The organism is Streptomyces griseus subsp. griseus (assembly GCF_003610995.1).
In the GTDB taxonomy this organism is placed as follows: Bacteria; Actinomycetota; Actinomycetes; order Streptomycetales; family Streptomycetaceae; genus Streptomyces.
The window spans coordinates 2,178,871-2,236,541 of record NZ_CP032543.1 but is presented as its reverse complement, the minus strand read 5'-3'; the positions used below and the strand labels follow the sequence as shown (position 1 = coordinate 2,236,541).

Annotated in this window: 41 protein-coding genes, 2 tRNA genes and 3 pseudogenes (1 of these 46 running past the window's edge); 36 read left to right on the top strand and 10 right to left on the bottom strand. The window is 69.2% G+C overall.

What is annotated here, in order from left to right:
• Positions 1 to 12: 12 nt before the first annotated feature.
• A complete protein-coding gene (locus tag D6270_RS10335) occupies positions 13 to 1,158 on the top strand; it encodes a PP2C family protein-serine/threonine phosphatase (RefSeq protein WP_109165686.1) in 1,146 nt (381 codons plus the stop codon).
• A gap of 124 nt (positions 1,159 to 1,282) precedes the next feature.
• Here D6270_RS10335 and D6270_RS10330 read toward each other — a convergent pair whose 3' ends face one another.
• On the bottom strand, positions 1,283 to 2,482 hold the full coding sequence (locus D6270_RS10330; RefSeq protein WP_109165687.1) for a cation:proton antiporter: 1,200 nt from the start codon (positions 2,480 to 2,482) through the stop codon (positions 1,283 to 1,285).
• A gap of 225 nt (positions 2,483 to 2,707) precedes the next feature.
• Between D6270_RS10330 and D6270_RS10325 the strand changes: the two genes are divergently transcribed.
• Positions 2,708 to 3,208, top strand: coding sequence for an HD domain-containing protein (locus D6270_RS10325; RefSeq protein WP_109165688.1), 501 nt, complete (start codon positions 2,708 to 2,710; stop codon positions 3,206 to 3,208).
• A 65-nt stretch (positions 3,209 to 3,273) separates the two neighbouring features.
• Here D6270_RS10325 and D6270_RS10320 read toward each other — a convergent pair whose 3' ends face one another.
• Positions 3,274 to 4,407, bottom strand: coding sequence for an acyltransferase family protein (locus tag D6270_RS10320; protein WP_109165689.1), 1,134 nt, complete (start codon positions 4,405 to 4,407; stop codon positions 3,274 to 3,276).
• A gap of 456 nt (positions 4,408 to 4,863) precedes the next feature.
• Here D6270_RS10320 and D6270_RS10315 point away from each other — a divergent pair, with 456 nt between their 5' ends.
• Entirely contained in the window at positions 4,864 to 5,058 is a 195-nt protein-coding gene (locus tag D6270_RS10315; RefSeq protein ID WP_109165690.1) for a hypothetical protein, read from the top strand.
• Between the two features lie 99 nt (positions 5,059 to 5,157).
• On the opposite strand, the gene D6270_RS10310 is transcribed toward D6270_RS10315, so the two are convergent.
• A tRNA-Gly gene (locus D6270_RS10310) sits at positions 5,158 to 5,231 on the bottom strand.
• A 166-nt stretch (positions 5,232 to 5,397) separates the two neighbouring features.
• Between D6270_RS10310 and D6270_RS10305 the strand changes: the two genes are divergently transcribed.
• The 5 genes from D6270_RS10305 to clpX all read left to right on the top strand — a co-directional run bounded on the left by D6270_RS10305 (position 5,398) and on the right by clpX (position 10,126).
• Positions 5,398 to 5,474, top strand: a tRNA-Pro gene (locus D6270_RS10305).
• A gap of 149 nt (positions 5,475 to 5,623) precedes the next feature.
• Complete coding sequence (gene tig, locus D6270_RS10300; protein ID WP_158650497.1) at positions 5,624 to 7,003, top strand: trigger factor; 1,380 nt, start codon at positions 5,624 to 5,626, stop codon at positions 7,001 to 7,003.
• A 298-nt stretch (positions 7,004 to 7,301) separates the two neighbouring features.
• Positions 7,302 to 7,907, top strand: a complete 606-nt coding sequence (locus D6270_RS10295; protein WP_018511477.1) for an ATP-dependent Clp protease proteolytic subunit — start codon at positions 7,302 to 7,304, stop codon at positions 7,905 to 7,907.
• A gap of 79 nt (positions 7,908 to 7,986) precedes the next feature.
• Positions 7,987 to 8,670: an ATP-dependent Clp protease proteolytic subunit gene (locus D6270_RS10290; protein WP_030563669.1), complete on the top strand. Its 684-nt coding sequence runs from the start codon at positions 7,987 to 7,989 to the stop codon at positions 8,668 to 8,670.
• 157 nt (positions 8,671 to 8,827) lie between these two features.
• Positions 8,828 to 10,126 carry an ATP-dependent Clp protease ATP-binding subunit ClpX gene (gene clpX / locus D6270_RS10285; RefSeq protein ID WP_109165692.1) on the top strand — a complete coding sequence of 433 codons (1,299 nt, stop codon included), beginning with the start codon at positions 8,828 to 8,830 and terminating at the stop codon, positions 10,124 to 10,126.
• Positions 10,127 to 10,211: 85 nt separating this feature from the next.
• Here the strand turns inward: clpX and D6270_RS10280 are convergent, their stop codons facing one another.
• Positions 10,212 to 11,264 (bottom strand): hypothetical protein, encoded by a 1,053-nt coding sequence (locus D6270_RS10280; RefSeq protein WP_109165693.1) that lies wholly within the window; start codon positions 11,262 to 11,264, stop codon positions 10,212 to 10,214.
• A 137-nt stretch (positions 11,265 to 11,401) separates the two neighbouring features.
• Between D6270_RS10280 and D6270_RS10275 the strand changes: the two genes are divergently transcribed.
• The 21 genes and pseudogenes from D6270_RS10275 (at position 11,402) to D6270_RS10175 (ending at position 42,736) form a co-directional block, all read left to right on the top strand.
• Complete coding sequence (locus tag D6270_RS10275) at positions 11,402 to 14,023, top strand: valine--tRNA ligase (RefSeq protein WP_109165694.1); 2,622 nt, start codon at positions 11,402 to 11,404, stop codon at positions 14,021 to 14,023.
• Between the two features lie 137 nt (positions 14,024 to 14,160).
• Positions 14,161 to 15,693, top strand: coding sequence for a bifunctional tetrahydrofolate synthase/dihydrofolate synthase (gene folC, locus D6270_RS10270; protein WP_109165695.1), 1,533 nt, complete (start codon positions 14,161 to 14,163; stop codon positions 15,691 to 15,693).
• Positions 15,694 to 15,700: 7 nt separating this feature from the next.
• On the top strand, positions 15,701 to 16,072 hold the full coding sequence (locus tag D6270_RS10265; protein WP_109165696.1) for a DUF4233 domain-containing protein: 372 nt from the start codon (positions 15,701 to 15,703) through the stop codon (positions 16,070 to 16,072).
• Between the two features lie 117 nt (positions 16,073 to 16,189).
• Positions 16,190 to 16,603: a nucleoside-diphosphate kinase gene (gene ndk / locus D6270_RS10260; RefSeq protein ID WP_109165697.1), complete on the top strand. Its 414-nt coding sequence runs from the start codon at positions 16,190 to 16,192 to the stop codon at positions 16,601 to 16,603.
• Positions 16,604 to 16,891: 288 nt separating this feature from the next.
• Positions 16,892 to 17,911 (top strand): rod shape-determining protein, encoded by a 1,020-nt coding sequence (locus tag D6270_RS10255; protein ID WP_109165698.1) that lies wholly within the window; start codon positions 16,892 to 16,894, stop codon positions 17,909 to 17,911.
• A 172-nt stretch (positions 17,912 to 18,083) separates the two neighbouring features.
• Positions 18,084 to 19,124: a rod shape-determining protein MreC gene (gene mreC / locus D6270_RS10250; protein ID WP_109165699.1), complete on the top strand. Its 1,041-nt coding sequence runs from the start codon at positions 18,084 to 18,086 to the stop codon at positions 19,122 to 19,124.
• Positions 19,125 to 19,135: 11 nt separating this feature from the next.
• The gene (gene mreD, locus D6270_RS10245) at positions 19,136 to 19,801 is read left to right on the top strand and encodes a rod shape-determining protein MreD (RefSeq protein ID WP_109165700.1); all 666 of its coding nucleotides are present in this window, start codon (positions 19,136 to 19,138) and stop codon (positions 19,799 to 19,801) included.
• 99 nt (positions 19,802 to 19,900) lie between these two features.
• On the top strand, positions 19,901 to 22,120 hold the full coding sequence (gene mrdA / locus D6270_RS10240; RefSeq protein WP_109165701.1) for a penicillin-binding protein 2: 2,220 nt from the start codon (positions 19,901 to 19,903) through the stop codon (positions 22,118 to 22,120).
• The gene (rodA, locus tag D6270_RS10235; RefSeq protein WP_109165702.1) at positions 22,120 to 23,313 is read left to right on the top strand and encodes a rod shape-determining protein RodA; all 1,194 of its coding nucleotides are present in this window, start codon (positions 22,120 to 22,122) and stop codon (positions 23,311 to 23,313) included. The genes mrdA and rodA overlap by 1 nt, the downstream gene beginning before the upstream one ends.
• 25 nt (positions 23,314 to 23,338) lie before the next feature.
• Positions 23,339 to 24,865 carry a CYTH and CHAD domain-containing protein gene (locus tag D6270_RS10230; protein ID WP_109165703.1) on the top strand — a complete coding sequence of 509 codons (1,527 nt, stop codon included), beginning with the start codon at positions 23,339 to 23,341 and terminating at the stop codon, positions 24,863 to 24,865.
• A 52-nt stretch (positions 24,866 to 24,917) separates the two neighbouring features.
• A complete protein-coding gene (locus D6270_RS10225) occupies positions 24,918 to 26,846 on the top strand; it encodes a TIGR03960 family B12-binding radical SAM protein (protein ID WP_109165704.1) in 1,929 nt (642 codons plus the stop codon).
• Positions 26,847 to 26,903: 57 nt separating this feature from the next.
• Positions 26,904 to 27,122, top strand: coding sequence for a hypothetical protein (locus D6270_RS32935; RefSeq protein WP_225976820.1), 219 nt, complete (start codon positions 26,904 to 26,906; stop codon positions 27,120 to 27,122).
• A 447-nt stretch (positions 27,123 to 27,569) separates the two neighbouring features.
• Positions 27,570 to 28,349 (top strand): TIGR03936 family radical SAM-associated protein, encoded by a 780-nt coding sequence (locus D6270_RS10215; RefSeq protein WP_109165705.1) that lies wholly within the window; start codon positions 27,570 to 27,572, stop codon positions 28,347 to 28,349.
• Positions 28,350 to 28,579: 230 nt separating this feature from the next.
• Positions 28,580 to 32,798, top strand: a pseudogene (locus tag D6270_RS10210) (Rne/Rng family ribonuclease).
• A gap of 344 nt (positions 32,799 to 33,142) precedes the next feature.
• Positions 33,143 to 34,261 carry a DegT/DnrJ/EryC1/StrS family aminotransferase gene (locus tag D6270_RS10205; RefSeq protein WP_109165707.1) on the top strand — a complete coding sequence of 373 codons (1,119 nt, stop codon included), beginning with the start codon at positions 33,143 to 33,145 and terminating at the stop codon, positions 34,259 to 34,261.
• Positions 34,258 to 35,283 carry a Gfo/Idh/MocA family protein gene (locus tag D6270_RS10200; protein ID WP_109165708.1) on the top strand — a complete coding sequence of 342 codons (1,026 nt, stop codon included), beginning with the start codon at positions 34,258 to 34,260 and terminating at the stop codon, positions 35,281 to 35,283. Before D6270_RS10205 ends, D6270_RS10200 begins: the two co-directional genes overlap by 4 nt.
• Positions 35,280 to 36,896, top strand: a complete 1,617-nt coding sequence (locus D6270_RS10195; protein WP_109165709.1) for a glycosyltransferase family 2 protein — start codon at positions 35,280 to 35,282, stop codon at positions 36,894 to 36,896. The genes D6270_RS10200 and D6270_RS10195 overlap by 4 nt, the downstream gene beginning before the upstream one ends.
• Positions 36,897 to 36,901: 5 nt before the next feature.
• The gene (locus D6270_RS10190; RefSeq protein ID WP_109165710.1) at positions 36,902 to 38,188 is read left to right on the top strand and encodes a nucleotide sugar dehydrogenase; all 1,287 of its coding nucleotides are present in this window, start codon (positions 36,902 to 36,904) and stop codon (positions 38,186 to 38,188) included.
• Positions 38,189 to 38,192: 4 nt separating this feature from the next.
• On the top strand, positions 38,193 to 39,173 hold the full coding sequence (galE, locus tag D6270_RS10185) for a UDP-glucose 4-epimerase GalE (protein WP_109165711.1): 981 nt from the start codon (positions 38,193 to 38,195) through the stop codon (positions 39,171 to 39,173).
• A 174-nt stretch (positions 39,174 to 39,347) separates the two neighbouring features.
• Positions 39,348 to 40,625 (top strand): glycosyltransferase, encoded by a 1,278-nt coding sequence (locus D6270_RS10180; RefSeq protein WP_239476887.1) that lies wholly within the window; start codon positions 39,348 to 39,350, stop codon positions 40,623 to 40,625.
• Entirely contained in the window at positions 40,622 to 42,736 is a 2,115-nt protein-coding gene (locus D6270_RS10175; protein ID WP_109165713.1) for a glycosyltransferase, read from the top strand. Before D6270_RS10180 ends, D6270_RS10175 begins: the two co-directional genes overlap by 4 nt.
• Positions 42,737 to 42,840: 104 nt before the next feature.
• Here D6270_RS10175 and D6270_RS10170 read toward each other — a convergent pair whose 3' ends face one another.
• The 3 genes from D6270_RS10170 to D6270_RS10160 form a co-directional block, all read right to left on the bottom strand.
• Positions 42,841 to 43,437 (bottom strand): acyltransferase, encoded by a 597-nt coding sequence (locus tag D6270_RS10170; protein ID WP_109165714.1) that lies wholly within the window; start codon positions 43,435 to 43,437, stop codon positions 42,841 to 42,843.
• 79 nt (positions 43,438 to 43,516) lie between these two features.
• Complete coding sequence (locus D6270_RS10165) at positions 43,517 to 45,367, bottom strand: FG-GAP-like repeat-containing protein (protein ID WP_109165715.1); 1,851 nt, start codon at positions 45,365 to 45,367, stop codon at positions 43,517 to 43,519.
• A gap of 211 nt (positions 45,368 to 45,578) precedes the next feature.
• Positions 45,579 to 46,097 carry a hypothetical protein gene (locus tag D6270_RS10160; protein WP_109165716.1) on the bottom strand — a complete coding sequence of 173 codons (519 nt, stop codon included), beginning with the start codon at positions 46,095 to 46,097 and terminating at the stop codon, positions 45,579 to 45,581.
• 411 nt (positions 46,098 to 46,508) lie between these two features.
• Between D6270_RS10160 and D6270_RS10155 the strand changes: the two genes are divergently transcribed.
• The gene (locus D6270_RS10155) at positions 46,509 to 49,898 is read left to right on the top strand and encodes a ribonuclease domain-containing protein (protein WP_158650496.1); all 3,390 of its coding nucleotides are present in this window, start codon (positions 46,509 to 46,511) and stop codon (positions 49,896 to 49,898) included.
• Positions 49,847 to 50,347 (top strand): barstar family protein, encoded by a 501-nt coding sequence (locus D6270_RS33945; protein WP_109165718.1) that lies wholly within the window; start codon positions 49,847 to 49,849, stop codon positions 50,345 to 50,347. Before D6270_RS10155 ends, D6270_RS33945 begins: the two co-directional genes overlap by 52 nt.
• A gap of 617 nt (positions 50,348 to 50,964) precedes the next feature.
• Here the strand turns inward: D6270_RS33945 and D6270_RS32930 are convergent.
• The gene (locus tag D6270_RS32930; protein WP_225976819.1) at positions 50,965 to 51,897 is read right to left on the bottom strand and encodes an IS701 family transposase; all 933 of its coding nucleotides are present in this window, start codon (positions 51,895 to 51,897) and stop codon (positions 50,965 to 50,967) included.
• Positions 51,898 to 52,076: 179 nt separating this feature from the next.
• Between D6270_RS32930 and D6270_RS32925 the strand changes: the two genes are divergently transcribed.
• Entirely contained in the window at positions 52,077 to 52,373 is a 297-nt protein-coding gene (locus D6270_RS32925; RefSeq protein ID WP_225976818.1) for a hypothetical protein, read from the top strand.
• A gap of 422 nt (positions 52,374 to 52,795) precedes the next feature.
• Here the strand turns inward: D6270_RS32925 and D6270_RS10135 are convergent.
• Both D6270_RS10135 and D6270_RS10130 read right to left on the bottom strand, forming a co-directional pair.
• Positions 52,796 to 53,325, bottom strand: a pseudogene (locus D6270_RS10135) (transposase).
• A pseudogene (locus tag D6270_RS10130) lies at positions 53,322 to 53,860 on the bottom strand (winged helix-turn-helix domain-containing protein). Before D6270_RS10130 ends, D6270_RS10135 begins: the two co-directional pseudogenes overlap by 4 nt.
• A gap of 392 nt (positions 53,861 to 54,252) precedes the next feature.
• On the opposite strand from D6270_RS10130, the gene rplU reads away from it, so the two are divergent.
• From rplU to D6270_RS10110, 4 genes are all read left to right on the top strand, one after another.
• Entirely contained in the window at positions 54,253 to 54,573 is a 321-nt protein-coding gene (gene rplU, locus D6270_RS10125; RefSeq protein ID WP_003969204.1) for a 50S ribosomal protein L21, read from the top strand.
• 14 nt (positions 54,574 to 54,587) lie between these two features.
• The gene (gene rpmA / locus D6270_RS10120) at positions 54,588 to 54,845 is read left to right on the top strand and encodes a 50S ribosomal protein L27 (RefSeq protein ID WP_015608479.1); all 258 of its coding nucleotides are present in this window, start codon (positions 54,588 to 54,590) and stop codon (positions 54,843 to 54,845) included.
• Positions 54,846 to 54,990: 145 nt separating this feature from the next.
• A complete protein-coding gene (gene obgE / locus D6270_RS10115) occupies positions 54,991 to 56,427 on the top strand; it encodes a GTPase ObgE (RefSeq protein WP_109165719.1) in 1,437 nt (478 codons plus the stop codon).
• A gap of 362 nt (positions 56,428 to 56,789) precedes the next feature.
• Positions 56,790 to 57,671 carry the 5' portion of a bifunctional cytidylyltransferase/SDR family oxidoreductase gene (locus tag D6270_RS10110; RefSeq protein ID WP_109165720.1) on the top strand. It continues 618 nt past the right edge of the window, so only the first 882 of its 1,500 coding nucleotides appear in the window; the start codon lies at positions 56,790 to 56,792; its stop codon lies off the right edge, out of view.

Genomic DNA, 57,671 nt, shown 5'->3' with positions numbered 1-57,671 from the left:
AGGGTCCCGGCAATGGCCCGTCGCGGAGGAGTGGACGACTTCTGGGCCCGGTGGCGCAGATCGATGCACCGGGCCCGTATCGGGCTGCGCAAATCCGGGGTGGACTACTTCCGGGGCGACGGCTCCGACTGGATCGCGATGGCCGGTCTGCTGCTGACCATTCCGGCCATCACCCTCGCCACCATCACCAGCCCGGTCTGGATCGACCCGGCCGCCCTCGCCCTGCCCATCGTCGCGGGCGGCCTCCTGCTGCGCCCCGCCAGCCTGCTCGGTCTGTACGCCACGTCCGCCGCCGCCCTGATCGTGGAGGCGCTGACGCTGGGCCCGTACGCCGACGGCCCGGCCAGGGTCACCCCGGGCACCGTGCTCGTGGTCGCCGCCTGCGGGTTCTTCGGGCTGATCCTCGCTCAGTTCCGGGCCCGGGTCGGTGTGCCCTGGCGGCGCGGCGGCACCATGCTCTTCGACCTGCGCGAACGCATCCGGGTCCAGAGCTCCCTGCCCCGGCTGCCCCAGGGCTGGCACCGCGAGATGGCCCTGCGCCCGGCCGGCGGCCAGTCCTTCTCCGGGGACTTCGTCGTCGCGGCCCGCACCCACGGCGGCCGGACCCTGGAGGTCGTCCTCACCGACGTCTCCGGCAAGGGCATGGACGCCGGCTCCCGGGCCCTGCTGCTCTCCGGGGCCTTCGGCGGGCTGCTCGGCTCGCTGCCGGCGCACGGCTTCCTCGGCGCCGCCAACGGCTATCTGCTGCGCCAGGACTGGGACGAGGGGTTCGCCACCTCGATCCATCTGGTGCTGGACCTGGACTCCGGCGACTACGAGATCTTCTCGGCCGGCCACCCGCCCGCCCTGCAACTGCACGCGGGCAGCGGCCAGTGGGAGGAGAAGTCGGGGGAGGGCCCGCTGCTCGGCGTCTACGACGGGGCCGAGTTCGACGCGGTCAAGGGCTCGCTGGCGCCGGGGGACGTGCTGATGCTCTTCACGGACGGCCTGGTGGAGGCGTCCGACCGGGACATCGCCGAGGGGATCGACCGGCTGACGGGCGAGGCCGACCGTTATGTCTCCACCGGCTTCGAGGGCGCGGCCTGGCATCTGATCGAGGCCTGTGCCAAGGACGTCAACGACGACCGGGCGCTCCTGCTGCTCTCCCGCAAGGCCTGAGCGGGCGGCGTCGACGCGGACGCGCCCTGAGCGCCGCGTCAGCGGAGAGACGCCCATCACCCGGGGATGATGATGTGGTGATCATCACCTCCGGGTGACTCCTGGGGACGCCCTCCGTCTCCGTTCAGACGGAGACCGGGATCTGTTCCTGATCCTTGTCGCCGTCCTTGCCGCCACCGTCCTTGTCGCGTCCGCCGGGGAGGATCTTGGCCAGCCAGTGGGAACGTCCGGCCGCCAGCGGTGCGAGGACGGCGAGCAGCAGCACGTAACCGGCGATGAACGGCGAGAGCCGGTTGTCCAGTCCGGCGGCCGCCGCCATCGTCGCCAGGATGAGCGCGAACTCGCCCCGGGCCACCAGCGTGGTGGCGATGTTGGCCGTGGCCTGGGTGCCGAAGCTGTAGATCCTGGAGGCCGCGAGACCCGCGGCCACGTTCATCGCGAGCGTCAGGACGACGGCCGCCAGCACCGGCCAGAAGACGCTCAGGAGGTCGCCCGGGTCGATGGAGAGACCGAAGGCGAAGAAGAAGATCGCGCCGAACGCGTCCCTCAGCGGGTGGACCAGCTTGAGGATGCGCTCGCCGGATGTGGTGGAGCCGAGCATCAGGCCGACCATGAAGGCACCGATCGCGTCGGCGACGCCGAACATCTCGGAGACCCCGGCGACGAAGACCGCGACACCGAGGAAGGAGATGACGAGGAGCTCGTCGTCCCTGGTGTTCATCAGCTTGCCGATGAGCTTCGTCCCGAACCGGGCGGCCAGGGCGAGCAGCAGCAGGAAGCCGAAGGCCTTGCCGCCGTCGACGAGCATGGCCGAGAGGCTGTCCGCACCGGACAGGATCGGCTGGAGGGCCGCGAGGTAGAGGGCGAGGAAGACGTCCTCGACGACGATGATGCCGAGGATCGGCCGGGTCTCCGGGTTACCGATGCGCCCCAGGTCCACCAGGATCTTGGTCACGATGGCGGACGAGGATATGCCGAGCACGCCGGCGAGGACCAGCGCCTCCGACGTGCCCCAGCCGAGCGCGAAACCGAAGCCGAGGCCGGCTCCCACGTTCAGGGCCAGATATGTCCCGCCCGCGATGGCCATCTTCCGGCCACCTGTCTTGAGGTCGTCCATGTGGAACTCGAGCCCGAGGTAGAAGAGCAGGAGGACGAGTCCCAGCGCGGAGAGCATCTCCAGGTCGTGCGGGTTGGAGAGAAGCGTGTAACCGGGGGTGTGGGGGCCGAGGAGGATGCCGGCGAGGATGAACAGGGGGATCGTCGGCAGTCCGATGCGGCCGCCGAGGCGGGCGAGGACGGCAGCGGCCAGGAAGGCGCCGCCCATGGCGAGGAGGGTGTCTGCGTGTCCGATGAGCCTGTTCCTTCGGGGTAGGTCAAGAGAGTGTCAAGAGGGCGTCAATAAACCATCAGTAATTAGTTTACCGAACGATTGACTCTGCAACTATGACGCCGCCGAATTGTCGGCTTCTGTTCGCTGGGGAGGGGCGGTCGCTCCCCGTGAAACCACAGGCCAGGACGGGCGTTGAGGCGCCGCCGTAGAGTTCGGGCCATGGCTGACGACCATCTGGACCTGGCCGAGATCGAGGCTCTTGCCCGTGAGGCCCATGCGACACAGACCGACAAGGCGGGCCGCCCGTACACGGAACACCTGGCCGCGGTGGCCGAGGGCGTACGGGTGCGCGGCGGCACCGGCCGGCAGATCGCGGCGGCCTGGCTGCACGACGCGATCGAGGACGGTGCGCTCTCCGCGCGGTGGCTGGCGGAGGTCGCCCTGCCACAGGAGGTCAAGGACATGGTCCTGGCCGTCACCAAGCGGCCGGGGGAGGAGCTGTCCGCGTACACGGCCCGGATCCTCGCCACCGAGGGCGCGCTGCTCATCAAGGAGGCGGATCTGGCCCACAACGCGGATCCGGCCCGCCTCGCGGTCCTGGACGAGCCGGTGCGTACCCGGCTGACCGCGAAGTATGCGCAGGTGCGGGCGCTGTTGGGGCTGGCCGGCGGGGAAATGCCCTCGGACCGAAAGGATTCGGCCAACCCCGAAACGCAGTGATCCACCCGTGGCCGACGTCACGGGTGGATCGAAAGCAGGAAGAGGCGCGGAGAGAGGGAGCGGGCTCAGCGCTTCGCGGGATCTTTCCGGAACGCCCAGGGCATGTCCGGTTCGGTGGCGAACTTCAGGGCCCGGCCCACCGGCGGCGAGCACATGAGCGTCACCGCGACGGCGGCCACCACCGAGACCACGACCAGGCCGACGGGGTCGGAGAGCCAGGTGTACCGGTCGAACAGGCCTGTGTAGACAGCGCCCTTGATCAGGAAGCCGTGGAGGAGATAGCCGCAGATGGTCCCGGCGCCCAGCGCCGTGAACCACATGTTCCGGCGCGGCACCCAGGCCAGGAAACCGACGGTCAGCACCAGCGCGCAGCCGAACAGGGCCAGCGACATCACCGCACCGGACCACCAGGGGGCGTCCATCTCCTGGGCGCTGTTGGCGCGGTAGAGCCAGCCGAGCTGCATGTGCGGGGCGATCCAGTACGCGAACAGCAGCGCGCCCGCGAACAGCGGCAGGGAGAGCAGCCGCACCTCGCGGCGCCGGATCAGCTGGAAGTGCTCGGGCTTCATCAGCAGGCCGAGGACGAAGAACGGCAGGAACTGGAAGACCCGCTGGAGATCCAGGTCGTCACCGATGTCCGGGGAGATCGAGGCCAGCATGGCGATGCCGAGCGCCACCGGTAGCGGATGGCGCAGTGTGAGCCAAATCGGCGTGGTGACCCGCCAGATGAACAGGGCGATCAGGAACCACGTCAGGAACAGCGGGTCGACCAGGGTGATCGCGGTGTCGGGCGAGTCGCCCACGTACCGCTTGAAGAGCGAGTAGGCCGTCTCGAACAGGACGTACGGCACGGCGACGCCGGTGATCAGGCGCTTCACCTTCGGGGCCGACATGTCGAACGTGCGGGAGAAATAGCCGGAGATGAGGATGAAGGCCGGCATGTGGAACGCGTACACGACCATGTAGAGCGCCCGGGTGGTCCGGCTGCCGTCCATCACCGGTTCCCAGGCGTGCGCCACCGCGACCAGGACGATGGCCAGATACTTCACGTTGTCGAAGTAGGGGTCACGCTTCTTCGCCGTAGTCGGCGGGGCCTTGGCGGGCGCCGGGGCGGTGGGCGTCTGCTCGCGTCCGGGCTCCGGCTCCCGGGTCGCCGGGGGGAGCGGGGCCCTTGTGAATACGCTGGGAGCTTGGAACATCTAAGGCACCTTAGACCCGTCGATTGCCTTGCGTAAAAACGCGATGAGATAACGCGTGTTCCCCCGTATTCGCCTATGAAACAGGAGAACGCTGACCGCTATGACACACTTGATCCCACTTAAACAGGGCATATCGGCAGGGGTGTTGGGCACGTGAATTACGTCGCATCGAACAGCCCGAATTACCTGTGAACGACCTGTGGCGACAAGGAAACGGTCACCGCCGGCCGGGCCGGTGAATATGCGGCCGCGCGGATTCGGCGGCCAAAGCGCGAAGCGTCCGGCGTGGCGCCCGGTGAGCGGGGCAGGATGGCGGGATCCGGTCAGTGCGATCCGTCACCCGGCAGCAGACACCGGGGAGTTGGTGGCACGATGGACGCGACGGGGCGCGCAGTGGTGCACGTTTCCGGGCCGGCGAAGCGGACCGACCAAGACCGACCGAGGGTGTGATCAGACGTGGCTATCTCACTGTCTATGGTGCTGCTGTTCGCGGTCGTCCTGGTGGTAATGATCCGGGGCGGCTCGATCAAGCCCGGCCCCGCGCTCGTAGCCGTGCTCTTCGGCTTCTTCCTGGCGTCGACCGGCATGGCCCCGTCGATCAACAGGTTCATGAACTCGATAGCCGACACGATCAACCAGATCAGCTTCTGAGGCGGTTCGGCCCCCGCGAGGGGGCCGCCGCGTCCGTCGCGCGGCCCGCACGGACGCAAGAGGCCCGGTCCGACGAGGATGTCGGACCGGGCCCAGGCATGGAGCGGGCGACGGGAATCGAACCCGCGTAGCTAGTTTGGAAGACTAGGGCTCTACCATTGAGCTACGCCCGCGAGCACCGCATCGCAGGTCCGAGGACCGCGGCACGAAGAGCATCGTAGCGGGTCGGCGGCGGTGTCCGCACACCCGTTGACGCCGGCCCCGGACCACCGGTCCCCGCCCGCCCCGCAAAGCGGCCGACGCACGGCTCCGGTACATGTACCCTACGTGTCGCACCGACGGGGTGTGGCGCAGCTTGGTAGCGCGTCCGCTTTGGGAGCGGAAGGTCGTCGGTTCGAATCCGGCCACCCCGACCACCGGCAAGATCGCATTGGGGGAGTCCTCCTCCTTGCCGTTACTATGCGGAATGCGTGCCCGTGTGTCTGATGTACCGGGCTCGGTCCGCGAAGCCGCCGTCGGCGGTCGAGCAGAACCCCAAGAAGTCAGCCACCAAGGAGACCGAACCGTGAAGAGCGCCGTGGAGACCCTGAACCCGACCCGGGTTCGGCTCAGCATCGAGGTGCCCTTCGAGGAGCTCAAGGACAGCCTCGACGCGGCGTACAAGAAGATCAACCAGCAGGTCACGGTGAAGGGCTTCCGCAAGGGCAAGATCCCCGCCCGCGTCATCGACCAGCGGTTCGGCCGCGGTGCTGTGCTGGAGGAGGCCGTCAACGACGCCCTCCCGAAGTTCTACACCGAGGCGGTCAACGAGGGTGAGCTGAACGTCCTCGGCCAGCCCGAGGTCGACATCACCGAGCTGAAGGACGGCGAGCTGCTGGCCTTCACCGCCGAGGTTGACGTACGCCCCGAGATCGAGATCCCGGACTACTCCGGCATCGAGGTCACCGTCGACGCCCTTGAGGTCACCGACGAAGAGGTCGAGAAGGCCGTGGAGCAGCTGCGCGAGCGCTTCGCCTCCACCAACCCGGTCGAGCGCGCCGCCGCCGACGGCGACGTCGTCACGATCGACCTGGAGGCCAAGGTCGACGGTGAGGTCCTGGAGGACGGCGTGGCCGCGGGTGTCTCGTACACCATCGGTTCCGGCGAGCTCCTCGACGGCATCGACGAGGCCGTGACCGGCCTGGAGGCCGGTGGCGAGGCCACCTTCACCTCCGAGCTGAAGGGCGGCTCCGCCGAGGGCAAGGCCGCGGAGGTCACCGTCAAGGTCACCGCCGTCGCCGCCCGTGAGCTCCCCGAGCTGGACGACGACTTCGCCCAGATGGCCAGCGAGTTCGACACGCTGGAGGAGCTGAAGGCCGACAGCCGCAAGCGCCTGGAGACCACCAAGCAGTACGACCAGGCCACCCAGGCCCAGGAGCGGGTCCTGGAGGAGCTGCTGAAGCTCGCCGAGGTCCCGATCCCGGAGAAGCTGCTCGCGGACGAGGTCCAGACCCGCAAGCACAACCTGGAGCACCACCAGCTCGGTCAGATGGGCCTCGACCTCGAGAAGTACCTCGAGATCCAGGGCAAGACCCTGGAGGAGTTCGAGAACGAGACCTCCGAGCAGGCCGTCAAGGGCATCAAGACCCAGTTCATCCTGGACGAGCTCGTCAACAAGGAGAAGCTGAACGTCAACCAGGAGGAGCTCACCGAGCACCTCATGCGGCGTGCGGCCTCCTCCGGCATGAGCCCCGACCAGTTCGCCCAGGCCGTCGTCGAGGGTGGCCAGGTGCCGATGCTCGTCGGCGAGGTCGCCCGCGGCAAGGCGCTCGCCGTCGTCGTCGAGGCCGCCAAGGTCGTCGACACCAACGGTGAGGTCGTCGACCTCGAGGACGACGAGGACGAGACCACGGAGACGGCCGAGGCCGCCACCGAGGACAAGGCCGAGGAGAAGAACGAGGCCTGAGCCTCGCCCTGACCCCCGCCGGTCCCACGCCGATCGGCAACGACGGGCCCCGGACGCACCACACGCGCCCGGGGCCCGTCGCCGTATCCCTCGCATCGCTGTGCGGGCCCGGAACCCCTGTGCCCACTGCGGACCTTGCGCTCCCAGCGAACAGTTGCGGAACCGGGATGGCGTTGTCCCACCTGCGCGTTAGGGTCCATGAAGAGGAAGGGTGGGGGAGTCCCTCACCCGCCCGGTACGAAGACGCTGAGACGGCCGGAGCCGTCAGAGACGAGCAGGTGGATACGTGACGAATCTGATGCCCTACGCCGCCGGAGAGCCGTCCCTCGGTGGAGGCCTCGGTGACCAGGTCTACAGCCGACTGCTCGGCGAGCGCATCATCTTCCTCGGTCAGCAGGTCGACGATGACATCGCCAACAAGATCACCGCACAGCTCCTGCTCCTTGCCGCCGAACCGGACAAGGACATCTACCTCTACATCAACAGCCCCGGTGGCTCGGTGACGGCCGGCATGGCGGTCTACGACACCATGCAGTACATCCCGAACGACGTGGTCACCATCGGGATGGGCATGGCGGCCTCGATGGGCCAGTTCCTGCTCACCGGTGGCGCCGCGGGCAAGCGCTTCGCGCTCCCGAACACCGACATCCTCATGCACCAGGGTTCGGCCGGCATCGGCGGAACGGCCTCGGACATCAAGATCCAGGCCCAGTACCTGCTCCGCACCAAGACGCGCATGGCCGAGATCACCGCCCACCACTCCGGCCAGACCGTCGAGACGATCATCCGCGACGGCGACCGCGACCGCTGGTACACGGCGGAGGAGGCCAAGGACTACGGCCTCATCGACGAGATCATCACGGTCGCGTCGGGCATCCCGGGCGGCGGCGGCACGGGTGCCTGATCCGGTTCCCACCGGACCGGCAGCACCTCCCGCACACCTCTCGTACGCCGAGACCCCCAGCCCACAGAACGCCACCAGGATGGTGAACACCCACATGAACAACTTCCCCGGCGCCTCCGCGAGCGGCCTCTACACCGGCCCGCAGGTGGACAACCGCTACGTCGTCCCGCGCTTCGTGGAGCGCACCTCGCAGGGTGTGCGTGAGTACGACCCGTACGCGAAGCTCTTCGAGGAGCGCGTGATCTTCCTCGGCGTCCAGATCGACGACGCCTCGGCCAACGACGTCATGGCGCAGCTGCTCTGCCTGGAGTCGATGGACCCGGACCGCGACATCTCGATCTACATCAACAGCCCCGGCGGCTCGTTCACCGCGCTCACCGCGATCTACGACACGATGCAGTTCGTGAAGCCGGACATCCAGACGGTCTGCATGGGCCAGGCCGCCTCCGCCGCCGCCGTCCTGCTGGCCGCCGGCACCCCGGGCAAGCGCATGGCGCTCCCGCACGCCCGCGTCCTCATCCACCAGCCGTCCTCGCAGACGGGCCGCGAGCAGCTCTCCGACCTGGAGATCGCGGCCAACGAGATCCTCCGGATGCGTACGCAGCTGGAGCAGATGCTGGCCCGCCACTCGACGACCCCGCTGGAGAAGATCAGCGAGGACATCGAGCGTGACAAGATCCTCACGGCCGAGGACGCCCTGGCGTACGGGCTCGTCGACCAGATCGTGTCCACCCGCAAGACGACCGCGGGCGCATCGGTCTGACGTCGGTCTTTCCCCTTGGCACATTCCGTTCGCACGGTCTCGGCCGTGTGAACCGTGCCAAGGGGGGCCCGAACGGGGGCCCAGGCAAGGTACCGTCGGATAGAGGCACCAGGAGCCGCTGAACCAGGCGGCCTCCCAGGCGAAGGGGAAGCACCTCGTGGCACGCATCGGTGATGGCGGCGACCTGCTCAAGTGCTCGTTCTGTGGCAAGAGCCAGAAGCAGGTGAAGAAGCTCATCGCGGGACCCGGTGTGTACATCTGCGACGAGTGCATCGATCTCTGCAACGAGATCATCGAGGAGGAGCTCGCGGAGACGAGCGAGGTCCGCTGGGAAGAGCTTCCCAAGCCTCGTGAGATCTACGAGTTCCTGGAGGGGTACGTCGTCGGGCAGGAGCCCGCGAAGAAGGCCCTCTCGGTCGCGGTGTACAACCACTACAAGCGGGTCCAGGCCGGAGAGAACGGCGGCGGAGCCAATCGCGAGGACGCGATCGAGCTCGCCAAGTCGAACATCCTGCTGCTGGGCCCCACGGGCTCCGGCAAGACGCTCCTCGCGCAGACGCTGGCCCGGATGCTCAACGTCCCGTTCGCCATCGCGGACGCCACCGCGCTGACGGAGGCCGGCTACGTCGGCGAGGACGTCGAGAACATCCTGCTCAAGCTGATCCAGGCGGCCGACTACGACGTCAAGAAGGCCGAGACCGGGATCATCTACATCGACGAGATCGACAAGGTCGCCCGCAAGAGCGAGAACCCGTCGATCACCCGTGATGTCTCCGGCGAGGGCGTCCAGCAGGCCCTGCTGAAGATCCTGGAGGGCACCACCGCCTCCGTCCCGCCGCAGGGCGGACGCAAGCACCCGCACCAGGAGTTCATCCAGATCGACACGACGAACGTGCTGTTCATCGTGGGCGGCGCCTTCTCCGGCCTGGAGAAGATCATCGAGTCCCGGGCCGGCGCCAAGGGCATCGGCTTCGGCGCCACGATCCGCTCCAAGCGGGAGATCCAGGCGAGCGACCAGTTCCAGGAGGTCATGCCGGAGGACCTGGTGAAGTTCGGGATGATCCCCGAGTTCATCGGCCGTCTCCCCGTGCTGACCTCGGTCCACAACCTGGACCGCGAGGCGCTGCTCCAGATCCTCATCGAGCCGCGCAACGCGCTGGTCAAGCAGTACCAGCGCCTCTTCGAACTCGACGGCGTGGAGCTGGAGTTCGAGCGCGAGGCGCTGGAGGCCATCGCCGACCAGGCGATCCTGCGCCAGACCGGCGCACGCGGTCTCCGCGCCATCATGGAGGAAGTCCTCCAGTCCGTGATGTACGAGGTCCCGTCCCGCAAGGACGTCGCCCGCGTCGTCATCACCCCGGACGTCGTCCGCGACCACGTCAACCCGACGCTGGTCCCGCGCGAGCCGCGCACGATCGGCAAGAACGACGGCGGCCGCCACGAGAAGTCCGCTTAGCGGCACGGAAGTTGCCTACGCCGAAGGGGCGCCCGACCGGTCAACCGGCGGGCGCCCCTTCGAGGTTGAGCGCGAATGCGGTGCGTCAGATCTTGGTGCGTGAGGTGTTGTAGAGCTTGGCGGCGAGGGCGGCCACATCGTCCTGGGCGATGCCCTTGCCGGTCAGCGCGCCACCGACGTCCACGGCCACGACCATCCCGACGGTGCTGTAGTCGGCCCAGATGCAGACCGGGGTGATGACCTCCTTCGGACCCTTCGCGAGGGTGCCGTCGGCCTTGTCGTTGACGGTCCTGATGTCCTGGCACCGCATCAGGGCGCCGTCGAAACCGGCCGGCTTGACGTCCTTGGGGCTGCCGACGAGCGACACCTCGGCGCCGTTGCTGCTCTCGGTCATCTTCTTCTCGGCGTCACTGAAGGAGTTGTTGATGACCTTGGCCGGGTCCTGGACCTCACCCCAGTAGCCCTGGAGCAGGAGCATCTTCTGCGTGAGCGGGTTCTCCTTCGAACCGCTCTGGTACTGGGAGCCGACCTGCTGCGGGTCCTTCACGCCCGCGGCCTCGGCGTCCTCCTTCGACTTCCCCGTCAGCGGACCGGACCGGTCCGGCTTGGACGGGTCCTTCACGTAGTCGTCCACCGAGGCGGCGGGCGTCAGCTTGTAGCCCTTGGTGGAGTCGGCCACATCACTGTTGCTCGCGCCGCCCGAGGTGAAGAACCACACCCCGGCCCCGATGACCGCGAGCGCCAGCACGGACGCCCCCACGATCAGCCCGGTCTTCTTCTTCGGCTGCTGCTGCGGCGGGTACGGCGGCTGCCCCCCGTACACCGGCTGGCCGCCGTACGGCGGGGTGGGCGGCTGCTGCCCGTACGGGCCCGGCTGCTGGGGCTGCGGGTAGCCGTAGCCGGGCTGGCCCGGGGGAGGGGTGCCGTAGCCGGGCTGGCCCTGCGGCGGTGCGCCGTAGGGGCCCGGCTGCTGCGGCGGGACGCCCTGAGGGGCCTGCTGGGGGTAGCCGTAGCCGGGCTGGCCCTGGGGCGGGCCCTGCGGCGGCGGGCCGCCGTACGGCCCGGGCTGCTGTCCGTACGGTCCGGGCTGGCCCTGCGGCGACTGCCCGCCGTACGGGCCCGGCTGGTTGTAGCTCATTGCGGTGTCCCCTCCGAAACTTTTATGCGTTGCGTACATCCTGGCGGAAGCCGCCCTGGCATGGGCCATCGGCCCGGACACCGTTACTGAACCAATCCGTTTCAGTGCAGAGCTGTGACGGCCCTAAACTGTCCCCCGTGACCGAGAACTCATCGCAGCAGCCAGCCAGCAACCCCGAACTGCCGACCTCGTACGCGCCGGCCGATGTAGAGGGGAAGCTGTACGAGCGCTGGGTAGAGCGTGGTTACTTCGAAGCCGACGAGCACAGCGACAAGCCGCCCTACAGCATCGTCATCCCGCCGCCGAACGTCACCGGCTCCCTCCACCTGGGCCACGCCTTCGAGCACACCCTGATCGACGCCCTCGTCCGCCGGAAGCGGATGCAGGGGTTCGAGGCGCTCTACCAGCCGGGCATGGACCACGCCGGCATCGCCACCCAGAACGTCGTCGAGCGCGAGCTGGCCAAGGAGGGCAAGTCCCGCCACGACCTGGGCCGCGAGGCCTTCGTCGAGCGCGTCTGGCAGTGGAAGGACGAGTCCGGCGGCCAGATCTCCGGCCAGATGCGCCGCCTCGGCGAGGGCGTCGACTGGTCCCGTGAGCGCTTCACCATGGACGAGGGCCTCTCCAAGGCCGTCCAGACCGTCTTCAAGCAGATGTTCGACGACGGGCTGATCTACCGCGCCGAGCGCATCATCAACTGGTGCCCGCGCTGTCTCACCGCGATCTCCGACATCGAGGTCGAGTACCAGGAGGACGACGGCGAGCTCGTCTCCATGACGTACGGGGACGGGGACGAGACCATCGTCGTCGCCACCACCCGCGCCGAGACGATGCTGGGTGACACCGCCGTCGCCGTCCACCCCGACGACGAGCGCTACCAGCACCTCATCGGCAAGCAGATCAAGCTGCCGCTGACCGACCGGACGATCCCGGTCGTCGCCGACCACCACGTCGACCCGGAGTTCGGCACCGGCGCGGTCAAGGTGACCCCCGCGCACGACCCGAACGACTTCGAGATCGGCAACCGTCACGACCTGCCGTTCATCACCGTCCTCGACGAGCGCGCCGTCATCACCGTCCCCGGCCCCTTCGAGGGCCTGGACCGGCTGGAGGCCCGTTCCGCCATCGTCGCCGCCCTGCGCGCCGAGGGCCGGATCGTCGCCGAGAAGCGGCCGTACGTCCACTCCGTCGGCCACTGCTCGCGCTGCAAGACCACCATCGAGCCGCGCCTCTCCCTCCAGTGGTGGGTCAAGGTCGCCCCGCTCGCCCGGGCCGCCGGTGACGCGGTCCGCGACGGCAAGGTCAAGATCCACCCGCAGGAGATGGAGAAGCGGTACTTCGACTGGGTCGACAACCTCCACGACTGGACGATCTCGCGCCAGCTCTGGTGGGGCCACCGCATCCCCGTCTGGTACGGCCCGAACGGCGAGGTCGTCTGCGTCGGACCGGACGACGAGGCGCCCACCGGCGAGGGCTGGACCCAGGACAGCGACGTCCTGGACACCTGGTTCTCCTCGGGCCTGTGGCCCTTCTCCACCCTCGGCTGGCCCGAACAGACCGACAGCCTCGCGAAGTTCTACCCGAACTCCGTCCTGGTCACCGGCTACGACATCCTCTTCTTCTGGGTCGCCCGGATGATGATGTTCGGCCTCTACGTCAACGACGGCGTCCCGCCCTTCGGCACCATCGTCCTGCACGGCATGGTCCGTGACGAGCACGGCAAGAAGATGTCGAAGTCCTTCGGCAACGTGGTCAACCCGCTGGACTGGATGGACAAGTACGGCTCCGACGCCCTGCGCTTCACCCTCGCGCGCGGCGCCAACCCCGGCACCGACGTGCCCATCGGCGAGGACTGGGTCCAGGGTTCGGCGAAGTTCTCCAACAAGATCTGGAACGCCACCCGCTTCGCCCTGATGAACGGCGCCACGATCGAGGGCGAGCTGCCCCCGGCCGAGGAGATGTCGGTCACCGACCGCTGGATCCTGTCGCGCCTCAACAAGACCGTCGCGGACGTCGACGCCTTCTACGACGACTTCCAGTTCGCCAAGATCAGTGAGGCGCTGCGCCACTTCGCGTGGGACGAGGTCTTCGACTGGTACGTGGAGCTCTCCAAGACCACGTTCTTCGCGGGCGGCCGTCCGGCCGAGGTCTCGGGCCGGGTCCTCGGCGAGGTCCTGGACGTGATGCTGCGGCTGCTGCACCCGATCGTCCCGTTCGTCACGGAGGCGCTGTGGACCGGGCTCACCGGGCGCGAGTCGATCGTCATCGCCGAGTGGCCGGGCGACTCCGGCTTCCGCGACGACGCGGCCGAGAAGGAGATCGAGCTGGTCCAGCAGGTCGTCACCGAGGTCCGCCGCTTCCGCAACGACCAGGGCCTCCAGCCCGGCCAGAAGGTCCCGGCCGAGCTGACCCTGACCGGCACGGCGCTCGCCCCGCACGAGGCGGCCATCCGCCAGCTGCTGCGGCTCCAGCCCGCCGGCGACGGCTTCCACGCCACCGCGTCCCTCCCGGTCGCCGGGGCCACCGTCGCCCTGGACCTCTCCGGCACCATCGACGTCCCGGCCGAGCGCAAGCGGCTCACGAAGGACCTGGAGGCGGCGCAGAAGGAGAAGGCGCAGGCCACCGGGAAGCTCGGCAACGAGGCGTTCCTGGCCAAGGCCCCGGACAACGTGGTCGACAAGATCCGCGGCCGGCTCTCCAAGGCCGAGGCCGACATCGACCGGATCTCCGCCCAGCTGGCGGCCCTCCCGCAGAGCTGATCGGCTCAGGGCCGAGGCCCCCGCACCCCCGACCGACCGGGGGAGCGGGGGCCTCGCCGTACGCCCTCCAGGGCACGCATCGGCCTCCGCCCCGGGCGCTGCGCGCGATGTCGGTGCCCATCCGTAGACTGGGCCCCGTGAGTGAGCCCCGCCCTTCAGACCGGCACGACGCGTCCGAGCCCGACGACACCTTCGAGGAGATCGTCGGCGAAGAGACCCAGCGCGACCCCGACCTGGCGGTGATCGAAGCCGGGAGCCGCACCCTGCGTACCTACGCGGGTTCCCCCCAGGGCGAAGCGGTCCCCGCCCGACCCACCGACCCCGAGACCGACCAGGCGCTGCGCGCGGTGGAGCAGGAGCTCGCCGGACGCTGGGGCGAGACCAAGCTGGAGCCCTCCGTCACGCGCATCGCCGCCCTGATGGACGTCCTCGGCGAGCCGCAGCGTGCCTACCCCTCGATCCACATCACGGGGACCAACGGCAAGACCTCCACGGCCCGCATGATCGAGGCCCTGCTCAACGCCTTCGAGCTGCGCACCGGCCGCTACACCTCGCCGCACGTCCAGTCGATCACCGAGCGGATCAGCCTCGACGGCTCGCCGATCGCCCCCGAGCGGTTCATCGAGACGTACGAGGACGTCAAGCCGTACGTCGAGATGGTCGACGCCCAGCAGCCCTACCGGCTCTCCTTCTTCGAGGTGCTCACCGGCATGGCGTACGCGGCCTTCGCCGACGCGCCCGTCGACGTGGCGGTCGTCGAGGTCGGCATGGGCGGCACCTGGGACGCCACCAACGTCATCGACTCCACGGTCGCCGTCGTCACCCCGATCTCGCTGGACCACACCGACCGCCTCGGCACCACGCCCGCCGAGATCGCCGGGGAGAAGTCCGGGATCGTCAAGCAGGGCGCGACCGTCATCCTGGCCCAGCAGCCGGTGGACGCCGCGCAGGTGATGCTGAAGAAGGCCGTCGAGGTGGACGCCACCGTGGCCCGCGAGGGCATGGAGTTCGGCGTCACCTCCCGCGAGATCGCCGTCGGCGGACAGCTGCTGACCCTGCGCGGGCTCGGCGGTGCGGCCACCGAGTACACAGAGATCTTCCTGCCGCTGTACGGGGCCCACCAGGCGCACAACGCGGCCGTCGCGCTCGCCGCCGTCGAGGCGTTCTTCGGCATCGGCGCCGAGCAGGCCCGCTCCCTGGACATCGACGCGATCCGCAAGGCGTTCGCCGCGGTGGTCTCGCCCGGCCGGCTGGAGGTCGTGCGCTCCAGCCCGACCGTCGTCCTGGACGCAGCGCACAACCCGGCGGGTGCCAAGGCGGCGGCGGACGGCGTCTCCGAGGCGTTCAGCTTCTCCCGGCTGATCGGTGTGGTCGGCACCAGCGGTGACAAGGACGTCCGTGGGCTCCTGGAGGCCTTCGAGCCGATCTTCGCCGAGGTCGTCGTCACACAGAACTCCACCCCGCGCGCGATGGACGTGGACGAGCTGGCCGCCATCGCCGTCGAGGTCTTCGGCGACGACCGGGTCCAGGTCGAGCCGCGACTCGACGACGCACTGGAGGCGGCGATCACGCTGGCCGAGGAGGACGACGAGTACGCGGGCGCCGGGGTCCTGGTGACCGGATCGGTGATCACGGTCGGCGAGGCCCGGCTGCTTCTGGGAAGGGGCTGAGTCAGGGATGCGTACGCTCTGCGCCTCGACGCTGCTCGGTGAGTTCTTCGTGATCGGCTTCGCCGGACTCGTCGCGATGAAGCTGGACGACGTCTCCCAGGCCACGGTCTGGACCGTCTGCGGGGTGGGCATGGTGCTCTCCCTGCTGCTCTGCGGCATGCTCACCCGCCCCGGCGGCATCCAGCTCGGCTGGGCGCTCCAGGTCGCGCTGGTCCTCAGCGGCTTCGTGGTCCCGATGATGTTCATCCTCGGCCTGGTCTTCGGCGGGCTGTGGTGGGCCTCCGTCCACTACGGCCGCAAGATCGACGAGGCCAAGGCCCGCTGGGCGGCCCAGCAGGACCGGCAGGCCCAGCAGGAGGCCGGCGGGGCCACGGCCTGATGGGACGGCAGATGCCCGGGGCGCGAGGGTGACCCTGAGTGAACCCGGGCGCAGACCCCGTCCCGTACCCCTGTAATCTCGCCTCACCGCACCCGTAGTGTCTGCAAGGAGCCGCACATGACCCAGCGCACCCTCGTCCTGCTCAAGCCCGACGCGGTCCGCCGCGGCCTGATCGGCGAGATCGTCGGCCGGATCGAGCGCAAGGCGGAGTGGCGGATCACCGCGCTGGAGCTGCGGACCCTGGACCACGACACGCTGGAGCAGCACTACGGGGAGCACAAGGGCCGCCCGTTCTACGAGCCGCTCATGGAGTTCATGGCCTCCGGCCCCGTCGTCGCCCTGGTGGCCGAAGGTGAGCGGGTGATCGAGGGCATCCGTACCCTGGCCGGCCCCACCGACCCGATCGCCGCCGCGCCCGGGTCGATCCGCGGTGACTTCGGCACGATCACCCGGGAGAACCTCATCCACGCCTCGGACTCGCAGGAGTCCGCAGAGCGAGAACTGAAGCTTTTCTTTCCCGGACTTTCCTGACTCGATCGGCCAAACAGCGCTGCTTGCCTGGGGCGACCGAAGTAATTCGGTCGCCCTTCGGCATAGGGTTCGGTGTCGCGGGAACGCATCCCTCCGACGTAACGTCACCATGGGTAGGACGGGCACCCGTTCCGCCCACACCGGCGAAGGACCCTCGCGCTGTGTCCGTGCATACGGCACTACGATGGAAACTTCCACGCCCGCAGCGCCAACCTCGCCTACCAGAACAAGCCATCTTCGCTACCTGGGAAGGCCCGACGCATCCTCATGGGGAACAAGGGGAACTCAATGTCGTTCATCGGCCGTGACATGGCTATCGACCTCGGGACTGCCAACACGCTGGTGTACGTCAGGGGGCGCGGCATCGTCCTGAACGAGCCGTCCGTCGTGGCCATCAACACCAACACCGGCGGAATTCTGGCGGTCGGAGCCGAGGCCAAGAAGATGATCGGGCGCACGCCCGGCAACATCGTTGCCGTGCGGCCCCTGAAGGACGGCGTGATCGCCGACTTCGAGATCACGGAGCGGATGCTCCGCTACTTCATCCTCAAGATCCACAAGCGCCGCTACCTGGCCCGCCCCCGGGTCGTCGTCTGCGTGCCCTCCGGCATCACCGGAGTGGAGCGCCGCGCCGTCATCGAGGCATCGACGCAGGCCGGCGCCCGCCAGGTGCACATCATCGAGGAGCCCATGGCCGCGGCCATCGGCTCCGGCCTGCCGGTCCACGAGGCCACCGGCAACATGGTCGTCGACATCGGTGGCGGCACCACCGAGGTCGCGGTGATCTCGCTCGGCGGGATCGTCACCGCCCAGTCGATCCGGACCGCCGGTGACGAGCTGGACAACGCGATCATCCAGCACATCAAGAAGGAGTACTCGCTCCTCCTCGGTGAGCGGACCGCCGAACAGATCAAGATCACGATCGGTTCCGCGTACGACATGGACAAGGACGAGCACACCGAGATCCGCGGCCGCGACCTGGTCTCCGGGCTGCCCAAGACCGTCGTCATCTCGGCCGCCGAGGTCCGCAAGGCGATCGAGGAGCCGGTCAACGCGATCGTCGACGCCGTGAAGACGACCCTCGACAAGTGCCCGCCCGAGCTCTCCGGCGACATCATGGACCGCGGCATCGTCCTCACGGGCGGCGGCGCACTGCTCCGCGGCCTGGACGAGCGGCTCCGCCGCGAGACGGGCATGCCGATCCACATCGCCGAGGACCCGCTGGACTCCGTGGCGCTCGGCTCCGGCAAGTGCGTCGAGGAGTTCGAGGCGCTCCAGCAGGTGCTGGACGCCCAGCCCCGCCGGTAGGACGACAGGCGCGACACCACCCGATCCGGCGCGCGGACGCTGCGGCTCCGCCCGCCGGATCGTTGATATAGATCGTTGCTGTACACCGACGGCAGCACACGGGTGCTGACGTCACGACAGCCACGTACACACAGGCACGAACATTCCGACGAGGAAGGCACGGCCGCCGCACGTGAGGGACACACGAGAGAGCCGGCTGCTCCTGGTGCTGCTGATCGCCATCGCATTCGCCCTGATCACGGTGGATATCCGAGGCGGCGAAGGCTCACCGGTCGACGGCGCACGGCATGCCGCGGCCACGGTCTTCGGACCCGTGGAGAACGGCGTCGCGTCGGCGGTCGACCCGGTGGGCAACGCCATAGGGGCGGTACGGGACTCCGGCAGAAGGCACGACCGGATCTCCGCCCTGGAGCAGGAGAACGCCGCGCTGAAGGCCAAGCTCGGCAGCGACGACCGCACCAACAGCCGCGTCCGCCAACTGGACGCCATGCTGAAGAACGCGGGCGCCGGACAGTACGGCATCAAGGGCGCCGAGGTCATCGCCATAGGAGCGGCCCAGGGCTTCTCCTGGACGATCACCATCGACGCCGGGGCGAACGACGGCATCCGCCGCGACATGACCGTCCTCAACGGTGAAGGGCTGGTCGGGCGGGTCACCACCGTCGGCCCCTCCACCTCGACGGTCCTGCTCGCCAGCGACCCGGACTTCACCGTCGGCACCCGGATGGAGAAGACCGACGAGCTCGGCTTCGCCACCGGCCAGGGCTCGCGCCCGCTCTCGGTCCAGTTCCTCAACGGCAAGGCCCAGGTGAAGGCGGGCGACCGGCTCGTCACCTTCGGCTCCAGCAAGGACAAGCCCTTCGTGCCCGGCGTCCCCGTCGGCGAGGTCGTCCGCGTCGACCCCTCGGGCGGCGCGCTCACCCGGACCGTCTATGTGAAGCCGTACGTCGGGTTCACCAAACTCGACATCGTCGGCGTCGTCGTCCAGGCCCCGCGCTCCGACCCCCGCGACGCCGTCCTGCCCAAGCAGCCCGTCAAGACGAAGCCCAAGCCGACCCCCACGGTCACCGTCACCGTCCAGCCCAACGGCGACCTCGTCGACGGCTCGGGCAAGGTCGTCGGCAACATCAACGAGAAGCCGGGCGATGGTGAAGCGGCCGGCGACCAGCAGGGCGACGGCCAACCCGACAACGCGGCAAACAACCAGGAGTAGAGCTGATCCCCATGCGCCTCAACCGGACTCTGCTCTCCACCGCCCTGGTCGTCGTCGCCCTCGTCATCCAGGTGTCCGTCCTCGCCCGCCTCCAGCTGCCCGGCGCCGTCCCCGACCTGCTGCTCCTCACCGTGCTCGGACTCGCCTTCGTGTACGGGCCGGTCAGCGGCTCCCTCATCGGCTTCGGCGCGGGCCTCCTCGCGGACCTCGCACCCCCCGCCGACCACGCCGCCGGGCGCTACGCCCTGGTGCTCTGCGTCATCGGCTACCTCGCGGGCCTCGCCCGGCCGGAGAACGGGCAGCTCAAGTCCGCCTTCGCCCCGATGGCCGTGGTGGTCGCCGCCGCGCTGGGATCGACCCTGATGTACGCGGGCGTCGGCGCCCTCGTCGGCGACACGGCCGCCCGCCATGTGGGCCTGGGCAGCCTGCTGCTCACCGCCCTGGTCTACGACCTGCTGCTGGCCCCCTTCACGGTGCCGCTCATCATGGCGCTGGCCAGACGCACCGAGAACGACCCGCTCTCCGAGGCGTCCGGCGGCCCCAACGACGTCGCCGCGGGCTGGCTCGCCTCGGGCACCGGGCTGCGCATCGGCAACCAGCGCGGCGGCCTGCGGATGAAGGCCGCCCGCAGCCGCGCCGCCCGCGCGGGCCGCATCAAGGGGGTCAAGCGACTGTGAAGCCGTACGTGACGAAGGAGACCGGGGGCACCGCGTGAGGCCGTATCTCCCGGGGGACGCCCCCCGTACCCCCAGCCGGACCACCACCGGGGGCACCCAGTGAGCAACATCCCCGAGACCGGACGGACCCAGCGGGTCCAGATCCGCCTCATCGTCATCCAGGTCCTCGTCTTCTCCCTGCTGCTCACCCTCGGCGGCCGCCTCTGGTACCTCCAGATCCGCAACGGCGACGAGTACAGCGACAAGGCCGCCGGCAACGGCGTACAGCAGGTCGTCCAGCCCGCCGTGCGCGGGTCGATCCTCGACGCGCGCGGCGTACCGCTGGCCGACAACGAGACCCGGCTCGTCGTCTCCGCGAGCCGCACCGAGCTGCTGAAGATGAAGGACGACGGCGTCGGCGTCCTCACCCGGCTCGCCGACGTCCTGGACATGAAGCCCCAGGACGTGCGGGACAAGGTCCGCCTCTGCGACGCCAAGACCCCCCAGCCCTGCTGGAACGGCTCGCCCTACCAGCCGATCCCGGTCACCGACGAGGCCACCACCCAGCAGGCCCTCCAGATCCGCGAGCGCGCCGAGGACTTCCCCGGCATCACCGCCGAACCCACCGCCGTACGCCGCTACGCTGCACCCGGCAAGGCGAAGACCGCACAGGTCCTCGGCTACCTCTCGCCCGTCACCGACGAGGAGATCCAGAAGGCGAAGGACGGCCCGTCGCCGTATCTGCGCTCGGACCAGGTCGGCCGCTCGGGCCTTGAGCGGACGTACGACAAGGAGCTGCGCGGCAAGGCGGGCGTCACCCGCTACGAGGTCGACAACCTCGGCCGTGTCATGGGCGAGGCGGAGAACGACCCGGCGGTGCCCGGCTCCAACCTCGTCACCAGCCTCGACGCCCGGGTCCAGGCGGTCGCCGAGTACGAGCTCGCCGCCGCGATGAAGCAGGTCCGGGGCGAGACCGACAAGATCACGGGCCGGCCGTACGAGGCCGACTCCGGCGCCGTCGTCGTCATGGAGTCCAAGACCGGCCGCATCGTCGCGATGGCCTCCCAGCCCGACTACGACCCCAACGACTGGGTCGGCGGCATCTCCGGCAAGCAGTACGCCAAGCTGACCAGCAAGAAGTCCAACTACCCGCTGCTCAACCGGGGCATCCAGGGCCAGGCGCCCGCCGGCTCCATCTTCAAGGTGGTCTCCGCGAGCGCCGCCGTCCGAGGCGGCCACGCCTTCAACGACCGGTACGAATGCAGCAGCTCCTACAGCCTCGGCAACCAGACCTTCGCCAACTTCGAGTCGCAGGGACACGGCCCCATCACCCTCGGGGACGCGCTCAAGTATTCGTGCAACACCGTCTTCTACCGCCTGGGCCACGACGAGTGGGTCAAGGACGGCGGCATAAGGCCGAAGAAGGACGCCAAGAACTGGTTCTACCGCACCGCCCGCGACTTCGGCCTCGGCGCCGAGACCGGCATCGACCTGCCCAACGAGGTCAAGGGCCGCATCCCGGACCGCCAGTGGAAGCAGGACTTCTGGAAGGCGAACAAGGACGCCTGGTGCAAGGAGGGCAAGAAGGGCGGTACGTACGTGCAGCAGATCGCGTACGAGAGCTGCCTGGAGGGCAACCAGCTCAAGGCCTACGACAGCATCAACTACGCCATCGGCCAGGGTGACGTCCTCGTCACCCCCATCCAGATGGCCACCGCCTACGCCGCCATCAGCAACGGCGGCACCCTGCACGCGCCCACTGTCGGCAAGGCCGTGATCAGCCCGGACGGCAAGTCGGTCCAGGAGATCAAGCCCAAGGCCACCGGCAAGCTGCCCGTCAACGCCCAGACCATCAAGGACCTCGACAAGGGGCTGCGTTCGGTCGTGGAGCCCGGTGGCACCGCCGCCTGGCGGTTCGGCGGCTGGCCGCAGGACAAGATCCCGATGCGGGCCAAGACCGGCACCGCGCAGGTCTACGGCAAGCAGACCACCTCGTGGTTCGCCACCTACACCGACGACTTCACCATCATCATGACGATCTCCCAGGGCGGCACCGGCTCCGGCGCCTCCGGGCCCGCCGTCCGCAAGATCTACGACGCGCTCTACGGCCTCGACGCCGAGGGCAACCAGGATGTGAAGAAGGCCCTGCTGCCCAAGCCCCAGAAGGCGCTGCCGAAGGTCCAGCCCGACGGATCGATCCACGCCCCGAAGATCAAGCCGTACAACCCCGTCCCGACCCAGCCCGAAGGCCAGGAGGCGGACCCGGAGAACCTGGTGCCGCAGCCGCCGGGCCAGCCGGGACTCACCGGATCACCCGCGATGACCGGGAGGCGGCCCTGATGGCTGGTGGCTTCTCCGTGGGCCGTTACGGCCCCGAGCGCGGTTCCTGGGCCAAGCTGACCGCCCGCGACTCCCTGGCCCGGCGGCTGGACTGGCCGCTGCTGGGGGCCGCGATCGCGCTCTCCTTCCTCGGCTCGCTGCTCGTCTGGTCCGCGACCCGCAACCGCGACCACCTCACCCAGGGCGACCCGTACTTCTTCCTCTTCCGGCACGCCCTCAACACCGGCATCGGCCTCGCCCTGATGATCGGCACGATCTGGCTCGGCCACCGCACCCTGCGCGGGGCCGTCCCGATCCTCTACGGCATCTCGGTGCTGCTCGTCGCCGCCGTCCTCACCCCGCTCGGCACCACCGTCAACGGCGCCCACGCGTGGATCAAGCTCCCGGCCGGCTTCTCGATCCAGCCCTCCGAATTCACCAAGATCACCATCATCCTCGGGATGGCGATGCTGCTCGCCGCCCGCGTCGACGCGGGCGACCAGGCGCACCCCGACCACCGGACCGTGGCCAAGGCGCTGGGCATCGCGGCCGTCCCGATGGCCGTCGTCATGCTGATGCCGGACCTCGGCTCGGTGATGGTGATGGCCGTCATCGTCCTCGGCGTCCTGCTGGCCTCTGGCGCCTCCAACCGCTGGGTCTTCGGCCTGATCGGCACGGGGGCGGCGGGAGCCGTCTCGGTCTGGCAGCTCGGGCTGCTGGACGACTACCAGATCGCCCGCTTCGCCGCCTTCGCCAACCCGGCACTCGACCCGGCCGGCGTCGGCTACAACACCAACCAGGCCCGCATCGCGATCGGTTCCGGCGGCCTCTCCGGCACCGGGCTCTTCCAGGGCACCCAGACCACCGGCCAGTTCGTCCCCGAGCAGCAGACCGACTTCGTCTTCACCGTCGCCGGTGAGGAGCTGGGCTTCCTCGGCGCCGGGCTGATCATCGTCCTGCTCGGTGCCGTGCTGTGGCGCGCCTGCCGGATCGCCCGCGAGACGACCGAGCTGTACGGCACGATCGTCGCCGCCGGCATCATCGCCTGGTTCGCCTTCCAGGCCTTCGAGAACATCGGCATGACGCTCGGCATCATGCCGGTGGCCGGTCTGCCGCTGCCCTTCGTCTCCTACGGAGGGTCCTCGATGTTCGCCGTCTGGGTCGCGATCGGGCTGTTGCAGTCGATCAGGGTGCAGCGGCCGATGTCTGCCTGAACCCGGTGGGGGTAGGTGTCCGTATATGGCGGACACCAAGCGCGAGATCGAGCGGAAGTACGAAGCCACCGACGCCACCCGGCTGCCCGACCTGAGCCGGGTGGCCGGGGTCGCCCGGGTCGTCCAGCGCGGCGTCACGGAGCTGGACGCCGTCTACTACGACACCGCCGACCTCCGCCTCGCCGCCCACTCCCTCACCCTGCGCCGCAGGACCGGCGGGGCCGATGAAGGCTGGCACCTCAAGTTCCCCGTCGCCACCGGCATCCGCGACGAGCTCCAGGAACCGCTGGCCGACACCCTGCCGCGCTCCTTCGCGGGCCTGCTCCGCTCCCGCCTCCGCCACACCGAACCGGCCCCGGTCGTCCGCCTGCTCTCCTCCCGTGACGTCCAGCACCTCACGGACACCGACGGCACCCTCCTCGCCGAGGTCAGCGTCGACACCGTCCGCGCCGAACGGCTGGCGGGGGAGGGGACCGGCGCCACCGCCACCTGGACCGAGATCGAGGTGGAGCTGGCCGACGGCGGCGACCCCGCCTTCCTGGACGCGGTCGAGAAGCGGCTCCGCAAGGCCGGGGTGCGCCCCTCGGACTCGCCGTCGAAGCTGGCCAGGGCGCTGTCGGAGACCACGCCCGTACGGGAGGGGGAAAGGCGGACGGAGGAAGACCCGCAGACCGCGGGCGACCATGTCCTCGCCTACGTACGCAAGCAGATCCGCACCATCGTCGACCTCGACCCCGCCGTCCGGCGCGACCTGCCCGACTCCGTGCACAAGATGCGCGTGGCCACCCGGCGGTTGCGCAGCGCCTTCAAGACGTACCGCAAGATCCTGGACCGCGAGGTCACCGACCCCGTCGGCGCCGAGCTCAAGTGGCTCGCCGGTGAACTGGGCGTCGACCGTGACCAGGAGGTCCTCGACAAGCGGCTGGGCGACCGCACCGAGGCCCTTCCCGCCACCCTCGTCCTCGGCCCGGTCCGCGGCCGGTTGCAGGTCTGGTCGGCCGCCCGCCGCTCCGGATCGCGGCGCAGGATCATCGACGTACTGGACGGGAAGCGGTATCTGGACCTCCTGGACACCCTCGACGCGCTCAGCGACGACCCGCCCCTGCGTCCCGCGGCCTCCCGCGCCCCCGGGAAGGCCCTGCCGCGCGCGGTGCTCAAGGACTACGGGAAGCTCGCGCGCCGCATGGAGCACGCCCTGGAGCACCCGCCGGGCCCCGAGCGGGACGAGGCGATGCACGAGGCCCGCAAGGCCGCCAAGCGCGCCCGGTACGCGGGCGAGGCGGCGCGGCCCGCCCTCGGCAGGCCCGCCAAGCGGTTCGCCAGGCGGGTGAAGGCCGTGCAGTCCCTCCTCGGCGACCACCAGGACAGCGTGGTGGCCCGCGACGCCCTGCGCACCCTCGCGGTACAGGCCCACGCGGCCGGTGAGACCACGTTCACCTGGGGACTCCTGTACGGGCGCGAGGAGGCCACCGCCGAGGCACGGGAGCGCGAGCTGCCCGAGGTGTGGGCCCGCGCCTCCGACCCCGTACTCCGGGCGGATCTGAAGCACTGAGCCGCGCGGTACGCTGGATGGTCACCCCAGCCGGCTCACGAAGGTTCGCGAGATGTCTGCCGCATCGGTCTTCCCACAGCTCGAAGCTCTGCTCCCGCATGTGCAGAAGCCCATCCAGTACGTCGGCGGTGAGCTGAACTCCACCGTCAAGGACTGGGACAGCTGCGACGTCCGCTGGACCCTGATGTACCCCGACGCCTACGAGGTCGGGCTGCCCAACCAGGGCGTCATGATCCTCTACGAGGTACTGAACGAGCGCGAGGGCGTCCTCGCCGAGCGCACGTACAGCGTCTGGCCCGACCTCGAAGAGCTGATGCGCGAGCACAACGTGCCCCAGTTCACCGTGGACAGCCACCGCCCCGTCGGCGCCTTCGACGTCTTCGGGCTCAGCTTCTCCACCGAGCTCGGCTACACCAACATGCTCACCGCCCTGGACCTGGCGGGCATCCCGCTGGAGGCCAAGGACCGCACGGTGGACCACCCGATCGTCCTCGCGGGCGGCCACGCGGCGTTCAACCCCGAGCCGATCGCGGAGTTCATCGACTGCGCGGTCATCGGCGACGGCGAGCAGGCCGTCCTGGAGATCACCGAGATCATCCGCGCCTGGAAGGCGGAGGGCCGCCCCGGCGGCCGCGACGAGGTGCTCTTCCGGCTCTCGAAGACCGGCGGCGTCTACGTCCCGCGCTTCTACGACGTCGAATACCTCCCCGACGGCCGCATCGGCCGGGTCGTGCCCAACCGGTCCGGCGTGCCGTGGCGCGTCTCCAAGCACACCGTCATGGACCTCGACGAGTGGCCCTACCCCAAGCAGCCCCTCGTTCCCCTCGCGGAGACCGTGCACGAGCGGATGTCCGTGGAGATCTTCCGCGGCTGCACCCGCGGCTGCCGTTTCTGCCAGGCCGGCATGATCACGCGCCCCGTGCGGGAGCGAAGCATCACCGGCATCGGCGAAATGGTCGACAAGGGCCTCAAGGCGACCGGCTTCGAAGAGGTCGGCCTGCTCTCCCTCTCCTCCGCGGACCACAGCGAGATCGGTGACATCGCCAAGGGCCTCGCCGACCGCTACACCGACGACAAGGTGGGCCTCTCGCTGCCCTCCACCCGCGTCGACGCGTTCAACGTGGACCTGGCCAACGAGCTGACCCGCAACGGCCGCCGCTCCGGCCTGACCTTCGCCCCCGAGGGCGGCTCCGAGCGGATGCGCAAGGTCATCAACAAGATGGTCTCGGAGGAGGACCTGATCCGGACCGTCGCCACCGCCTACGGCAACGGCTGGCGTCAGGTGAAGCTGTACTTCATGTGCGGCCTGCCCACCGAGACCGACGAGGACGTCCTCCAGATCGGTGACATGGCGGTCAACGTCATCGCCAAGGGCCGCGAGGTCTCCGGCCAGAACGACATCCGTGCCACGGTCTCCATCGGCGGCTTCGTGCCCAAGCCGCACACGCCCTTCCAGTGGGCCCCGCAGCTGTCCGCCGAGGACACCGACGCCCGGCTGAAGAAGCTCCGGGACAAGATCCGCGGCGACAAGAAGTACGGCCGCTCCATCGGCTTCCGGTACCACGACGGCAAGCCCGGCATCGTCGAGGGCCTGCTCTCGCGCGGCGACCGGCGCGTCGGCTCCGTCATCCGCGCGGTCTACGAGTCCGGCGGCCGCTTCGACGGCTGGCGCGAACACTTCAGCTACGACCTCTGGATGAACTGCGCCGAGAAGACGCTGCCCGAGTACGGCGTCGACGTCGACTGGTACACCACCCGCGAGCGCACCTACGAGGAAGTCCTGCCCTGGGACCACCTCGACTCCGGCCTGGACAAGGACTGGCTCTGGGAGGACTGGCAGGACGCCCTCGACGAGACCGAGGTCGAGGACTGCCGCTGGACCCCCTGCTTCGACTGCGGGGTCTGCCCGCAGCTGGACCTGGACATCCAGATCGGCCCGACGGGCAAGAAGCTGCTTCCGCTGAGCGTGGTGAACAAGTAGCGCGTCCCTGACACTCCGCAGGCCCGGCCCGGCAACCCCGGACCGGGCCTGCGCGTCATGGAGAGCATGGACGCCGGGGAGCACCAGATCCTGGACCGGTACGCGCCCGACACCGGCCTGGCCAGGGTGATCAGGATCCCCGTGCGCATCGTGGTGCTGGTCGTGGTCCTGCCCGTCCGCATGGTCCGGGACCTGCTGGCCGCCGGCTGGCACCCCTCGACCGGACCCTGCTCCGCCCGCCGGGCCGGGGGCCGACCCGGCTGCTCCGGCACCTGACCGGCACACCGGTGGCCTGGGCCTACCGCACGGTGTGCACCCCGGTCGGCCCCTTCGTACGGGATGCCCTCTGGGTCCCAGCCCGACGCGCCGCCGCCGGGGCGGGCCGCGCCGCCCGCGGAGCCCCCGTCACCGCCCGCGAAACCGTGCGGCAGGCCCGCCGCGACGCGGGGCGCGCACTGGTCGGCAAGACGGCCGGCGCGCGGTCCGGGGAACCGCTGGGGGTGCCTGCGCGTACTCTGGGTAGTACAACGACTGTCCCCAGCGCGGCGCAGGCGTCCGAGACCTCCCTGCTGAGCGAGAAACTCGTCAAGCAGGGGTGAGCCGGAGCGGCACCCCGGGGACCACCCCGTATTTCGTGGGCGGCGCTCCCCAGCGCCCGCCCCGCACCGAGGAGAAGAACCACTGGGCAAGCGACAGCCCGAAGGCCCGCCGCCCGCACCGGCAGTGCAGCGCATCCGTTTGCGCTACACCAAGCGCGGCCGCCTCCGGTTCACCAGTCACCGTGACTTCCAGCGGGCCTTCGAGCGGGCACTGCGCCGCTCCGAGGTGCCGATGGCGTACTCGGCGGGCTTCACCCCGCACCCCAAGGTCTCCTACGCCAATGCCGCCCCCACCGGCACGGGCAGCGAGGCCGAGTTCCTGGAGATCGCCCTCACCGAGGCACGCGACCCCGGCCTCCTGCGCGAGCTGCTGAACAGCTCACTGCCGGACGGTCTCGACATCACCGACGCGGTGGAGGCCCGCACCTCGGGCCTCGCCGAGCGGCTGACCGCCTCCGTCTGGGAGCTGCGCCTGGACGGCGTCGATCCCGACGAGGCGCGCAGAGCCGTCGACACGTTCAACGCGGCCGAGAGCGTCGAGGTCCAGCGCAAGGCGAAGAACGGCATCCGCACCTTCGACGCCCGCTCCGCCGTCGCCGACCTGCAGGCCCTTGATCCACCGGCTGATAGGCCGGGGGACAAGCCCTGTGCGATACTGCGGCTGGTTGTTCGGCACGTGACACCTGCCGTGCGACCCGACGACGTCCTGTCCGGTCTCCGCGCTGTGGCCGACCTGGCGCCGCCTGTCCCCGCTGCGGTGACGAGGCTGGCGCAGGGGCTCTTCGACGAGGAGTCCGGCACGGTGACCGACCCGCTCGCGCCCGACCGCGAGGCCGCCCCGACCGCACATCCCGCGGTCGCAGCAGCCGTCGCGACGGCGCCGGAAGGTGCAGGTTCCGCGTAAGGCGGTCGTCGTAGCGCAGCCCTCCGACTCGGGAGCCACCTGGGTCGGGCCGCGCACTGACCCATAAGACTTTCGCCAGGCCGTCCGCAACACCGCGGACGGAACCGGCGAGCCAGACATCAGCTCCCGTGCGGCGCCCGCGCCCCGGACGAGCGGTATCGCACCACTGCGGACCGTGCCGGACCGGAAACAGACGCGGCGCCCGGGAGCGCGACGGGAGAACCGCCCGCATGCCTCAGCCGAACGAACCCGCTTCCAACGGGAACAACGAAGAGAACACCCCCGGCGACAAGCTGCCGCCGCGCCGCAGGCGCCGCGCCGCTTCCCGCCCGGCCGGCCCGCCCGGCGCGCCCGTGACCCCGGCCGCCGAGACCGCCGTCGTGGAGACCCCGGTCCCCGCGGCCCAGGAGAGCGCCCCGAGCCGGCCTCCGAGACCGCACCCCCCGCCGTACGCGCCGCCGTGCCGTGCGCAAGGCGACCGCGCCCGCAGGGGCTCCGGAGACCGCCGAGGTGGTCGCCGAAGTCGTCGAGACCCCTGCCCCGGTGGCCGAGACCCCGCTCGTGGAGTCCGCCGAGCCCGCCGAGGAAGCACCCGCCCCGCGCACCCGCCGTCGCGCGGTCCGCAAGGCGACGGCTCCGGCCGGTGCCCCGCAGGCCGCCGAGGTCGTGGAGGTTGTCGAGACCCCGGCCGAGCCCCTCGCGGAGGAGGAGCCTGTCGCGGAGGAAGAGGAGCCGGTGGCCGAGGTCGCCCCGGAGCCGCCCGCCCCGCGCCGCCGCCGCGCTTCCCGCAAGGCCACTTCGCCCGCCGGTGCCCCGCAGGCCGCCGAGGCCGCTGTCGTGGCCGAGCCGGTCGCGCCCGCCGAGCCCGTGGCCGAGCCTGTCGTGGCCGAGGCCGTTGAGCCCGCCGCTGAGGCCCCGCGTGGCCGTACCCGCCGCCGCGCCTCCGCCCCGGCCGGCACCCCGCAGGCCGCCGCGCCGGAAACCGTCACGGACGCGGTGAACGAGCCCGCGCCCGCCGCCGAAGCCCAGCCCGCCGAGGAGACCCCGGCGCCGCGCAGCCGCCGCCGTGCCTCCCGTAAGGCCACTTCGCCCGCCGGTGCCCCCCAGGTCGGCGAGACGGCCGAGCCGGTCGCCTCCACCCCCGTCGAGGAGCCCGCGGAGGCCGTCGAGGCCGTCGAGGCCGCCGAGAGCCTGCCCGCCGCCGTGGCCGAGGAGCTCGCCGCCGAGGTGGAGGAGGTCGAGGAGGCCGCACCGCGCGGACGCCAGCGCCGCCGGGCCACCGCCGCCGCCGGCCGCCCCGAGTTCACCGCCAAGACCGAGGAGCCGACCCGCAAGGGCCGCCGCGCCACGCGCCCCGCCGTCGCCGTGTTCCAGGCCCCGGTCTTCGCCGAGCCGATGTTCCAGACCCCCGAGACGGCGGCCGCCGCAGCTGCCGCGGCCGGTTCCTCCTCCGCGTACGACGAGGTCGAGGAGGCCGAGGAGCGGACCGCCGAGGCCGCACAGGCCCCCGCACCCGCCGAGGCCGCGCCGCAGGGCGGCTCGCGCCGCCGTCGCCGCCGCCGTGGTGAGGCCGCCGAGGCCGAGCAGGCCGCCGCGCCCGCCGCCCCGGTGGAGGCCCCCGCCGAGCAGCAGCCCGCCGAGGAGGCCCCCGAGGCCGAGGCGGACGAGCACGAGGGCGAGGACACCGACGAGTACGGCGACCGCCCCTCGCGCCGCCGTCGTCGCGGTGGCCGCCGTCGCCGCCGTGGCGAGGCCAGTGACGCGGACGAGGCCGAGCAGCACGCCGACGAGGCGCCCGCCCCGTCCCGCTCCGAGGACACCCGCGCCGAGGCCGAGCAGCCCCAGGACGCCGACGAGGAGGAGGACGACGACAACGACTCCTCCGCCTCCGGTTCGAGCAGCAGCCGGCGTCGCCGCCGTCGCCGTCGCCGCAGCGGTGAGGGCGCGGCCGAGGCCGACAACGGCACGGACGACCCGGAGCGTACGGTCGTCAAGGTCCGCGAGCCCCGCAAGAAGGAGGCCGAGCGCGAGCCCGGCACCGGCTTCGACGAGGTCCAGTCCATCAAGGGCTCCACTCGTATGGAGGCGAAGAAGCAGCGCCGCCGTGAGGGCCGCGAGCAGGGCCGCCGCCGCGTCCCGATCATCACCGAGGCGGAGTTCCTCGCACGCCGCGAGGCCGTGGAGCGCGTGATGGTCGTCCGCCAGAGCGGCGAGCGCACCCAGATCGGCGTCCTCGAGGACAACGTGCTCGTGGAGCACTACGTCAACAAGGAGCAGGCCACCAGCTACGTCGGCAACGTCTACCTGGGCAAGGTGCAGAACGTCCTGCCCTCCATGGAGGCCGCGTTCGTCGACATCGGCAAGGGCCGCAACGCCGTCCTGTACGCCGGTGAGGTCAACTTCGAGGCGCTCGGCATGGCCCACGGGCCGCGCCGCATCGAGACCGCCCTCAAGTCCGGCCAGTCCGTCCTGGTCCAGGTGACCAAGGACCCGATCGGCCACAAGGGCGCCCGCCTCACCAGCCAGGTCTCGCTGCCCGGCCGCTACCTCGTGTACGTGCCCGAGGGCTCCATGACCGGGATCAGCCGCAAGCTGCCCGACACCGAGCGCTCCCGCCTCAAGACCATCCTCAAGAAGATCGTCCCCGAGGACGCGGGCGTCATCGTGCGCACTGCCGCCGAGGGCGCGAGCGAGGACGAGTTGCGCCGTGACGTCGAGAGGCTCCAGGGGCAGTGGGAGGAGATCCAGAAGAAGGCGAAGGGCACCAGCGGCTCCAACGCGCCGACGCTGCTCTACGGCGAGCCGGACATGACCGTCCGGGTCGTCCGCGACATCTTCAACGAGGACTTCTCCAAGGTCATCGTCAGCGGTGACGACGCGTGGGAGACCATCCACGGTTACGTCTCGCACGTGGCGCCCGACCTCACCGAGCGGCTCTCCCGCTGGACCTCCGAGGTCGACGTCTTCGCCACGTACCGCATCGACGAGCAGCTGATGAAGGCGCTGGACCGCAAGGTCTACCTCCCCAGCGGCGGTTCGCTGGTGATCGACAAGACCGAGGCGATGGTCGTCGTCGACGTCAACACCGGCAAGTTCACCGGCCAGGGCGGCAACCTGGAGGAGACCGTCACCAGGAACAACCTGGAGGCGGCCGAGGAGATCGTGCGCCAGCTGCGGCTGCGCGACCTCGGCGGCATCGTCGTCGTCGACTTCATCGACATGGTGCTGGAGTCCAACCGGGACCTCGTGCTGCGGCGACTGCTGGAGTGCCTGGGCCGGGACCGCACCAAGCACCAGGTCGCCGAGGTCACCTCGCTCGGCCTGGTCCAGATGACCCGTAAGCGGGTGGGCCAGGGGCTGTTGGAGTCGTTCTCCGAGACCTGTGTCCACTGCAACGGGCGCGGTGTGATCGTGCACATGGAGCAGCCGACGTCCGCCGGTGGCGGTGGCGGCGGCAAGAAGTCCAAGAAGCGCGGCCGTGGCGGCGCCGGTCAGGACCACGAGCACGGCCACGACCAGGACCACGGCCACGAGGACCACACGGCCGAGCCCGTCGAGACCGAGTCCGAGGCCGAGCTGGCAGCCGAGGTCGCCGCCCCGGTGTCCCTGGCGGACCTGGAGCCGGCCGCCGACGAGGAGTTCTACAGCAGCCCCGCCGAGGCCGAGGCGGCCGCCGGTCGTGGCCGTGGCCGCCGCCGGGCATCCCGCAAGGTCTCGGCCCCGGCCGGTGCCCCGAGGACCGAGGCTCCCGCCCCGGTGGCCGAGGCGCCCGCTCCCGCCGCCGAGCCGGAGCCGGTCGCGCCGGCCGTCGACACGCCCGCGCAGGAGGCTCCCGCCGCTCAGGAAGCCCCTGCTGAGGCGGCCGAGGCCGCGCCGCAGGGCCGTACGCGTCGTCGCGCCACCCGTAAGGCGTCCGCCCCGGCGGGTTCGCCGAAGTCGGCGGAGCCGGTGCAGCCGGCCGAGCCGAGCGCCGAGCCGGTCGCCGTGGAGGACCCGGTCGTCGAGGCGCCGGCCGAGCCCGCCCCCGTACAGGAGGCGCCTGGGACGGAGGCCCCCAAGGAGGCCGCGCCGCCGCGGGCCCGTCGCCGGGCGACCCGTAAGGTCACCGCTCCGGCCGGTTCGCCCACCGGTTCCGAGGAGGCGGCGGTCGTCGTCGTGGAGTCGGCACCCGAGGCGACGGCCCCGGCGGCCGCCGCACCGGAGACCGAGGCCGTCGCGTCCGACGAAGCGGCCCCGGCGAGGAAGACGGCCCGCAAGGCCGCCGCCAAGAAGGCTCCGGCGAAGAAGGCGGTGGCCAAGAAGACGGCCGCCAAGAAGACCGCCGCGAAGAAGACGACGGCGAAGACGACCGCGAAGAAGGCGACGAAGAAGACCGTCGCCGCCGAGCAGTCGTCGCCTTCCGTGACCGCTTCGGCCTCGTCCCCCGAGGGTGAGGCGTCGGCCGGATGACGTACCGGACGCCGATTGCGTAATCGGCCGTTCATTGTCCGTGGCCCGCTCCGATACATTCGGGGCGGGCCACGTGCTTTGTTTCAGAACTGATGCAGTGACCGGTTAACGGGCCCGAAATGGGACGAGAAATCCCTGATAATGTGACGGCGGTTGCTGGGCTGTCAGGATTCTTCGCAGAAAACTACAACCGGTGACCGGCCCGGTGAACGACAGGCCGGACCAGATTCCTCGGCAGGGCGTCGGCATCGCGCCGGTGGGGTTTCGCGCGGCCTCGTAAGACGTCCCGCACCCCAAGAGCTCTGCCCTGTAACGAGCTCTTGCGGTGTTCAAGGAGGACGTCCATGACGAGCATCAACGAGCAGCCGATCCCTGCTGCCCGTCCGGTCATCGGGGAAGACGAGATCGAGGCGGCCGTACGCGTACTGCGCAGCGGCCGGGTCGTGCAGGGGCCCGAGGTCGCGGCCTTCGAGGAGGGCTTCTCCCGGCTGGTCGACGGCAGGCACTGCGTCGCCGTCAACTCGGGCACCTCGGCCCTGCACCTGCTGCTCCTGGCGCTGGGGATCGGCCCCGGCGACGAGGTCATCGTCCCCTCGTTCTCCTTCGCGGCCTCCGCCAACGCGGTCCGCCTGGTCGGCGCCGACGCGGTCTTCGCCGACATCGAGCCGGGCAGCTTCGGCCTCGACCCGGCGGCCGTCGAAGCCGCGATCACCCCGCGCACCGCCGCGATCATGCCGGTCCACCTCTACGGCCACCCGGCCGCGATGGACAAGATCATGCCGATCGCCGAGAAGCACCGGCTCGCCGTGGTCGAGGACGCCTGCCAGGCCCACACGGCGGCACTGAACGGCACCCCGGTCGGCGCGTTCGGCGCGGGCGGAACGTTCAGCTTCTACCCGACCAAGAACATGCACTCCCTCGAAGGCGGCATGGTCTCCACGGCCGACGCCGAACTCGCCCGCACCCTGCGCCTCCTGCGCAACCAGGGCATGGAGCAGCGGTACGCCAACGAGATCGTCGGCGCCAACATGCGGATGACCGACGTGAACGCGGCCGTCGGCCGTGTCCAGCTCGCCAAGGTCGAGGGCTGGACCGAGCAGCGCCGCGCCAACGCCGCCTACCTCGACGCCCACATCACCGCCCCGAGCGTCACCCTGCCGCCGGTCGCCGAGGGCGCCCGGCACATCTACCACCAGTACACCGTGCGGATCCGGGGTGACCGGGACGCCGCGATGGCCAAGCTCACCGAGGCGGGCATCGGCAACGCGGTCTACTACCCGACCCCGATCCACCGCCTCAAGCCGTACTGGGAGCCGGACCAGAAGGCGGGCCGCACCTGGGACCTGCCCCAGACCGAGAAGGCGGCCGCCGAGGTCGTCTCTCTGCCCGTCCACCCCTCGCTCACCCAGAACGACCTGGAGCGCATCGTGACCGCCGTGAACTCCCTGGGGGAGAACCTGTGACCGCCGTACTGAAGGCCGGGCTCATCGGCCTCGGCTCCATGGGCCGCCACCACGCCCGCGTCCTCGCCGGCCTGGAGGGCGTGGAACTGGTCGGCGTCGTCGACCCGATGGGCGACAAGAACGGCTGGGCGCAGGGCGCCCCCGTGCTGTCCACCGTCGAGGAGCTCATCGGCCTGGGCATCGACTACGCCGTCGTGGCCTGCCCCACCGGCCTGCACGAGGAGGTCGGCCTCCAGCTCGCCGACGCCGGTGTCTGCGCCCTGATCGAGAAGCCGCTGGCGGACACCGTCGAGGGCGCCCGCCGCCTCGTCGAGGCGTTCGAGTCCCGCGACCTGGTCGCGGGCGTCGGCCACATCGAGCGCTGCAACCCGGCCCTGCTCTCGCTCCGCGCCCGCCTGGAGGCCGGCGAGCTGGGCGACGTCTACCAGGTCGTCACCCGCCGCCAGGGCCCCTTCCCGCACCGCATCGCCGACGTCGGCGTGGTCAAGGACCTCGCCACCCACGACATCGACCTGACGGGCTGGGTCACCGGCCAGACGTACACCTCGATCGCCGCCCACACCGTCTCCAAGTCGGGCCGTCCGCACGAGGACATGGTCTCCGCCGTCGGCCAGCTCTCCGACGGCACGATGGTCAACCACCTGGTCAACTGGCTGAGCCCGCTCAAGGAGCGGTTCACCTCGGTCACCGGCGAGCGCGGCTGCTTCATCGCCGACACCCTCACCGCCGACCTCACCTTCCACTCCAACGCCGCGGTCACCACCGAATGGGAGGCGCTGCGCGCCTTCCGCGGGGTCTCCGAGGGCGACATGATCCGTTACGCCATCCCCAAGCGCGAGCCGTTGCTTGTCGAGCACGAGCTCTTCCGCGACGCTGTGCAGGGCAAGCCCGCCGACATCTGCACCTTGCGGCAGGGGCTTCGGACGGTCGAGGTGGCCGCGTCCGTCCTGGAATCCGCCACGACCGGTGTCACCGTCCGGTTCCCGGCTGTTCCGGAACAGATCCAGGGGTCGAAGAATTGACTACACCCGATGTCACGGTAGTCGTCGCTGTTTACAACACGATGCCGTATCTGACCGAATGCCTTAATTCGCTGGTGGGTCAGAGCATCGGCCTCGACCGGCTCCAGGTCGTCGCCGTCGACGACGGCTCGACCGACGACAGCGGCAAGGAACTCGACCGCTTCGCCCAGCTGTACCCGGACACCTTCACCGTCGTCCACCAGGCCAACTCCGGCGGTCCCGCGGCCCCGAGCAACCGGGCGCTGGACCTGGCCACCGGACGCTTCGTCTACTTCATCGGCTCGGACGACCACCTCGGTGAGGAGGCGCTGGAGCGCATGGTCGCCTGCGCCGACGCCAACGAGTCCGACGTGGTTGTCGGCAAGATGGTCGGCACCAACGGGCGCTATGTCCACCAGAAGCTGTACACGGGCGACCGGCCGGAGATCAGCCTCTACGACTCCGAGCTGCCCTACACGCTCGCCAACACCAAGCTCTTCCGCCGTGAGCTGGTGGAGAAGCACGGACTGCGGTTCCCCGAGGACCTGCCCGTCGGCAGCGACCAGCCGTTCACCATCGAGGCGTGCGTCCGGGCCCGCAGGATCTCCGTGCTCTCCGACTACACGTACTACTACGCGGTCAAGCGCGGCGACGCCAGCAACATCACCTACCGGGCGAACCACCTGGCCCGGCTCCGGTGCACCGCACGCATCATGGAGCACACCGCCGGACTCATCCCGCCCGGTCCCCGGCGTGACGCGGTCCTCAAGCGGCACTTCGACTGGGAGCTCTCCAAGCTCCTCCAGAAGGACTTCCCCGCACTCGACCCCGACACCCGGCGCCAGGTCTGCGAGGGCGTCGGCGCGCTGCTGGAGGCGTACTACACGGACGAGCTGCGCGCGGGTACCGGGGTCAAGCGCCGGGTCCGCTTCGGCCTCGCCCGGCGCGGCGCCGTCGACGAGCTCACCCGCGCCATCGCCGACGAGACGGCCCACGGGGCGCCGCCCTTCCTCCTGGAGGGCAAGCATGCCTTCGCGCTCTACCCGGGTTTCCGGGACCCCGCGGTCGGCCTCGACGACCACTGGTACGAGGCGCGGGAATCGGTCGCGGGCAGGCTCGCGAACGGTACGAAGCTGGAGTCGGCGGAGTGGGAGCAGAGCGGCGAGAAGCTCACCCTCGCCCTGAAGCTGCGCCTCGGCGTCTCCGGTGACACCTCGTCCGCCTTCGTCGCCCTCGCCCAAGGCGCGATGCCGAAGACCGCCGACAAGCCCGGTGCCCGCAAGCTGCCGGAGGACGCCCTGCGCCCCAAGGCGGTCGGCGAGTTCACCAGGAAGCCCGCCGAGGACGGCACGGGCACCCTGCTGGGCGCCCGCATCCCCGTCGAGTCCGTCCGGGCCAAGCGCGGCGTACGCGTCTACGTCGACGTCGCGGGCGCCACGTACGAGATCCCCGTCCGCACCGAGGGCCTGCCGATGCCGCTGGCCCGCCGGTGGGGGAGCACCACTCCCCACCGGGTCGCGGCGAGCCCCAACACCAAGGGGCGGCTCGTGATCACCACTGCCCCCCTGTGGGAACCGAAGCTTGGCGTGGGCGCACGGCTGCGCCGAGCGCTGTCCAGCTCGAAGAGGAAGTAACCCCGATGAACATCTGTGTAGTCGCGCTCGGCAAGATCGGGCTTCCGCTCGCCGTGCAGTTCGCCGCCAAGGGCCACAAGGTCATCGGCGCGGACGTCAACGAGAAGGTGGTGGAGCTGGTCAACGCGGCCACCGAGCCGTTCCCCGGCGAGCACGACCTCGACGTCAAGCTCAAGGAGACGGTCGGCGCCGGCCTGCTCTCCGCGACGACGGACACCACGGCCGCGGTCGCAGCGTCCGACGCCGTCGTGGTCGTCGTCCCGCTCTTCGTGGACGCCGAGGGCACCCCGGACTTCGGCTGGATGGACGCCGCCACCAAGGCCATCGCGGCGGGCCTGAAGCCCGGCACCCTGGTCAGCTACGAGACCACGCTGCCGGTCGGCACGACCCGTACCCGCTGGGCGCCGATGCTGGCCGAGGGCTCCGGCCTCACCCCGGGCGAGGACTTCCACCTGGTCTTCTCCCCGGAGCGCGTCCTGACCGGCCGGGTCTTCGCCGACCTGCGCCGCTACCCCAAGCTCGTCGGCGGCATCGACGAGGCGTCCGCCGCCGCGGGCGTCGCGTTCTACGAGGCCGTGCTCGACTTCGACGAGCGCGAGGACCTGCCCCGCCCCAACGGCGTCTGGGACCTCGGCACGGCGGAGGCCTCCGAGCTGGCGAAGCTCGCCGAGACCACCTACCGCGATGTCAACATCGGCCTGGCCAACCAGTTCGCCCGGTTCGCCGACCAGAACGACATCGACATCAAGAAGGTCATCGAGGCCTGCAACAGCCAGCCCTACAGCCACATCCACCAGCCCGGCATCGCCGTCGGCGGCCACTGCATCCCGATCTACCCGCGGATGTACCTGTGGAACGACCCCGAGGCGACCGTCGTCCGCTCGGCCCGTGAGGCCAACGCCGCGATGCCCGCGTACGCCGTCGACCTGCTGGCCGCCGCCTACGGCGACCTGGAGGGCGTCGGGGTCCTGGTGCTGGGCGCCGCCTACCGCGGCGGTGTCAAGGAGACGGCGTTCTCCGGTGTCTTCGGCGTCGTCGAGGCGCTCAAGGCACGCGGCGCGGTGCCGTTCGTCTCGGACCCGATGTACACCCCCGAGGAGCTGACGGCGCTGGGCCTCGTCCCGCACGACAGCCACCAGGCCGTCACCGCGGCGATCCTCCAGGCCGACCACGCCGAGTACCGCGAGCTCTCCGCCGCCGACCTGCCGGACGTCCGCGTCCTGGTCGACGGCCGCCGCACCACGGACCCGGCGAAGTGGACGGGCGTGCGCCGCGTCGTCATCGGCGGCTGAGCACATGACCTGGCTGATCACCGGCGGTGCCGGCTACATCGGGTCCCATGTCGTCAGGGAGATGGCGGACGGTCAGTCCGTCGTCGTCCTGGACGACCTGAGCACCGGCCGGGCCGAGCGGCTGCCCGAGGGCGTGCCCCTGGTCGTGGGCTCGGTCCTGGACCGGCCGCTCCTCGACCGGGTGCTGGCCGACCACTCCGTGACCGGCATCGTGCACATCGCGGGCAAGAAGCAGGTCGCGGAGTCCGTGGAGCGGCCGCTGCACTACTACCGTGAGAACGTCGACGGACTGCGCACCCTGCTGGAGGCCGCGGCGGCCGCCGGTGTCGGCCGGTTCCTGTTCTCCTCGTCGGCGGCCGTCTACGGCATGCCCGATGTCGACCTGGTGACCGAGGACACCCCCTGCCTGCCGCTCTCCCCCTACGGGGAGACCAAGCTGGCGGGGGAGTGGATGGTGACCGCCGCCGGCAGGGCGTACGGCATGGCGACAGCGTCACTGCGCTACTTCAACGTGGCCGGGGCCGCTTCGGCGGAACTGGGCGACGACGGGGTGTTCAACCTGGTGCCCATGGTCTTCGAACGGCTCACGGCCGGTGAGGCGCCGCGGGTCTTCGGCGACGACTACCCGACGCCGGACGGCACCTGCGTCCGCGACTACGTCCACGTGGAGGACATCGCCTCCGCACACGTGGCCGCCGCACACCGCCTCACCGAGGATCCCTCCGCCGCACTGGTCCTGAACATCGGGCGCGGCGAGGGTGCTTCCGTGGCCGAGATGGTCGACATCATCCTCGACGTCACCGGACACACCGGCCTTCCACCGGTCACCGGTCCACGCCGGCCGGGCGACCCGGCCCGGGTGGTCGCCGCCGTCGACGCCATCGGCAAGGAGCTGGGCTGGTCGGCCCGGCACGACATCCGCACCATGATCGAGTCGGCCTGGGAGGGCTGGCGCCTGCGGCACGGCCGGCAGTTCTCGACATGAAGTACCGCGACTCGTACCGGCCTCCGACCCGGCCGGTACGGCCAACGGCCCCCAATTCTCAGCAGAACAGGAATGACTGAAGTGCCAGGCATGGACGAGCGCAGCGGACCGCGTCCGCATTTGCTGTATTTCGCGATCGGGTTTCCGCCCGCCGCGAAGAGTTCCGCTTTTCGGATGCGGGAGACAGCGAACCAGTTCGCCGCCGCAGGCTGGGACGTCACCGTCGTCACGATCGCGGAGGAGTCCTGGCTCCGTGACTCCGGCGTGGACCATACGCTCTCGGAGTCCGTCGACAAGCGGATCAGGATCGTGGAGCTGCCGCTGTCCCGGGCCGACCTGGAGACGGACATCCGCCTGTACTCCGAGGAGCGGGCGCTGGACCCCCACAAGTGGCTGAGCAACTTCCGGGCCGAGGCGCTCAAGAGCTTCCCCGAGCCGGTGTTCGGCGGTTGGCGGAGTTCCCTGGAGACCGCAGCGCTCGACCTCTACCGCGAGCGGCCGGCCGACCTTGTCCTGGCCAGCTGTGTTCCGTACGTCCAGCTCGCCGCCGTCCGCAGGCTCTGGGAGGAACACCGGGTCCCGTACGCGGTGGACTTCCGCGACGGCTGGTCCCTGGACGTCATCGACGGTGTCGAAGCGTTCCCTAAGGACTCCGAGGCCGGACGCTGGGAATCCAGTCTGCTGGAGAACGCCCTGTCGCTCTGGGTGGTCAACGATCAGATCGCCGACTTCTACCGCGCCCGCTACCCCGAGTACGCCGAGCGGATCCACGTCGTGCGCAACGGCTACGACCGGGAGAGCGTGCCCCCGGCCGAGCTCCGTTCGCCCGCCGGGAGGAGCCTGGTCTTCGGGCACCTGGGCACAGTCAGCTTCTCCGTCCAGCTTCTGGAGTCCGTCCTGGCGGCCTGGCGCACCGCGCGCGGCCGGGAGCCGCTCCTGGCCGACGCCCGCTTCGAGGTGCGCGGACACATCGGCTCGGGCTCCAACCGCGAGGCCAACCGGCACGTCGAGGTCCTGCGTGCCGCGGCCGATGACGGTGTCGTCGTGGGCGGTGCCGTGCCCAAGGCGGAGGTCGCCGACGTGTACGCCGCCTGGGACGCACTCGTGCTCGTCATCATCGGTGGTCCGTTCATGACCTCCGGCAAGGTCTACGAGTACATGGCCACCGGCCTGCCGGTCGTCTCCATGCACGCGGCCGACCACGACGCCTCACGCCTGCTGGAGGGCCGTCCGCTGTGGACCGGCCCCCGCGGACTTGACGAGGACCTACTTGCTGACGCGTTCTGCGAAGCCGCCCGCATGGTCGTCGAGGCTTCGCCCGAGGAACGCGCCGCCGCCCGTGACCACGGAACGGGCTACGCCCGTGATTCCCTGATGGCAACCGCCGTACAGGGGCTGACCGCACTGGCGCTCGCCCAGAAGCCCGTACTTTCCGGAGGATCGGGGTCATGACCGACGTACTGATGATCACGGGCTCCACGCCCAGGCCGACCGTCCTCGCCGCGGCGGTGGACAAGTTCCAGAAGCTCGGCGCCTGCGTCCACCTCGTCGGCAACTTCAAGGTGGCGGAAATCGACGCCGACCTCGGGTGGGCCGGCGTGCACAAGGTGCCCGCCCGTGCTTCGACCGACAAGCACATCCAGCGCAAGACAGACGCGATGCGATTCCCCGAGCGGCTGTGGTTCCACCTGGAGCATGACCGGGCCGCTCGTGCGGCCGTGCGCTCGGCCGACCTGGTCGTGGCGCTCGACAACCGCGCCGTGTACAGCGCGTGGCGCATCTCCCAGTTCCGGCGCCACCCCGACGTGTGCTTCGGTATCGCCGCAGGTCTCCGTGCTCTGGAGAAACGACGTGAGTCGGGCGAGGGACACCTGCCCGAGCACGTCCCCGGCCCCATCACCGTGGCCACCGACGGACTGCGGCGCCGTATCCGCACCTTGCCGGCGGATCTGTTGCGCAACGCCACCGGACCGTTGACCCTGCGCAGCCGCGTCGGCGCCCGCGCCTGGCGCGCGGCCGTCTCGGCTCCGGGCATCCCGGACACGCTGCGTGTGACGGCCACGGAACAGGTTATCCAGGGCATGTGGCTGGCCGGGCGCCAGTCGGGGGCACTCGTCACGGCCCGTGCGGCCGCCGAGAAACTCGCGGACCCGGCGATAAAGGCCCGGCTGCTGGACGAGGTGGCGAGCAGGGTCATCAAGAACGGTCGCACTCCCGACAACCTCACCGAGGCGGTCACGGCCTATCTCGACCTGGCTGACGCGAAGCTCGTGTCTGGTGACCGGCCCGCGGCTGCCGACGCCCTGTTGCACGCCACGAAGCTGGCTTTTCACCGGGTCGTCCACATCGACCAGCTCAGCAGTCCGCTGGCCGCGGACCCGGCCGGATTCACCGCCCCTTTCCGGAAATCCACGGCGGCTTCCGCCGTGGTCCGGCCGAAGGGCCGGCTGACCCCGGCGGCCGCCCCGCCGAAGGACAGGCCGCTGCGGCTGCTCGTCGCCACGACCTCCAACGCGAACTTCCTGCACCTCATCCGGTCACACTACGAAGCCAATCCGGATGTCGAGTTGCGTTTCCTCGACATGGCGGAGCACCCGGGCATGAAGCGGCTCAACGGCGCGACGCAGCGCCACGTCGAGTACCGCCTGGGAGGCGATCCGCTCTTCGCGCATGGCGTGGAGCAACAGCTGCGGCCTTATCTGGACTGGGCCGACACCGTGTTCGTGGACTGGTGTGTGGCTCCCGCTGCTCTGTTCACCGTGATCGACCCGGGCGACACCCGGATCATCGTCCGGCTGCACAGCTACGAGGCCTTCACCCGGTGGCCCCACGTGATGGACTTCTCGCGCGTCGACGACCTGGTGTTCGTCGCCGATCACATCCGGGACCTGTCGTTGGCGGCCATTCCCGGGCTCAGCGGCGAGCGGACGCCCCGTACCCATGTGATCGACAACGGTATGGATCTGGCCAACTTCCGGCGTACGAAGGATCCGTCCACCCGCTTCAATCTCGGTCTGGTCGGCATCGGTCAGGTGGCGAAGGACCCGCTCTGGGCTCTACAGGTCCTGCAGCTGTTGCGTGAGCGGGACGAGCGCTACCGTCTGTTCGTGATCGGCGGGGAGATGGGCCGGCCGAGCAATGCGGCCAAAGCGTACGCACGGAAGCTGGAGAAGGCGCTCAAGCGGCTCACCGAAGAGGGGGCTGTCGTACAGGTCGGTTCCACCGATGACGTCCCCGGGGCGCTGGAGGATGTTGGCGTCATCCTCAGTACGTCGGTACGCGAGGGCTGCCATGTGGGCCTCATGGAGGGGGCGGCCAGTGGCGCCGCACCCGTCGTTCGCGACTGGCCGTTCTTCGCCGGCGGCGAGCACGGGGCGGGAACGCTTTATCCGGCCGAGTGGGTCGTGGGGACCGTCGAGGAGGCGGTTGAGCGGGTGCTGTCCCTCACGGCTTCCGACGAGAGCTGGCGCAACGCTGGGAAGATGGCCACCGAGCACGCGCTGACCACCTGGGACTGGCCGGTCGTCCGGCTCGACTTCGACCGGCTGCTGTTCGGCCGCTGAGGCCCCCGACGCACCGAGGGCCGGGACCCGTTTCATCAACGGGCCCCGGCCCTCATCGTTTCCTGCCAGGCCGGGAGCGGAGCCGGATGGGAGAGAAACCGGCGTCAGCGCTCGGACAGCGCCCCGTCCTTCTCCTCGTACACCTCACCGCTCTGCGGGCACTCCCACACACCCGGCTCACCCTCACGCGCCACTAGGCGTACGCCGCTGCGGCCCACCCAGCCGATCTGCCGGGCCGGTACGCCGACGACCAGGGCGAAGTCCGGGACGTCCTTGGTCACCACGGCCCCCGCCGCGACCATCGCCCACCGGCCGATCCGCACCGGTGCGACACAGACCGACCGCGCACCGAGCGAGGCGCCCTCGGCGACCTTGACGCCCACGGCCTCCCAGTCACCGCCGCGCTTCTGCGTGCCGTCAGGGGCCACCGAACGCGGGTTGTGGTCGTTGGTGAGGACCACCGCCGGGCCGACGAAGACTCCGTCGCCCAGCTCGGCGGGCTCGTAGACGAGGGCGTAGTTCTGCAGCTTGACGTTGTCGCCGATGCGCACGCCGGTACCGACGTACGCACCGCGGCCGACGACGCAGCCCTCGCCGAGCTTCGCCCCCTCACGGATCTGCGCCAGCTCCCAGACGCTGCTGCCTGCCCCGATCTCGGCGGTCTCGTCGACCTGGGCGGTGGGCTGGACCCTGTTGTTCACGGCATGCCTTTCGGAGAGCTGATGCGCCTCGAAAGCATAAGGGTGTCCGGCCCACCGCCCCGCGTGCGGGACCGGTCGGTCAGACGACGCTGCCGGTCCAGTGCTTCACCGGCGCCTTGATGCCGGTGCCGGTGCTGATGAAGGAGAACAGCGAGTCGATCCGCCGGCCGTCGGGGGAGGTGCCGGTGCGGTAGAGGACGCCGACATCGGACTTGCCGTCCTTGTCGAAGTCACCGGACACGGGCTGGCCGGCCGCCCAGGAGAATGACCCGGTGCTGGTCCACACCTCGCGGGGTGCGCCGAAGTCGGTGCCGTTGCTCGTGAAGGTGAAGAGCGCGGACTGGTGCACGCCCGCCTCCGTCGTGCCCCGGTTGTAGAGGACGGCGACGTCGTCCCGGCCGTCCCCGCTGTAGTCGCCGGAGGTCAGCTTGGTGGCGTTCCAGTTGAAGGAGCCGGTGCTGGTCCAGGACTTGCGCGGGTTGTCGAAGGCGGTCCCGTTGCTGTTGAACGTGTAGAGCGACGAGATGAACTTGCCGTCGGCCGACCTGCCGCCGTTGTAGAGGACGGCGACGTCGTCCTTGCCGTCCTTGTTGTAGTCGCCCGAGGTCACCTGGCCGGCCGACCAGGTGAAGCCGCCGGTGCTGGTCCAGGTCTTGCGCGGGTTGGCGAATCCGGTTCCGGTGCTGTTGAACGTGTAGAGCGAGGACACCTGGCCGGTCTCGGACGAGCCCCCGTCGTAGAGGACGGCGATGTCGTCCTTGCCGTCACCGTTGTAGTCGCCCGAGGTGACCTTGCTCTTGCTCCAGGTGAAGCCACCGGGCGTGGTCCAGGTCTGCTTCGGAGCGCTGAAGCCGGATCCGGTGCTGGTGAAGGTGTAGATCGAGGAGACCTGGCCGGTGTCGGAGGAGCCGCTGTCGTAGAAGACGGCGATGTCGTCCTTGCCGTCACCGTCGAAGTCTCCGGAGGTCAGCTGGCTCTTGCTCCAGGTGAAGCCACCCGGGGTGGACCAAACGTTCTTCGGTGCGGCGAAGCCGGTGCCGTTGCTGTAGAAGGCGAACAGCGAGGCCCTGTTCTTGCCCTCGACGGAGGTGCCGTTGTCGTAGAAGGCGGCGATGTCCTCGCGGCCGTCGCCGTTGAAGTCGCCGGAGGCGACCTGGGAGCCCTGCGGCAGGCCGCGGACCTGGGTCACCCAGTCGGTGATGTCGTCGGTACGGGTCTCCACGGCTCCGCCGCGGGTCTCGTCGGAGTTGAAGCAGCCGGCCTGCCAGGAGGCGCTGTGGACAGCGGCCAGCAGAACTCTCCCGTCCTGCTCACGCAGTGCGGGACCGCCCGCGTCACCCTTGCAGATCGCCCCGCCCGCACGCTCGACCGCGACAGTCGTCGAACCGGTCGCGCTCACCGCGAAAGTGCCCGCGTGCAGCCGGTCGGGAACCCAGGACGTCGCCGTACGCCCGTAACCCACCGCCCGCAGGCTCTCGCCCGCCACCGGAGCGGAGTCCGCGAGCAACACCGAAGCGATGTCGGTGACCGGCTGTGCCAGCTTCGCCATCACCAGATCACGATCCGTACGCGAGACCAGCTCGGTGACCTGGACGACCTTGCCACCCGTACCCGTCAGGTTCGTACGGCCGATCGTCGCAGTGGTCTTCAACGCCGGAGCACCCGCCGGAAGAGGGAACGCGGCCTGCCCTGCCCCCGCGAAGCAACTGCTCGCGGTCAGAACCCACTGGGCATCGACCAGAGAACCGGTACAGGCGCGCTTCGCATCGCCCTCACCGATGTCCAGCTTCGCGGTGAACGCGTACGAGCCGTTGGCGACCGGGTCACCGACCACGGCCTGCGCCGGGGAAGTAGCGGTCAACGCACCCGCTGCGGCGACAACCGCGAGCAGAGCTGTGCCCCGCACACGGCGGGTAGAGTGGATGTTCACATGTGTTCCTTGGCAGGTTGAGCTGAGGGGGCAGTGGGACTCGTTTGGCGGGCGTGGTCAGCGTGTTGGTGTCCTGAATCAGACGTTGCGCCGGGGGCAGAGCGGGTGCGTTCCACAGTGATCAGCAAACTGCTTTCGCTCAGGGGTTGGCTCAGCACGGAGATGTCTCTGAGGGTGCTGGAGAGCACGTGGATGCCCTACCGGTCTGGTATCAACCAGTGATGCGAATCTCGACGAGTGCCGAACGCTGACCTGTGTCACCGGCTTCGCCGACTGACGTAAGGTCGTCGGCCGGGGCATTGACGACGGTCTTCCTGCCCTCGGCGGTCAGGGTGGCCCTGACGGGGTGGTCCTGAGTCCAAATGTTGAAGGTGTCGGGTAGCTCGAGGGTCAAGTAGCCGGACTTGGAGCTGGCATTGAAGCAGTAGACGCCCTTGCGTGCCTCGATCGCGATGTTCGAGCCGTCGACGCATTCATCGAGGCTGGTCACATCGGTGAGCCAGATGTGTCCGTCCCCGCGCTTAAGGGTGATTCCGCGCTCCTGGAGCAGTCTTGCGGCGCCAGGGTGGATGAAGTCCTCGACCACGAGGGGTACTTCGTCGGCAGACACGGCGGCCCGCTCGGCGCCGGGTGCCGTCCTTGGGAGGGCCAGTGCGGTGGCGCCGATGCCCAGCACAAGGGCAGCCGTCAAACCGGCAAGAAGAGTCTTTCGGGCGGGGGTTGTCGACATGGATTCCTCGCATGAGATGGCATGTGAAGCAAATGTGACCACAAGGTAATCACGCTGATGATCTCATGTAAAGCTCATGTAATGTCCATGAGTGTGCACCCCCTGGCGCCCGCCCCTGCGGGAGTGGTTCCGCGCGCGGTGCGTCAACTCTTTTGGTGACGTTGGGACTTCATGCCCCATCATGCTTTGATGGCGATGATGGATGACTAGAGGATATAAATGAAGAATTTCTTGCTCTTCCGGCGAAGAGAGAGGAAGCGCGCATCCCGTAGAGGAGGGGCGCTAAGTTCTTCGGTCAGCCGGGCCACCTGTGCCAGCCTGGTCTCGGCCGTACTCGCGGCTACGCTTCTCGGGTCGCCCCAGGCCATTGCGTCCGACGAAGCTCAGCCGGTGACGGACCGTGGCTTGGTCGTGAGCTACTGGCTGGACGCTGGTGCGGGCATCAGGGAGGCTGCCGAGAAAGCCCTTTTGGGTACGGACGATGACATCCGGGCCTTCCTTACGGATGCCCCTGCCATTCAGCGGATTGATGACCGCGTGGATGTCTCGCGCGTGGTGAATGCCGGTGGCCCGGCGGTGCGGGATGCCGCAATGGCCGCGCTGAAGGGTAGTCAGCAGGATGTAGAGACGTTCTTGGACGCAGGCTGGAAGGCCTGGTTCGAGCAGGACCAACGGGTGGAGGCCAGCCGGGTCGTGAACTTCGGTGGTCCCGGTGTCCAGGATGCAGGAAAGGCTGCGCTGCTGGGCACACCGGAGGATGTCAAGCAGTTCCTGGAGGTCGGTCAGTACGAGGCTCAGGAGACTGACGATCGCGTCGAGGTCTCGAAGCTCCACAGTTCCGGTGGCACGAATGTGAAGGCGGCTGCCAAGCTTGCACTCCGGGGCACTGCAGATGACATTGTGGAGTTCCTGGAGGTCGGGCAGTTCGTCGCGCGCAACCGTGACCAGGAGCACGCCACGATTGCGCAGCTGACCAAGCAGGCAGAGAAGGCCGGCCAGCAGGCCGAGCAGGCGAAGGACAAGGCTGAGGAAGCGAAGGAGAAAGCCAAAGCGGCTTCGGAGCTCGCTCGGACGGCTGCGGAGGAGGCCGCCAGGGAGACTGAGGCCGCCAAGGACGATGCCACTCGCGCGACCGTGAAAGCCCTACAAGCCGCAGACGCAGCCCGTGCAGCGGCGGCCGCCGCACAGCAGGCGATCAGCGCGGCCAACGCGGCCAATGCGGCGGCGCGCCGGGCGGCACTGGCCGCAGCGCAGACTGCGAGCGCTGCGGCCGCGGCCGCAGCTGCGGCCGGCCGGGCGTCGAATGCCGCTTACGCCGCCAGTCAGGACAAGGGCAAGGCGCAGGCAGCCCGGGACCAGGCTGCCGAGGCGCGCAAGGCGGGGGAGCTGGCGAAGAGGTCCGCCAAGGCCGCAGAACAGGCCGCTAAGGCGTCCCTGGCTGCCGCAGATGCAGTTGTTGCCTCGCGTAATGCGATCATGAACGCCGACAAGGCGGCCGATGCAGCTGATCAAGCCGCTACCAACGCGACCGCCGCTGGAGGCTCCGCAGCCGAGGCACGGGCGGCTGCGGCGGAGACCCGCCGTCACGCCAAAGAGGCAAACCGGGCGGCCGCCGCTGCGGAGAATCTGGCCCGTAAGTCGGCCACGGCCGCAGCTGAGGCTCGAGACGCGGCCAATTCGGCTGCCACGCATGCGGAGAACGCCGCTGTTGCGGCGGACAGGGCTGCTGAACACGCCGGCGAGGCGTCCGATCAAGCGGCGGAGGCCAAGAAGCATGCTGCCGCTGCCAAGACTGCCGCCGGCTCCGCCACCAAGGCAGTGGCGACCGCGCAGAAGACCTTCAACGTCGCACGGGAGACCGAGGCCGAGGACCTGGCCACTCGCACGAACGCGGGCGTTGAGACGGCTCTGACGCAGAGGGCCACCACCGAAGCCTTCACCGTCGAGGTCGCGAAGTCCGTTGTCGAGGGCAAGGCGATCGAGAACGACACCAAGGCGCTGGCCGTCGACGTGGACAAGCTCGGTGCCGACAAGGCCGTTATCGCCGCAAAGGGGCGCGCGCTGGCGTTGCGTGCACTGAAGCACTTTGGGTCGTGGCGCCAGGACGCTGCTGCTCAGGCGCTGTCCGGTACTGACGCAGATGTGATCGAGTATCTGAAGACCGGCTGGGCCAAGGCGGCCACTGATGAGACACGTCAGCAGGTCTCCAACCTCGCGTCATCCAGTCCTTACGAGACTGTGCGCGCTGCGGCGGCCGAAGCGCTCGAGGGTACCGACCAGCAGATCCTCGACTTCTACACCACCGGCCAGCACCGGACAGCCAACGCCGACTACAGGATCGCGGTCTCCAAGCTCTCCAACGACGGTGGCCCGGGAGTCAAGGAAGCCGCAAAGAAGGCTCTTGAGGATGGCAGTGCTCAGGCACTGCTTGGGTTCCTCAACAGCGGCCAGTACGAGGCCCGCCAGGCCGACGAGCGGGTGACCACGAGCAAGGCGTACAACGATGGTGGTCCCGAGGCGAAGTCTGCGGCCAAGATCGCGCTGGCGGGTTCCGCGAACGAGGTCCGTACATTCGTCCAGACCGGCCAGTACATGGCCCACCGCAAGGACCAGCTCGCCAGCAACCACATGGCCCAGGTCGAACGCCTCATCGCCGAAGGGCAGAGCATCGCGGCCAACGCCCGCAAGAACAGCCATCTTGCCGCGCAGATCGCCGCCGATGCCGTCGGCGCCGCAGCCGACGCCGAGAAGGCCAGGAACGCCGCAGCACAAAGTGCCACGGAAGCCCGAGGCTACGCGTCCGAGGCAAACAAGGCCGCAGACCGAGCCGAGGCCAGCGCCACTAAGGCCAAAGCCTCCGCCAGCAATGCACGTGCTGCCGCCGATCGCGCCAGCCAGGACGCGGCCGCCGCAGAAGAATCTGCAGATCAAGCCGAATTCTCGGCGCAGTACGCACGCAACTCGGCACGCGAGGCGAAGGAATCAGCTGAGGGAGCACGGCAGTCTGCACTTGACGCGGGAAAGAGCAAGGATGAAGCCGACGCCCTGGCAAGCGCCGCATGGAAGGATGTGGCGGTCAAACGAGAAGCGGAAGAAGCCGAGATGCGGCGTGAAGCCGCAGAGCTCCGCAAGCGTCTAAGGAATCAGGAAAACAAGCCTAAGTGTTATATATCGATTAATCGGGACAGTCTTCCTCCCTGTGCCCTGGCCGGCCATGAGTTGGTCTTCCCGACGATTGATCCGGCGATGAAGGAGATCGTATGGGAAGTTCTCGGCTTGAACGATGCCAAGGACTGTGCCAAAGACCCCAGCCTCGGCAAATGTGCGATCGCTGCGATGGCGTTCCTGCCAGTTGGCAAAATTAAATCTCTGAAGAGCCTGGAGAAGATCGACGACATCGTCGAGGCCACACGGGTAGGGAAGCTCGCGAAATGCGTCAAGCCGCAGAGCCGCAGTCTGACGCGTAGCGCACCTGGGGGGCCATGTGTTCCATGGATCTCCGGCAAGCTGCCTGCTGCTGAGGAAGCCGGACTCAAGGACACCTTGGCGCACATCGATGCCGGAACGGTACCGGGCGGGCCTACGGCGACGAAGTGGGGAACCCAGTTCAAGAATTGGGCGGGTGACCTGCCTGGTACCAAAGGGAAGAATTCTCCTTATGAGGAGTACCGCGTGGCCAATCCGTACGGAAGTGGTGCCGGGGCGTTGAGGGTGGTCAAGGACAAACTGACCGGCGAGACCTACTACACATGGACACACTATGGAGATGCTGGAAATCCTCCCTTCGTGCGGGTTCGGTGATTTCCATGAATAGTGAGTTCGCGATCGTGTTGCACGATGAGGTGGCCGGCATCCTTGAGACGGCCAAAAGTCACAACACGCCAACCTTGACCCTGTCGACCGGCGGAAGAGTGGACAGGCAGACATTTATTGCCGCTGTACGCGAGTCGCTTCCCCTTGACCCCCCCCTGGAGAGCTCACGGAGCTGGGATGCTCTCTCCGACTCTCTCTGGGAGGGTCTCCACAGGCTGAAAGCTCCCCGCCTGGTTCTCGTATGGACCGACGCGGGCACTGCTGAAGGTCACGAGCAGGACTTCCAAATCGCACTGTGGGTTCTGTGCGATCTAGTGGAAGGCCTGGCCGATGCCGAAGCGACAGTCGGAGAACCCACACAACTGTCGATCTATGTGGCAGTCTCCGCAGAGACCGAACTGGTCGCTCGACATTTGCTCCAGCAGAGATACGCATAGCATTTCGGCAATATCACCGTTGGTATGGGGTACGGCTCACGTAAGTGTGAGCCGTACCCCATACCGTTAGGATGACGCACATACAGGATATGCGGGAATGTTATGTCGCGATGGTATGTGTAGGCTGAGCATTTTTAACTCTATGGCTTCCCAGTACCCCAGCAGTACTTCGTGATCTTCATGTCTGATCGGCGGCTTGCCGGTGGTAATGGCTGGTTCTGGATCGGGCCTGGTGGCGGCGCCGCCAGAGGGACCAGCGCAGCCGGTGGACCGCATCAGGCACAGGTCCAAAGAGCGCCGTGAACAGCCGCTGGATCTCGTTGCAGGTGAGCGGGATCAACCCGTCCGGAGCGGGATGGCGGGCATGTTCTGTGGCACGGGTGACCGCCAGGAAGGCGTGCGCGAGCATGCCCAGGGTGACCCGGCGCGACCAGGAGGTGAAGCGGCGGACCTGGTGCTCGTCCAGTCCCGCAAGGCCCTTTCCCGACTGGAACGTCTCCTCAACTCGCCACCTCGACCCGGCGACGCGGCGACGCGGACCAGCGTGGCAAGGGGTGCCGGATTAGGTGAGGAGCAACGGTAGTAGGCCCGTTGGCCGGTGGTGCGGTTGCGGCGGATTAGCAGTTGGTGGTGGTTCGGTCCGGAGTCGGCCAAGTCGATGACTGCCCAGTCGTAAAAGCGGTGCCCTTTGGCGCCGGCCCCGGCCGACAGCTTCTGCCAGGCCCGGTTGGGCACCTTCGCGGCCAGCGCGTCGGCCCGAAACCTGCCCGCACCGGTGATGACGTCCGCCGAGGAGCGACGGCCAACACGAAGCCGATCCCACGCTCTTCCAGTGCGGTCCGCAGACGCGGGTTGCCGCCGTAGACCTCGTCGCCCGTGACCCAGTCCACGCGGTGTCCGGCGTCGAGGAACCGGCCGATCATACGGCTGGCCAGCTCCGGCTTGGTTGCAAAGGCGGTGTCCTCGGGGAGGCCGGCGGCCCGGCAGCGGTCCGGCTCACATGTCCACGAACGCGGGATGTAGAGCTCACGGTCCACCGCCGCGTGTCCGCGCGCTCCCGCGTATACGAGGTAGATAGCGACCTGAGAGTTCTCGATCCGGCCTGCGGCGCCGGTGTACTGACGCTGAACCCCGACCGTGTGGGTGCCCCTTTTCAGGTCGCCGGTCTCGTCGACGACGAGGACTGGCCGCTCATCGTGCAGCTGCTCCACGACGTAGTCGCGTACGTCGTCCCGAACCGCGTCGGCGTCCCAGGAGGCTCGGCACAGCAAATGCTGCATGCCGTGTGGTGTCGCTTCCCCGGCCCACTCGGCGATCGTCCAGCAGTTCTTGCGTGGCAGGTCCGACAGCAGCCCGAGCACCAGCCGTCCCGCCCGGCGCCGGGCCTCCACCCGCGCTAACCGTCCGGCTATGCGCCCCATCAGCTCCTCGAACGCTGCCTGCCAGCGGGCAGGGTCTACGCTGTGACCTGCGGCCACCACATGATCGTTTGTCTTCACACACCGATGATCAACGGTGGCCGCAGCCATACCGGTCAGGAGGAACACCATGCAGATCGCCGGCGTCGACATCTACGTCAATCACCCCGTTCTGCACCTCGGGGCAACCGACTGGGTGCCCCTCTCCCTCGCTCTGGACACCGCCCCCGCAGTCAGTTGAGACACTCACGTGGCCGTCCGGGTTCGACTCCAGAGAGGGCTGATCAAGGTGCGTCTCTTCACATCGCCTGATGATCCATCAGGCCCAACGCCCGAACCCGGAGTTCACCACTGTCTTCGACGGCCCCCTCCGACTGCCCGACGGGCGCATCGCAGTCGGCGATGTCGAGCAGCAGACCCGCTTCGTGCACCGAGTGGGCGACCGCGGCCAGTTCAAAGTACGCGTCGCAGTGAACACGCCGGGCCAGATGTCAACGCTATCGACGTCGTTATCCCGAGTAAATGACCCGCGAGACGCCCATCCCAGCATGAGGCCGCTCAACGCGCGGCGGCCGCACCGCGATCAAGATCTACAGCTGGAGTACTAGCCGGGAGTTGTGCAATTAGTGGTGGCACTCTTGAGGGGAAAGATATACTGTTCGGTGATTTTATGGGCTGGCCATTAATAATTTTTTTGCGTGGCAGATGCGCCTCACCGAACTGCAGGGGGGATATCGACCCGTCTGGAATAGCTGACGTGGTGGTACATTCATGCGACTCTTTCAGTTTTCCGTCGTGGGTATCGCTAGCGGAGTGAATAAATCAGCCCGTAGGTGTTCGATCGTGCTGGGCCTCACCCGCGAAATTCATGCCTTCAAGTTCAGTCTCAACACCACACTTCCTTCTCCGGCATGACACGCGATAATATCGCTATTGAAGTAGTGGCAAATTCAGGCGAAGTGAGGGTGGTCGAATGCGAGTTAGCTACCGATGAATTACTGAGGTTGAACTCGTGATGTCGCGTGGTTGCTCAGGTGGGTCGGTTGGTCAGACCGGTCTCGGCGAGGCAGCCGCCTATGGGGTCGCTGCGGTACTGGACGTGTCGTAGGCCGCGTCTGATGCGCTGGATGAGGTGTTCGGGGGTGTTGAAGGCGACGTTGGAGAGCCAGCCACGTCACAGGAGGGACCAGATCCCTTCGACGGGGTTGAGGTCGGGTGCGTAGGGCGGCAGGTAGTGGATGGTCAGCCAGTCCCGTGCCTCGGCGAACTCTCGGAGGTCGGCGGCTTTGTGGACGTTGAGGTTGCCCCAGAAGAGCACGATCGGGCCGCCGAGCTGTTGATGGGCGGCGATCAGCAGGTCGCGGTAGTCGCGCCAGGAGAAGCTCTTACGCGCGTCGCGGCGGCCGTCGTCCCGGCGTGGTCGGTAGATCAGCCGGGATCGGCGGCCGGGTTTGCAGCAGGCCAGCGCGGCGATGGCTATCCGCCTGCGGGAACGGCCGCGGACCCGCACCACCGGGGTCCGCCCGCGCTGGGACAACGTCTTCGCCTGCGGGGCGTCATGGAGAATCCGGCTTCGCCCTCGAAGACCGGCCAGGCTCCACGGGCCGCCGCGAGTCTTCCGCGCAGGGCCACACCTCCTTGACCCACCCGGCCACCGCGTCGTCGTCCCGCTCGATGACGCGTCGGGCCGGGACCTGGCAGGACCAGCCGCTGCGCACCAGCAGTTTCCGCACACCCTGGATGGTGTAGGTCAGATGGAAGCGTCGGCCGATCACCGTCCTGATCCGCGAGAGCGTCCATCGCTGGTCCTCCCAGCCGTGCGCGGCCGGCGCGTCGGCCAGCTCAGCCCCTCCAGCTGGGCGAACTGCTTCTTGCCCAGCCTCGGCAGCGACGCCGGCCCCTGCGACCGCAGAGCCCGCGGGCCGCCCTCGTCCCACATCTGCCGCCATCGCTGCACAGAGTGGACGCTGACCCGCAGGTCCCTGGCGATCACCGAGCTCGTGCCCTGGGCGAACCGCTCGGCCGCCCTGAGCCGTAACTCCTCGCGGAACTGGTGCCGTTCGGGGGTCAGCCCGCCCCCTTGTGGATACTGCATGCCTCCGGTGACACCGCAGGGAAGGCGAGCCGTCAGCCTCTACGACTCCACCAGATCAACCTCAGTAGGTGGTGTCCCCCTCCTTTCGAAGGGGCGGGCGTAGGCGGTAGCCGATGTCGGCCGGGCCCTACCTTCGGCAGGAGGTGGACTGTGCGGGCCGGGACAGAGGCCGACTCGGGAGACCCCGGTTTGACCCCCACACCCCCGCCCCGTAACCTTGACCCTCGGTGTGTTTCCGTACGCACCTACCCCTGAGCACATCCCTCCCGGTAACGGTCGGTGTTCGCGCCGTCCGCCAGGAGAGGCCGCTCATCCTTCCGGATCGGTGCGGGCTTCGGCCCGTGCGAGCGGCTGGCATCAGGGGATCCGTTCCGAGCGAGAGAGAGATCCGCGTGTACGCCATCGTGCGCAGCGGTGGTCGCCAGCACAAGGTTGCTGTCGGCGACATCGTTGAGGTTGACAAGATTTCCACTGCCAAGGTTGGCGACACGGTCGAGCTCTCGACCCTGCTCGTTGTCGACGGTGACGCGGTCACCAGCGACCCGTGGGTGCTGGACGGCATCAAGGTCACGGCTGAGATCGTGGACCACCACAAGGGCGCGAAGATCGACATCCTTCGCTACAAGAACAAGACCGGCTACCGCCGTCGCCAGGGTCACCGCCAGCAGTACACGGCGATCAAGGTCACCGGTATCCCCGCGGCTGCGAAGTAAGGGACTGAGAACACATGGCACACAAGAAGGGCGCATCGTCCACTCGGAACGGGCGCGATTCCAATGCTCAGCGGCTCGGCGTGAAGCGCTTCGGCGGTCAGGCCGTCAACGCCGGTGAGATCCTGGTCCGCCAGCGTGGCACGCACTTCCACCCGGGCACGGGCGTCGGCCGTGGCGGCGACGACACGCTGTTCGCGCTGACCGCCGGTGCGGTGGAGTTCGGTACGCACCGTGGCCGCAAGGTCGTGAACATCGTTCCGCTCGCCGTCTGATCCTTTTCGACGCGCGCAGAACGGCACACAGCACCTTCCGAGGGCGGATCTCAGCTTTCCCGGCAACCGGGGAAGCGGGTCCGCCCTCGGCGTGTTACGACAGAGACAATTCCGTATTTTCCTGCTGTACCTGGAGGCACCAACCATGACCACCTTCGTGGACCGCGTCGAGCTGCATGCCGCCGCGGGTAACGGAGGCCACGGCTGCGCCTCCGTACACCGTGAGAAGTTCAAGCCGCTGGGCGGCCCCGACGGGGGCAACGGCGGGCGCGGCGGCGATGTGATCCTCGTCGTCGAGCAGGCCGTGACCACGCTGCTGGACTACCACCACAGCCCCCACCGCAAGGCCACCAACGGCCAGCCCGGCGCCGGTGACAACCGTTCCGGCAAGGACGGCCAGGACCTGGTCCTGCCCGTCCCCGACGGCACCGTCGTCCTGGACAAGGCCGGCAATGTGCTCGCCGACCTCGTCGGCCAGGGCACCACCTTCGTCGCCGGCCAGGGCGGCCGCGGCGGCCTCGGCAACGCGGCGCTCGCCTCCGCCCGCCGCAAGGCCCCCGGCTTCGCGCTGCTGGGCGAGCCGGGTGAGAGCCGGGACATCGTTCTCGAGCTCAAGACCGTCGCCGACGTGGCCCTCGTCGGCTACCCGAGCGCGGGCAAGTCCTCGCTGATCTCGGTGCTCTCCGCGGCCAAGCCGAAGATCGCGGACTACCCCTTCACCACGCTCGTCCCCAACCTCGGCGTCGTCACCGCCGGCTCCACCGTCTACACCATCGCCGACGTCCCCGGGCTCATCCCCGGCGCCAGCCAGGGCAAGGGGCTCGGCCTGGAGTTCCTGCGCCACGTGGAGCGCTGCTCGGTCCTCGTACACGTCCTGGACACCGCGACGCTGGAGTCCGACCGCGACCCCGTCTCCGACCTCGACATGATCGAGGAGGAGCTGCGGCTCTACGGCGGCCTGGACGACCGGCCCCGCATCGTCGCCCTCAACAAGATCGACATCCCGGACGGCCAGGACCTCGCCGACATGATCCGGCCCGATCTGGAGGCCCGCGGCTACCGCGTCTTCGAGGTCTCCGCGATCGCGCACAAGGGCCTCAACGAGCTCTCCTACGCGCTCGGCGGGATCATCGCCGAGGCGCGTGCCGCCAAGCCGAAGGAGGAGGCGACCCGTATCGTCATCCGGCCCAAGGCCGTCGACGACGCGGGCTTCACCGTCACCCTGGACGACGAGGGCATCTACCGGGTGCGCGGCGAGAAGCCCGAGCGCTGGGTGCGCCAGACCGACTTCAACAACGACGAGGCCGTCGGCTACCTCGCGGACCGGCTCAACCGCCTCGGCGTCGAGGACGCCCTGATGAAGGCGGGCGCCCGGGCCGGCGACGGTGTGGCGATCGGCCCCGAGGAGAACGCGGTCGTCTTCGACTGGGAGCCGACCGTGAGCGCCGGCGCCGAGATGCTCGGCCGCCGTGGCGAGGACCACCGCCTGGAGGAGCCGCGCCCCGCCGCGCAGCGTCGCCGCGACCGCGACGCCGAGCGCGACGACGCGGAGAAGGAGTACGACGAGTTCGACCCCTTCTAGCCAGGATCGGCTTCGGACGGGCGAGCCCCGGCCTCTGGCCGGGCGAGACCGCTTCAGCGCGGTCCCGGACGGCTCGGTTCCCTGTGGAGCCGGGCCGTCCGGTAGCCTCGCCCCCGGATGCCGGCCAGGCCGGCCGCTGTGGCGGTCACACCGGGTGGCCGGGCCACGGGATGTGCCGATTGCGCAACACCTCTGTGGGGTCGATCACCCCGCGTACCGGCCCCGTACCATCCAACCTCCCTGACCAGAGGGTGAACTGCGGGTTTCCGTGGGACGAGCGGCGGACGACGTCCACCTTGCGAGACGGTCACGGAGAGTGCGACCATCACACTGTTCCCTCGTCATAGCAAGGTAGGTCGTCTGTGTCTGTGCCGCACGAAGCCAAGCCCCGGACCACAGCGGTCGTGCTCGCCGGTGGAACCGGTCAGCGCGTGGGACTGTCGATCCCCAAGCAGCTGCTGAAGATCGCCGGCAAGGCAGTCATCGAGCACACGCTGACCATCTTCGAGAACGCCGAGGACATCGACGACGTCATCGTGCTGATGGCGCCGGGTTTCGTGCCCGACGTCGAGAAGATCGTCGCCAAGGCCGGACTGACCAAGGTCACCCGGATCATCGAGGGCGGCAACACCCGCAACGAGACCACCGAGCGTGCCATCGCGGCCCTCGGCGAGGGCTTGGCCGAGGGCGAGGACCGCAACGTCCTCTTCCATGACGCGGTGCGCCCCCTGCTGTCACAGCGTGTGATCAAGGACTGTGTCGACGCCCTCGACCGCTACGACGCCGTCGACGTCGCCATCCCGTCCGCGGACACGATCATCGTGACCCGCACCCACGGCGGCGACGGGGAGTTCATCACCGAGGTCCCCGACCGCTCCCGGCTGCGCCGCGGCCAGACCCCGCAGGCGTTCAAGCTCTCCACGATCCGCAAGGCGTACACGATCGCGGCGGGGGACCCCAACTTCCAGGCGACCGACGACTGTTCGGTGGTCCTCAAGTACCTCCCCGACGTGCCGATCTACGTGGTCGCGGGCGACGAGTACAACATGAAGGTCACCCAGCCGGTCGACGTCTTCATCACCGACAAGCTCTTCCAGCTCGCCTCCACCGCCGCCCCGCGCCAGGCCGACGAGGCTGCCTACCGTGAGCTGCTCTCCGGCAAGACCCTCGTCGTCTTCGGTGGTTCGTACGGGATCGGCGCCGACATCGCCACGCTGGCCGAGAACTACGGCGCCGACGTCTAC

Excerpts from the sequence above, each read along its gene's own strand:
- D6270_RS10335 (WP_109165686.1), top strand. The coding sequence starts at position 13 with ATGGCCCGTCGCGGAGGAGTGGACGACTTCTGGGCCCGGTGGCGCAGA.
- D6270_RS10330 (WP_109165687.1), bottom strand. The coding sequence starts at position 2,482 with ATGGGCGGCGCCTTCCTGGCCGCTGCCGTCCTCGCCCGCCTCGGCGGC.
- D6270_RS10325 (WP_109165688.1), top strand. The coding sequence starts at position 2,708 with ATGGCTGACGACCATCTGGACCTGGCCGAGATCGAGGCTCTTGCCCGT.
- D6270_RS10320 (WP_109165689.1), bottom strand. The coding sequence starts at position 4,407 with ATGTTCCAAGCTCCCAGCGTATTCACAAGGGCCCCGCTCCCCCCGGCG.
- D6270_RS10295 (WP_018511477.1), top strand. The coding sequence starts at position 7,302 with ATGCCCTACGCCGCCGGAGAGCCGTCCCTCGGTGGAGGCCTCGGTGAC.
- D6270_RS10290 (WP_030563669.1), top strand. The coding sequence starts at position 7,987 with ATGGTGAACACCCACATGAACAACTTCCCCGGCGCCTCCGCGAGCGGC.
- D6270_RS10280 (WP_109165693.1), bottom strand. The coding sequence starts at position 11,264 with ATGAGCTACAACCAGCCGGGCCCGTACGGCGGGCAGTCGCCGCAGGGC.
- D6270_RS10265 (WP_109165696.1), top strand. The coding sequence starts at position 15,701 with ATGCGTACGCTCTGCGCCTCGACGCTGCTCGGTGAGTTCTTCGTGATC.
- ndk (WP_109165697.1), top strand. The coding sequence starts at position 16,190 with ATGACCCAGCGCACCCTCGTCCTGCTCAAGCCCGACGCGGTCCGCCGC.
- D6270_RS10255 (WP_109165698.1), top strand. The coding sequence starts at position 16,892 with ATGTCGTTCATCGGCCGTGACATGGCTATCGACCTCGGGACTGCCAAC.
- mreD (WP_109165700.1), top strand. The coding sequence starts at position 19,136 with ATGCGCCTCAACCGGACTCTGCTCTCCACCGCCCTGGTCGTCGTCGCC.
- rodA (WP_109165702.1), top strand. The coding sequence starts at position 22,120 with ATGGCTGGTGGCTTCTCCGTGGGCCGTTACGGCCCCGAGCGCGGTTCC.
- D6270_RS10230 (WP_109165703.1), top strand. The coding sequence starts at position 23,339 with ATGGCGGACACCAAGCGCGAGATCGAGCGGAAGTACGAAGCCACCGAC.
- D6270_RS10225 (WP_109165704.1), top strand. The coding sequence starts at position 24,918 with ATGTCTGCCGCATCGGTCTTCCCACAGCTCGAAGCTCTGCTCCCGCAT.
- D6270_RS32935 (WP_225976820.1), top strand. The coding sequence starts at position 26,904 with ATGGAGAGCATGGACGCCGGGGAGCACCAGATCCTGGACCGGTACGCG.
- D6270_RS10205 (WP_109165707.1), top strand. The coding sequence starts at position 33,143 with ATGACGAGCATCAACGAGCAGCCGATCCCTGCTGCCCGTCCGGTCATC.
- D6270_RS10190 (WP_109165710.1), top strand. The coding sequence starts at position 36,902 with ATGAACATCTGTGTAGTCGCGCTCGGCAAGATCGGGCTTCCGCTCGCC.
- galE (WP_109165711.1), top strand. The coding sequence starts at position 38,193 with ATGACCTGGCTGATCACCGGCGGTGCCGGCTACATCGGGTCCCATGTC.
- D6270_RS10180 (WP_239476887.1), top strand. The coding sequence starts at position 39,348 with ATGCGGGAGACAGCGAACCAGTTCGCCGCCGCAGGCTGGGACGTCACC.
- D6270_RS10175 (WP_109165713.1), top strand. The coding sequence starts at position 40,622 with ATGACCGACGTACTGATGATCACGGGCTCCACGCCCAGGCCGACCGTC.
- D6270_RS10160 (WP_109165716.1), bottom strand. The coding sequence starts at position 46,097 with ATGTCGACAACCCCCGCCCGAAAGACTCTTCTTGCCGGTTTGACGGCT.
- D6270_RS33945 (WP_109165718.1), top strand. The coding sequence starts at position 49,847 with ATGGACACACTATGGAGATGCTGGAAATCCTCCCTTCGTGCGGGTTCG.
- D6270_RS32930 (WP_225976819.1), bottom strand. The coding sequence starts at position 51,897 with ATGGTGTTCCTCCTGACCGGTATGGCTGCGGCCACCGTTGATCATCGG.
- D6270_RS32925 (WP_225976818.1), top strand. The coding sequence starts at position 52,077 with ATGATCCATCAGGCCCAACGCCCGAACCCGGAGTTCACCACTGTCTTC.
- rpmA (WP_015608479.1), top strand. The coding sequence starts at position 54,588 with ATGGCACACAAGAAGGGCGCATCGTCCACTCGGAACGGGCGCGATTCC.
- obgE (WP_109165719.1), top strand. The coding sequence starts at position 54,991 with ATGACCACCTTCGTGGACCGCGTCGAGCTGCATGCCGCCGCGGGTAAC.